Raw genomic sequence first — 45,091 nt, 5'->3', positions numbered from 1 at the left:
GTGGGTGCGCGGGGGTGTCCGCGGCATGGATGCCGCGGCCAAGCCCCCAGGGATGGGTTTACGGCGTCCCCCGCGCACCCACCCCGCCCGGCCAAGCACAGCTGTTGCTCGCACGACCACACCAGCCACGAGGGGCTCCGCCGTTGGCCGTATCCCGCCGATAGGCGCGATAATGCCCGGATGGAAACCGTCCGCATCGCCACCCGCAAGAGCCCGCTCGCCCTCTGGCAGAGCGAACACGTCGCCGACCGCCTGCGCCAGGCGCATCCCGATCTGCACGTGGAACTGGTGCCGATGAGCACCCGCGGCGATGAAGTGCTTGACCGCTCGCTGGCGGCCATCGGTGGCAAGGGCCTGTTCCTCAAGGAACTGGAACTGGCCATGCTGCGTGGCGAGGCCGACTGCGCGGTGCACTCGTTGAAGGATGTGCCGATGGAACTGGATGCGCCGTTCGCGCTGCCGGCAATGCTGACCCGCCACGATCCGGCCGATGGTTTCGTCTCCAACCTGTATGCCTCGCTGGATGCACTGCCGATCGGTGCGCGCGTCGGTACCTCGTCACTGCGCCGCCAGGCCCAGCTGCGTGCGCTGCGCCCGGACCTGGAGCTGCTGGACCTGCGCGGCAACGTCAACACCCGTCTGGCCAAGCTCGACAACGGCGGCTACGACGCCATCGTGCTGGCCGTGGCCGGGCTGGAACGGCTGGGCCTGGGCAATCGCATCGTCGCCCGCCTGCAGCCGCCGCAGTGGTTGCCGGCACCAGCACAGGGTGCAGTGGCGGTGGAGTGCGATGGCGGCAATGCCGCGCTGATGGCGCTGTTTGCTGGTCTGGATGACGCCGCCACGCGCGCCTGTGTGGAAGCGGAGCGGGCGATGAACCGCGCGCTGCATGGCAGCTGCCATGTGCCGGTGGCGGCGATCGCGCAGTGGCAGGGCCAGGACCTGCACCTGCAGGGGCTGGTCGGCAGCGCCAGTGACGGCCGCGCGGTGCGTGCCGACGCCGTGGGCCCGGCCAGCGACCCGGAAGTGCTGGGCCAGCGCGTGGCGAAGATGCTGCTGGATGCGGGTGCTGGCGAGCTGTTGAACGTCTGAGCCACCGCAGGTAGTGCCGGCCGGCGGCCGGTACTACCAAAAGCAGAACGGGCGCCAGGCGCCCGTTTCGCTTATTTGAACTTGTAGACCACGTTCATCGTGGTCAGCGTATCGGTCTTGCGCTTGTCCTCGGCGACGTCGCTGTTGTAACGCGCCTGCCAGCCGGCCTTCAGCGCCAGGTGCTCGTTCATGCTCACCGAGACACCGAAATCGTTCTGGCCGAAGGTGTTGTACGAACCCGATTCGACCAGCAGCGTGTTGATCAGGTCGGTGTTGTCGGTCAGCGAGTACTTCAGGTCGAACAGGCCGCGACCGATCAGGCCGGTGCGGGTGCGGTCGTCCTCGGTGCTGTGGGTGCGGCGCACACCGGGGCCGATCTGCGCATCGAACGAGAAACGCTCGGTGTTCCACAGCCGGGTGCCGTAACCCAGACCGAACGAGCTCTGCCGGTCGTAGGTGGCGAAGTCATCACGCTCGGTACGTACCGTGGCCGTCAGCTGGCGATGTTCGCCCAGCTGCAGCGCGCTGCCTGCACTGCCGGTGTAGCGGTTGGCGGTGGTGTTGTTGCGGCGCGTGGTGGTGCCGTCGTCGCTGGTTTCGGTCACCTTGGAGCTGGAGCGCAGGCCGAACAGGTCCATGCTGTGCACCCAGTCGCCATCGGTGTAGCGCAGGCGCAGGCGGCCGTTGAAGCTCTCGGTGCTGCTGTTGCCACGTGCCGACGCGAAGCCGAGTTCGCCACCACTGCCGCTCCACGGCGAGGACATCGCCGCCAGTTCGGAGGCATCCTGCGCATACGCCAGCGGGGCGCAGAGCAGCAAGGGGACCAGCAGGGACACGCGCAGGGACATCGAGGCTTCTCCGAAGCGGTTGGCAGCCGGTGATGATACTGGAAGCGTGATGACCGTCCGAATCGCCCGTCCCGCCTGCTTCAGCAGGCGTTGTCGGCCAGGCCCATTCAGGGCAGGTCGACCTGCAGGGCAGGATCGTTGAAGCGCGAGTACCGCAGCCGCAGCTGGAAGGGCTTGCCGTTGCTGTGGCCGCTGCGCACGATCTGCCGCGGCAGGCCCTGCGCATCCACCCAGTACTCCAGGCGCTCGCCGGCCGTGGCGCCACGCAGGCGGTAGTGGCGGGTGCTGACGCCGTCCAGCGTCTGCTCGCCCAGGTCTTCGGCCTGCAGGGCCTGTGCAGGGATATCGGCGGGCAGCGGGCTGCGCCATTGCTCCAGCAGCCCCGGCGGGGTCGGCACCTGGCGGATCGCATCGTCGGCCTGCAGGAACATGGTGTCGCCGATGATCACCTGTGGTCCGGCAGGGGTCTGTACCCGGAACCGGTCCGGGGCGACGAAGTCCATCGCGGTACGCACCGGCTGCTGCGCGCCCAGCACCTCCAGCTCGGCATGGAAGCTGCGCAGGGCGGCAAAGCGCTGGCTGGCAGACAGCACCGCCTGCGCCGGATCGGCAGCGGGGACGGGCGTCGCAGCGTCGGTGGGCGCCGGTGCGCGGTCGCAGGCGGCCAGCAGCAGGCAGGCCAGCAGGGGCAGGGCAGACAACCGGCGCATCGGGCGCTCCACGGGGCAGGGGGCGCCCACGATAGCCCAATCGTCCGCCACAACGCCCGAGACTCGGACATAATCGGGGGCATGGACCGATACGAACGCATCACCGCCCTGCATCGTCTGCTCAAGTCCGCACGCTATCCGGTGACGGTGGCGACCCTGCAGGACAAGCTCGGTTGCTCCCGGGCCACCGTCTACCGCGACCTGGCGTTCCTGCGTGATGCGCTGATGGCGCCGATCGAGGGCGATGGCGAGGCCGGCTTCCGCTACCTGGCCGACGAGAGCGACCGCTTCGAGCTGCCCGGCCTGTGGCTGAGCTCGGAGGAGCTGCACGCCCTGCTGGCCTCGCAGCACCTGCTGGCCCGTACCGGCGGCGGCGTGCTGTCTTCGGTGCTGGCGCCGCTGCAGCAGCGCATCGAGAGCCTGCTGGCCGCGCAGGCCGGTGTTTCCAGCTGGCCGGTGGATCGGGTGCGGGTGATTCCGCACCGTGGCCGCAAGTTCGACGAAGCCAGCTTCCGTTCGGTGGCCTCGGCGGTGCTGGAGCGCAAGCAGCTGGGCTTCGAGTACCGCGCCCGCTCGACCGACGAAGCGACCAAGCGCACCGTATCGCCGCAACGGCTGACCCATTACCGCGACAACTGGTACCTGGACGGCTGGGACCATGATCGCGAGGCCCTGCGCAGCTTTGCGGTGGACCGCATCTACAAGGCACGGGTGATCGACAGCACCGCCCGCGATGTCGCCGACAGCGAACTGGACGAGCAGCTCGGCGCCAGCTACGGCATCTTCTCCGGTGCGCCCAAGGGCTGGGCAACCATCCTGTTCAGTGCCAAGGCCGCGCGCTGGGTGGCCGACGAGCACTGGCACTCCAAGCAGCAGGGACGCTTCCTCGCCGATGGCCGCTACGAACTGAAAGTGCCCTACAGCGTGTCGCGCGAACTGTTGATGGACGTGTTGCATTACGGGTCCGATGCCGAGATCGTCGAGCCGATGATGCTGCGCGAGCAGGCCAAGGCACTGCTGGAACTGGCCCTGACCAACTACGAAAAATCCTGACACCTCCCCCGAGATCGATTGCGCCCATGAAGAAGACCCTGTTGCTGCCCCTGTTCGCCGCTGCGCTGGCCCTGACCGCCTGCGGCAAGTCCGGTGAGCCTTCGCAGAAGCTGGTGGTGGCCGCCACCGCCGTGCCGCACGCCGAGATCCTGGAAGTGGTCAAGCCGATCCTCAAGCAGGAAGGCGTGGAGCTGGACGTGCGCGTGTTCAACGACTACGTGCAGCCCAACGACCAGCTGGTGCAGAAGCAGGTGGATGCCAACTACTTCCAGACCGAACCGTACCTGGACGCCTACAACCGTGATCGCAAGACCGACCTGACCAAGGTGGTGGGCGTGCACATCGAGCCGTTCGGTGCGTACTCGCGCAAGATCAAGTCGCTGGCCGAACTGCGTGAAGGGGCCGATGTGGTGATCCCCAACGACCCCAGCAACAACAGCCGCGCGCTGATCCTGCTGCACAAGGCCGGCGTGATCGAGCTGAAGGACCCGACCAATGCGCTGGCCACCCAGCGCGACATCGTCTCCAACCCGAAGAACCTGAAGTTCCGCGAGCTGGATTCGGCGATGCTGCCGCGCGTGCTCGACCAGGTCGATCTGGCCCTGATCAACACCAACTATGCGCTGGATGCCGGCCTCAACCCGACCAAGGACGCGCTGGCGATCGAGAGCAAGGACTCGCCCTACGTGAACTTCCTGGTCGCCCGCCCGGACAACAAGGACGACGCCCGCGTGCAGAAGCTGGCCAAGGCGCTGACCGGCCCGCAGGTGAAGGCCTTCATCGAGACCAAGTACAAGGGCGCGGTGCTGCCGGCGTTCTGATGTTGGGTAGCGCCGGGGCCCCCCCCCCCGGGGGGGGGTGGGGGGGGGGGGGCCCCCCCCCGCTACCGCCCTCAATCGACGTGGAAGGCGAGGGTGGCGGCCACGGCCTGCTGCCACCCGGCGTAGAGTTTCTCGCGCCGGGCCACCGCCATCTGCGGTTCGAAGCGGCGATCCAGCCCCCACTGTGCCGCGATCTGTTCGCGGCTCTCCCAGAAGCCGACCGCCAGCCCGGCCAGGTAGGCCGCACCCAGCGCGGTGGTCTCGGTCACCCGCGGTCGCAGCAGGGGGACGCCGAGGATGTCGGCCTGGAAGCCGGCGAGGAAGTCGTTTCCGATCGCGCCGCCATCGGCGCGCAGTTCACTGAGCGAGATGCCCGCATCGGACTGCATCGCATCCAGAACGTCGCGGGTCTGGTAGGCCATCGCCTCCAGCGCCGCGCGCACGAAGTGGGCCTTGCCGGTGCCACGGGTCAGGCCGAACATCGCACCGCGCACGTCGCTGCGCCAGTACGGTGCACCCAGGCCGACGAAAGCCGGTACCAGATATACCCCCGCGCTGTCCGGCACCTGTGCGGCCAAGGCCTGGCTGTCAGCAGCGCGATCGATCATGCGCAGCCCATCGCGCAGCCACTGCACCACCGAGCCGGCGATGAAGATCGACCCCTCCAGCGCGTATTCCACCTTTCCCTCCAGGCCCCAGGCAATGGTGGTTAGCAGGCCATTGCGCGAGCGCACGGCCTGCGTGCCGGTGTGCATCAGCATGAAGCAGCCGGTGCCATAGGTGTTCTTGACCATGCCTGGCTGGAAGCAGGCCTGGCCGAACAGCGCGGCCTGCTGGTCGCCGGCGATGCCGGCAATCGGGATCGGATGGTCGAAGAAGAACTGCGGGCGCGTGTGCGCGTATACCGAACTGGAATCGCGCACCTGCGGCAGCATCGCACGCGGAATGTCCAGCAGGGCCAGCAGGTCCTCGTCCCATTCCAGGGTGTGGATGTTGAACAGCAGCGTACGCGCGGCGTTGCTGTAGTCGGTCACGTGCGCCTGGCCGCCGCTGAGATTCCACACCAGCCAGCTGTCGATGGTGCCGAACAGCAGCTCGCCACGTTCGGCCCGCTGCTGCGCGCCTTCCACGTGGTCGAGGATCCAGCGGATCTTGGTGGCCGAGAAATAGGCATCGATCAGCAGGCCGGTACGCTCGCGGATCAGCGCTTCGTGGCCGCCGGACTTCAGCCGCTCGCAGATCGCCTGGCTCTGCCGCGACTGCCAGACGATGGCGTTGTGGATCGGCTGGCCGCTGGCACGGTCCCAGACCACGGTGGTTTCGCGCTGGTTGGTGATGCCCAGTGCGGCGATGTGGCGGGGATCGATCTGTTCGCGGCTGAGCAGTTCGGTGATCGTGGCATAGACGCTGGTCAGGATCTCGCGCGGGTCATGCTCGACCCAGCCCGGCTGTGGAAACAACTGGGCGAACTCGCGCTGCGCGCTGCCGACGATGTCGCCGGCGCGATCGAACAGGATCGCGCGCGAACTGGTGGTTCCCTGGTCGATGGCCAGCACGTAGCGGGGCGTCATGCAGCGTCTCCGGTGGCGATGTTGGGATCGTAATGCATCGGTGGCGCCGGGCCGCGCGGCATTACCGGCGACGTGAATCCATCCAGGCCTGCAGCCGTGCCGCCTGTGCCGCGTCCATCTGCAGCCCCAGCTTGCTCCGCCGCCACAGTACATCCTCGGCGCTGCGGGCCCACTCGTGGTCGCACAGGAACGCCACCTCGCGTGCGTGCAGGCCCGCGCCAAAGTCTTCGCCCAGATCGAACAGGCTGCGTGCGCCGTGCAGCAGATCGATGCTGCGACTGCCATAGGCGCTGGCCCAGCGCCGCAGCGTGGCCTCCGGCAGCCAGGGGGCCTGGTGCCGAAGCTGTTCACGTGCCTGCCCGGCATCGCCCCAGTCGCTGCCGGGCAGCGGCTCGCCCGCCGCCGTCCAGGCGGGGCCGGCGTGCGGCAGATAGGAGCGCAGCAGGTCCAGTGCCTCCTCGGCCAGCACCCGGTACGTGGTCAGCTTGCCGCCCAGCACGTGCAGCGCAGGCGCACCTTCGGCGTCCAGTTGCAGGCGATAGTCACGGCTCAGTTTCGCCGCGCGCGGGTCCGGGTCGGCCAGCAACGGGCGCACGCCGGCAAACTGCCAGACCACCTCGGCAGGTGCGACCGGATCGCGCAGGTAGCCGTTGGCAGCGCTGCACAGGTAGTCCACTTCAGCGGGCAGCACACTGCAGCGTGCGGGGTCTCCGCGATAGTCGGTGTCGGTGGTGCCGATGAGCAGATGGTCGTGGAAGGGCAGCAGGAACACCACGCGGCCGTCGGGCTGCTGCAGCAGGCAGGCGCGGTCGTTCGGCCAGGCGCGGCGCAGCACGATGTGGCTGCCCTGGACCAGGCGCAGCGCAGGTCCGCCGCTGCGGGCGTGCATGCGCTCCAGCAGACCGCCGGCCCAGGGGCCTGCGGCGTTGACCACCGCCTGTGCCTGCACGGTCTGCTGATGGCCTGCGGCGTTTTCCAGTACGCCGTGCCAGCGTCCGTGCCCGCGTTGCAGGTCCACGCAGCGCGTGCCGGTCAGGATGCATGCACCCCGCTGCGCAGCATCGAGCGCGTTGAGAATGACCAGCCGCGCATCATCCACCTGCGCGTCGGCGTAGCTGAAGGCGTGCTGCAGCTGTGGCGACAGCAGCGCGCCGAGTGGATCGGCGTGCAGATCCACGGCGCGCGACGCAGGAAAGGCGGGACTGCGCCGGCCCAGATGGTCGTACAGCCAGAGCCCGAGCCGCAGCATCCAGCGCGGGCGCAGGTGCGGCTGCCAGGGAAGCACGAAGCACAGCGGCCGCACCAGGAACGGCGCCTGCCGACGCACCACCTCGCGCTCGCCCAGCGCCTTGCGTACCAGGCCGAACTCGCCCTGTTCCAGGTAGCGCAGGCCGCCATGGATCAGCTTGCTGCTGGCGCTGGAGGTGTGTGCTGCCAGGTCGTGCTGTTCGCACAGCAGCACCTTCAGGCCGCGGCCGCTGGCATCACGGGCGATACCGGCGCCGTTGATGCCACCGCCGATCACCAGCAGGTCGACCTCGTGCATCGCGCCTCCGCATCCCGTCTGTGTAGATCCGACTGTCAGTCGACTCTACAGAACCCGGGTGACGGAAACGACGACGGGCCCCGAAGGGCCCGTCGCGGTACAACAAAGACGCAGAAGCGCTTAGAAGCGGGCGCCGATGCCGAAGCCGACGGTCCACGGATCCATCTTCGCTTCGCCGATCTTCTCGCCGCCGACCTTCACGTCCGGACGCGAACGCATGTAGCGGGCGTCGGCACGGGCGAACCAGGTCGAGTTGATGTTCATGTCCACACCGACGGTGCCGATCACGCCCTTGGCGTCCTTCAGGCGGATGTCGGAGTCGCTGCCGTCGGCCAGGGTTTCATTGCTGAAGGCCGACTGGAAGTAGCCCACGCCCACGAACGGACGGAACACGTTGTCAGCCTGGCCGAAGTGGTACTGGCCGCTCAGCGCGACCGGCTGCTGCTCGACGTTGCCGAGGCGGGCATTGCCCGGGCCCTTCACCTTGTGGTCGAACTTGTCTGCAGCGCCCCACAGTTCAACGGCCCAGTTGTCGTTGATGTAGTAGCTGAAGCTGACGGTCGGTGCCGGGCCGCCATCGACCTTCTTGATGCCGTCGATCGGGTCATTCTTCGGCTGCAGCAGCGAGACGCCGCCAACCACGGCAAAATGCTTGCCCGAGGCGGTATCGGTGGTGCTGCTGTCCTGCGCGAAGGCAGCCGGTGCAAACGCGGCGGAGGTCAGCAGGGCGAGGCTCAGGATACGGATGGAGCGCATGGGGGAATCTCCTAATGTTTCTTGTTTTGGGCCCCCGGTTGCGGGGCGAGCACACCGTAGTCGCCCCAACATGAATCGAATCCGACGCGCGTTAAAAATTAGTTCGCACTGTTCAGCGAACAGCGCGAAATCCCTGTTTCCATGCGGTTTCTGCCCTCCTGGAATATTCATGCAGTTGGAGAAGATGTGAGCGCTGCAACGTTGTGCATCGGCCTGCCTGCGCAGGTGAACGCGGATTGCCGGGTGTTGCTGCTGGGTTCAATGCCCGGTATCGCTTCGTTGCAGGCACAGCATTACTACGCGCACCCGCGCAATCGCTTCTGGCCATTGCTCGGCGATCTGTGCGGCTTCGACCCGGCAATGCCGTACGCGCAGCGACTGCAGGCGCTGGCAGCCAATGGTGTCGGCCTGTGGGATGTGATCGGCCGCTGCGAACGACGCGGAAGCCTGGATGCGGACATCGTGCGTGGCACGGAAGTGGCCAATGCACTTCCGGCACTGATCGCCGCACTGCCTGACCTGCAGCTGATCGGCTGCAACGGTGGCGCGGCCATGCAGGCCTTCCAGCGCTGGGTGCAGCCGCAGCTGGCCACGTCGGCCAAGGTGCTGGCGCTGCCGTCCACCAGTCCGGCCAACGCAGCGTGGTCCTTGCCGCGCCTGCGCCAGGCCTGGCAGCCGGTGGCCGTCGCACTGGCGACATCAAGCGGACATCGGCAGGACAATACGCTACCGACTGGAAGCGCCGGCGGGCCATGAGCAACAGCGTGTCCCGGCTGCGTGCGTACTGAAAACACCTGTAACGGTTGGCGCTGGCTCCCGCTGGCCGCACAATAGACGTTTCCCTACACCAGATTGCCGGAGTTCTCCCCATGGCCGAAATCAAGGAAGCACGTGTCCCCGATATCGGTGACTACAGCGATATCCCGGTAATCGAGGTGCTTGTTGCCGTCGGCGATACGGTGAAGAAGGACCAGGGCCTGGTCACGCTGGAAAGCGATAAAGCGACCATGGAGGTGCCGTCCTCGGTGGCCGGCGTGGTCAAGGAAATCAAGGTCAAGCTGGGCGACAGCCTGTCCGAAGGCAAGGTCGTGGCACTGATCGAAGTGGCCGACGGCGAGGCTGCCCAGCCGGCCGCTGCTGTTGCACCCGCCGCTGCACCCGCACCGGCCAAGGCCGCTGCTCCGGCCGCTGCCACCCAGGCGGCTCCCGCTCCGGCCGCTGCTGCCGCCCCTGCTGCCAGCGGCGGCGCGGTGGAAGCCCTGGTGCCGGATATCGGCGATTACAGCGGCATTCCGGTCATCGAAGTGCTGGTCGCCGTGGGCGATACGGTGAAGAAGGACCAGGGCCTGGTCACGCTGGAAAGCGACAAGGCCACCATGGAAGTGCCGTCGTCGGTCGCCGGCGTGGTCAAGGAGATCAAGGTCAAGGTCGGCGACAACCTGTCGCAGGGCAACGTGGTCGCCATCATCGAAGCCGAAGGCGCTGCCGCCCCGGCCCCGGGCAAGGCTGCCGCCGCTGCTGCCCCGGCCGCCGCCGAGACCGCCACCAAGGTCGAGCCGGTCGCCGTGCCGGCCCAGCCGGACAAGCTGGCCGCCCGCGAGATCGCCAGCGCCCCCTCGGCCGGCGCGCCGACCAGCCCGCCGGTGCAGTTCAATGCCGATGGCGTGCTGCCGGCCAAGGTGCCCTACGCATCGCCGGTGGTGCGCGTGTTTGCCCGTGAGCTCGGTGTCGACCTGCTGCAGGTCAGTGGCAGCGAGAAGGGCGGCCGCATCACCAAGGCCGACGTGCAGAAGTTCGTCAAGGCCGCGCTCAGCGGCGGCGCTCCGGCAGCTGCCGGTGGCACCGTGGCTGCCGGCGGTGGCCTCAACCTGCTGCCGTGGCCGAAGGTTGATTTCAGCAAGTTCGGCGACGTTGAAGTGCAGCCGCTGTCGCGCATCAAGAAGATCTCCGGTGCGAACCTGGCCCGCAACTGGGCGATGATCCCGCACGTCACCCAGTTCGAGCAGGCCGACATCACCGACCTGGAAGGCCTGCGCGTGGCGCTGAACAAGGAGAACGAGAAGGCCGGCATCAAGCTGACCATGCTCGCCTTCCTGATCAAGGCCAGCGCCTCGGCGCTGAAGAAGTTCCCGGAGTTCAACGCCTCGCTCGATGCCAGCGGCGAGAACCTGACCCTGAAGAAGTACTTCAACATCGGCTTCGCTGCCGATACCCCGAACGGCCTGGTCGTTCCGGTCATCCGCGATGTCGACAAGAAGGGCGTGGTGCAGATCGCGCAGGAAACCGGCGAGCTGGCCAAGAAGGCGCGTGACGGCAAGCTGGGCCCGGCCGACATGAGCGGCGGTTGCTTCTCGATCAGCTCGCTGGGCGGCATCGGCGGCACCGCGTTCACCCCGATCGTCAATGCGCCGGAAGTGGCCATCCTCGGCGTCTCCAAGTCGTCCATCCAGCCGGTCTGGAACGGCAAGGAGTTCGCTCCGAAGCTGATGCTGCCGCTGTCGCTGAGCTACGACCACCGCGTCATCGATGGCGCCCTGGCCGCACGCTTCACCACGTACCTCTCGCAGGTGCTGGCCGACATGCGCCGCGTGCTGCTGTAAGGCACCGCTTCGCCCCCACCGTGCGGCCGCTGCCCCTGGCGCGGCCGCCTGTCGAAACGCAGTGACAGCCCGCCGGCCACGCCGGTCGGGCACGAGGAAAACCCACCATGGCCACGATTGAAATCAAGGTTCCCGACATCGGCGATTACAGCGATGTGCCGGTGATCGAAGTGCTGGTCGCCGTTGGCGATACGGTGAAGAAAGACCAGGGTCTGGTGACCCTGGAGTCGGACAAGGCGACCCTGGAAGTGCCGTCCTCGGCAGCCGGCGTGGTCAAGGAAATCAAGGTCAAGCTGGGCGACACGCTGTCCGAAGGCGCGGTCGTCGTGCTGCTGGAGACCGAAGGCGCCGCTGAAGCGCTGGCCAAGGCCGCTGCGCCGGCCCCGGCGGCCGCCGCCCCGGCCAGCAAGCCGCCGGTGACGCCGTCGCACCGCGCCCCCGCCGAGCCCGAAGCACCGAAGCCGGCACTGGCCAGTGGCAAGGCCGCCGACATCGAGTGCGAAATGGTCGTGCTGGGCTCGGGCCCGGGCGGCTACACCGCCGCCTTCCGCGCCGCCGACGTCGGCCTGGATACGGTGCTGGTCGAACGCTACGCCAGCCTCGGCGGCGTCTGCCTCAACGTGGGCTGCATCCCGTCCAAGGCACTGCTGCACGCCGCTGCGGTGATCGACGAAGTCGCCCATGCCGGTGATTTCGGCGTCGAGTTCGGCAAGCCGACCATCACCCTGGACAAGCTGCGCCAGTACAAGGAAAAGGTCGTCAACCAGCTGACCAAGGGCCTGGCCGGCATGGCCAAGCAGCGCAAGGTCCGCAATGTGCAGGGCGTTGGTAAGTTCGTGTCGGCCAACGAGCTGCTGATCACCGCTGAAGACGGCAGCACCCAGTTGCTGCGCTTCCAGAAGTGCATCATCGCCGCCGGTTCGCAGGCGGTGAAGCTGCCGAACTTCCCGTGGGACGACAAGCGCGTGATGGACTCCACCGACGCACTGGAACTGGCCGAAGTGCCGGGTTCGCTGCTGGTCGTCGGTGGTGGCATCATCGGCCTGGAAATGGCCACCGTGTATGGCGCGCTGGGCAGCAAAGTCACCGTGGTCGAGTTCATGGACCAGCTGATGCCGGGCGCCGACAAGGACCTGGTCAAGCCGTTGGCCGATCGCCTGAAGAAGCAGGGCATCGAAGTGCACCTGAAGACCAAGGCCTCGGGCGTCACCGCCGATGCCAAGGGCATCACCGTGACCTTCGAAGCCGCCGAGGAAGGCCAGGCGCCTGCGTTGGCGCAGGGCACCTTCGACCGCGTGCTGGTGGCCGTGGGTCGCTCGCCGAACGGCAAGAAGATCGATGCTGAAAAGGCCGGCGTGCAGGTGACCGATCGTGGCTTCATTCCGGTCGACCGGCAGATGCGCACCAACGTGCCGCACATTTTTGCCATCGGCGACATCGTCGGCAACCCGATGCTGGCCCACAAGGCCACGCACGAGGGCAAGCTGGCGGCCGAAGTGGCTGCCGGGCACAAGAAGGAGTGGGTCGCGCGGGTGATTCCGTCGGTGGCCTACACCAACCCGGAAATCGCCTGGGTTGGCGTCACCGAGACCGAAGCCAAGGCCAAGGGCCTGAAGGTTGGCGTGGCCAAGTTCCCGTGGGCCGCCAGCGGCCGCGCGATCGGCATCGGTCGCACCGAGGGCTTCACCAAGCTGATCTTCGACGAGGACAGCCACCGCATCATCGGCGGCGCGATCGTCGGCGTGCACGCCGGTGACCTGCTGGCCGAGATCGGCCTGGCGATCGAGATGGGTGCCGAGGCCGAGGATATCGGCCACACCATCCATGCGCATCCGACGCTGAGCGAGTCGGTGGCGATGGCCTCGGAAATCTACGACGGCACGATCACCGATCTGTATCTTCCTAAAAAGAAGTAGCGCCGGGCCATGCCCGGCGAAACGGAAAACCCGGCGCAAGCCGGGTTTTTTGTTGGTCGTCTGCGCGAGTCTTCGATCATGCTCACTGCGAGCGTTCGGGCCGCTGCGCGGGCGGCAGGCATTTCGACAAATGTCCCCCGTCGCCCGCCTTCGGCGCTCGCCTCCTCCTTTACTTTGTCGAAACGCCTGCCGCCCGCGCAGCGGCTCGGCTTGCGGAAAGCGGAGCCACAACCACCGCAGCGGCTGCCTGGATGCCTGACACGCGGAGGGAGAGGGGGCGGGGTGCGAAGTAAAGGAGGAGGTGACGGCCGCAGGCCGGCGCCGGGGGACATTCGCACCCCGCCCCCTCTCCCTCCAGCGCTCGACCAACCCGCTTCTACTCGACGATGCAAAGAAAAAACGCGGCCCCCGATGTTCCGGAGGCCGCGCCAGGAGAGAGAATGCTGTGGAAGGGGAGCAGGGTTTAGAAGGTGACGCTGATACCCGCCACCGGGCCCTTGAATTCCTGCTTCAGGCCGATGGTGCCGTCGCTGCCCTTCTTGTCCGCATCCAGCTTGAACCAGTCGTAGCCGGCGAACACGCCGAAGTTCTGGGTGAAGCGGTAATCGACGATCGCGTTGGCGCGGCTGAGGTCACCCTTGTAGTCGTCGAAGCTGCCCCAGCGCGTGTTGAGGTACTGGCCCTGCAGGGTGATCATCCACTTTTCGGACGGGGTGAAGCTCAGGCGTGCACCGACTACCGGCGCCACACCGTCGGTCTTCTCGTCCAGGAACTGGCCTTCATACACCGTGCCCAGATCGGCGTAGCCCTTGGTGCTGACCTTGGCGTACTCGGCACCCAGCTGCAGGCCGAGGTCGAACTTCTCGGTGTCCACCACCGAGTAGTCATACACCAGGCTGGCCACCTGGTACTTCAGTTCGGCCTTGACGAAGCTGTCGGCCGGCACGTTGACGTTGCCGAAGGAAATGTCCTGGCCAAGCGTCTCGCGGCGGTCCTTGTCGTACTTGAAGTAGTTGAACAGCAGGCGCTGGCGGTTGCTGATGCGGAACATGCCGTCGATGCGCGGTTCCCATTCCTTGCCGCCCAGCTTGAAGTCCTCGGAGAAGCCGATGTCCTGGCCGGCGACATTGGTGTTGCCACGCAGGGTGTTGTCCGAGTCGATGTTCATCGCACCCAGGCGCAGGGCGAAGCGGTCATCGCCTTCGGCGGCATGGGCGGAGGAGGCGAACGACGCGCCGGCGGCGAGAAGCGAGAGGGCGAGCAGGGTGGGGACGGAGCGCATCGAAAGAGTCCTTGCAGTGGTTCATCGGAATGAAGGCCACTTTGCCGGACGTCGCTGTCCACCATTCGTGAAGGTATGGTCCACGCGATGTGGACGGTTCAGCGCTGTCAGCGCCCCGCGAAAAGATGGCCCCGGAGCGGCGCTTCGGGGCCATCGTGGGGACCTGCAGGCGAAGCGTCGACGAGGTAGCTGCAGGCAGGTCGGAAGATGGGACCACGGCCGTCGGCGGAAAGTTCCGCCGCCTGCGACCAAAGTTCAATGCGTTGCACCGCAACATCGCGCAGATGGCATTGTCCCCGTGGTGGGCTGCAAAACCGCAGCCCTTACCGCAACTTGCGCTGTTCCGATATGAACAGGCAGCGGTTGTCTCGCAAATTGTCCCATTGCTATAATTTGGCGGCTCGATGAGGCCCCCCTGCTGTAGTCGCCTCAGCCATCCACTTGTAACCACGCGGGACGTCCTGTGCTGAACTCCGTAGAAACGGGTCGGCGACTGATGCTGCGCGCCGCGGTCTACCCGCTGGCCGCGGTGGCTGTCCTGGCTCTGGCCTTCCTGCTGGTGGGGCCGAAGTATGCCCTTGGTGCCCTGGCATCCGGTGTGGCGGTTTCGGCCGGTGGTTGGGTGGCGGCACGGATGGCGCTGGGTGGTGGTGCGCTGGGGGCCGGTTCGGCCATGGCACGCCTGATCGTTGCGATCGTGGCCAAGTGGGCGCTCGTTTTTGGTGTCCTGATGGTGGGGTTCCTGGTCTTCAAGCTGCCTGCACTGGCGCTGTTGGCCGGTATCGCCGTCGGGCTGATGTTCCAGGTCCTGGCCATGGCCAGGCGCTAATCGAATTCATTTAACTTAAGGTTCCGGACACATGGCAGGCGAGGCGCTTACACCCACCTCCTACATCCAGCATCACCTGCACAATCTGACGGCAGGTCATGGCACCCCGTGGGCGATCCACGTGGACACGCTGGTAACCTCGCTGCTGATGGGCCTGGTGATGGTCGTCGCCTTCTGGATGGCGACCCGCAAGGCCACCTCCGGCGTGCCGGGCAAGTGGCAGGCATTCGTCGAGATCTGCCTGGAGTTCGTTGACCGCCAGGCCAAGGACACCTATCACGGCACCAGCAAGCTGGTGACCCCGATCGCGATCACGATCTTCTTCTGGATCCTCCTGATGAACCTCATCAAGATGATCCCGGCCGACTTCATCGCCAAGCCGCTCGAACTGATGGGCGTGCCGTACTGGAAGCCGGTCCCCACCGCCGACGTCAATGCCACCCTGGGCATGTCGATCAGCGTGTTCTTCCTGATGCTGTTCTTCGCGTTGCGCGCCAAGGGTATTGGTGGTTTCACCAAGGAATTCCTGACCGCACCGTTCGGCAAGTGGATGATGCCGTTCAACCTGATCCTGAACATCGTCGAGTGGCTGAGCAAGCCGATTTCGCTGGCGATGCGACTGTTCGGCAACATGTTCGGCGGTGAAATCGTGTTCCTGCTGATCTGGGTGCTGGGCGGTGCAGGTATCGCCGGCATGTTTGCAGGCGCGTTCGCCGGCTTCGGCTGGATGCTGTTCCACCTGCTGGTGATCCCGCTGCAGGCCTTCATCTTCATGATGCTGTCCATCGTGTACCTGAGCCTGTCGGAAGACGCTCACTGAGTTTCGCTTCACCCTTCATCCGTTTGTTTCTAAACCCTTAGCAATCAAGTTCCTGGAGAAAACCATGTACTTCGCCGTCCTGACCAATCTCGCCCAAGTTCAGAGCTCCACCGTCCTCGCCGTCGGCATCATGATCGGCCTGGCCGCGCTGGGCGCCGGTCTGGGTCTGGCCATCATGGCCGGTAAGTTCCTGGAGTCGGCCGCGCGCCAGCCGGAACTGATCCCGGTCCTGCAGGTCCGCATGTTCATCACCGCCGGCCTGATCGACGCCGCCTTCATCATCTCGGTCGCCGTGGGCCTGCTGTTCGCCTTCGCCAACCCGCTGGTCGGCGAGTTCGTCTCGCGCCTGCCGGCAATCGCTGGCTGATCCAGCGAAAGTGAAACGACCGGGCGCCGCAGGCGCCTGGTCGCGGATGAAGGTTCGGAGGCGCCGCCCGTGTGGCGGCGCATCCATCCCGTCACAACCGACTGAGCGAACCCCATGGATATCGGTTTTACCCTCATCGCCCAGGCCCTGGCCTTTGCCGCCCTGATCTGGCTCATCGCGACCAAGATCTGGCCGCCGCTGATGAACGCGATCGAAGAGCGCCAGCAGAAGATCGCTGAAGGCCTCGCTGCTGCCGACCGCAGCCAGAAAGATCTGGCCCAGGCGCAGGACAAGGTCAATGAAGCGCTGAAGGAAGCCCGCACCAAGGCCAACGAGATCATCGACCAGGCCCACGCGCGTGCCAACCAGATCGTCGACGCGGCCCGCAACGAAGCTGTTGCCGAAGCCACCCGTCAGAAGGACCTGGCCCAGGCCGAAATCGACGCCGCCGCCAACCGTGCCCGTGAAGATCTGCGCAAGCAGGTGTCCGCGCTGGCCGTGACCGGTGCCGAAAAGCTGCTCAAGCGCGAAATCGACGCCAACGCCCACAAGGCGCTGCTCGACGAGCTGGCCTCGGAGATTTAAGGATGAGCCAGGCCCTCACGCTTGCCCGCCCGTACGCCCGCGCCGCCTTCGCGACCGCGCGTGACGAAGGCGCGTTCGCGCCGTGGTCGGACGCTTTGGCGTTCTCCGCCCACGTCGCCGCCGACCCGCGCGTGGCGGCCCTGCTCGCCAACCCGGAGCTGGGTCGCGATGACGCCATCGCCCTGCTGGCGCCGGAGTCCCGCGGCGAGACCTACTCGCGCTTCCTGGCTGTGCTTGCCGAGTCGCATCGTCTGCCGCTGCTGCCGGAGATCGCCGGCATGTTCGACGCCCTGCGCGCCGAGGCCGAGCACGTGGTCAAGGCCACGGTGACCTCCGCGGCCGAGCTGTCGGTTGCCGAGCTGGACGCGATCAAGGCCGCGCTGCGCAAGCGCTTCAACCGCGAGGTCGAAGTGGCCACCGCGGTCGACGCCTCGCTGATCGGCGGCGCTGTGATCGACGCCGGCGACGTGGTCATCGATGGTTCGCTGAAGGGCAAGCTGGCCCGTCTGCAGACCGCGCTCGCTAACTGAATTCATTTAACGTCCGGCCCCGCTGCCGGCACTAGGACTTGACGATGGCAACCACGCTCAACCCCTCCGAAATCAGCGAACTGATCAAGAACCGCATCGAGAAGGTCAAGCTGGCCGCGGAATCGCGCAACGAAGGCACCGTGACCAGCGTGTCCGACGGCATCGTGCGCATCTTCGGTCTGGCCGACGTGATGCAGGGCGAAATGATCGAACTGCCGAACAACACCTTTGCCCTGGCCCTGAACCTGGAGCGCGACTCGGTCGGCGCCGTGGTCCTGGGTGGCTACGAGAACGTGCGCGAAGGTGACGTCGCCAAGACCACCGGCCGCATCCTGGAAGTGCCGGTCGGTCCGGAACTGCTGGGCCGCGTCGTCAACGCGCTCGGCGAGCCGATCGACGGCAAGGGGCCGCTGGCCACCCAGCTGACCGCTCCGGTGGAGCGCGTTGCTCCGGGCGTGATCTGGCGCAAGTCGGTCGACCAGCCGGTGCAGACCGGTTACAAGTCGGTCGACTCGATGATCCCGATCGGCCGTGGCCAGCGCGAGCTGGTCATCGGTGACCGCCAGACCGGCAAGACCGCACTGGCCATCGATGCGGTGATCAACCAGAAGGGTACCGGCATCAAGTGCGTGTACGTAGCGATCGGCCAGAAGGCTTCGACCGTTGCCAACATCGTGCGCAAGCTGGAAGAGAACGGCGCCCTGGCGCACACCATCGTGGTGGCTGCCACCGCGTCCGAATCGGCCGCGATGCAGTACATCAGCGCCTACTCGGGCTGCACCATGGGCGAGTACTTCATGGACCGCGGCGAAGACGCGCTGATCGTGTACGACGATCTGTCCAAGCAGGCCGTGGCCTACCGCCAGATCTCGCTGCTGCTGAAGCGCCCGCCGGGCCGTGAAGCCTACCCGGGTGACGTGTTCTACCTGCACTCCCGTCTGCTCGAGCGCGCTGCCCGCGTGTCCGAAGAGTACGTCGAGAAGTTCACCAACGGTGCGGTGACCGGCAAGACCGGTTCGCTGACCGCGCTGCCGATCATCGAGACCCAGGCCGGCGACGTTTCCGCGTTCGTTCCGACCAACGTGATCTCGATCACCGACGGCCAGATCTTCCTGGAAACCGATCTGTTCAACGCCGGCATCCGCCCGGCCGTGAACGCCGGTATCTCGGTGTCGCGCGTCGGTGGTTCGGCGCAGACCAAGATCATCAAGAAGCTGTCCGGCGGCATCCGTATCTCGCTGGCCCAGTACCGCGAGCTGGCTGCGTTCGCGCAGTTCGCCTCGGACCTGGACGAAGCCACCCGCAAGCAGCTTGAGCGCGGCCAGCGCGTCACCGAGCTGATGAAGCAGAAGCAGTACGCGCCGATGTCGATCGCCAACCAGGCGCTGTCGATCTACGCCGTCAACGAGGGCTACCTCGACGACGTGCCGGTCAGCAAGCTGCTGGCGTTCGAAGAAGGCCTGCACGCGCATTTCGCCAACACCCAGGGCGAACTGATCGGCAAGGTCAACGCCACCGGCGGTTGGGACAACGACATCGAAGGTGCCTTCAAGAAGGGCATCGTCGAGTTCAAGACCACCGGCAGCTGGTAATCGAGGTCCTGTAGAGCGGAGCGATGCTCCGCTGGACCAGACGATCAAACGGTTGAACAACGCGGGGCCCCGGCCCCGCGCCACGGGAATAAAAGATGGCAAGCGGACGCGAAATCAAAACCAAGATCAAGAGCGTGCAGAACACCCGCAAGGTGACGCGCGCCCTGGAAATGGTCTCGGCCTCCAAGATCCGCAAGGCGCAGGATCGGATGAAGACCTCGCGTCCGTACGCGCAGGCGATGAAGCAGGTGATCGGCCACCTGGCGCAGGCCAGCACCGACTACCAGCATCCGTTCCTGGTCGAGCGTGAGCAGGTCAAGCGGGTCGGTTTCATCGTGATCTCCTCCGATCGCGGTCTGGCCGGCGGCCTCAACAACAACCTGTTCCGCAGGATGCTTGGCGAAGCCAAAGCCTGGCAGGACAAGGGCGCCGAAGTGGACCTGGTGACCATCGGCCAGAAGGCATCGACCTTCTTCCGCCGGGTCAAGGTGAACATGGTCGGCACGGTGACCCACATCGGCGACACGCCGAAGCTGGAGTCGCTGATCGGTGTGATCAAAGTCATGCTCGACGCCTTCACCGAAGGCAAGGTCGACCGCGTGTACCTGGTCTACAACCGCTTCGTCAACACGATGACGCAGAAGGCCAGCTTCGATCAGCTGCTGCCGCTGCCGGCCGCTGAGAAGCAGGTTGCGCACCACGACTGGGACTACCTGTACGAACCCGATGCCGCGACCGTGCTCGAGCACGTGATGACGCGTTACATCGAGTCGCTGGTGTACCAGGCGCTGCTGGAAAACGTCGCTTCCGAGCATGCCGCGCGCATGGTGGCGATGAAGTCGGCCAGTGACAACGCCAACAAGCTGATCGGAACCCTGCAGCTGGTCTACAACAAGGCCCGCCAGGCAGCGATCACCCAGGAAATCTCCGAAATCGTCGGCGGCGCGGCAGCAGTCTGACCGCGTTCGTTAAAAGCACACATTTAGAGGATGCAGCAATGAGTCAGGGCAAGATCGTTCAGATCATCGGCGCCGTCGTCGACGTCGAATTCCCCCGCGAGTCGGTGCCGAAGGTGTACCACGCGCTGAAGGTGGACAACACCGAAATCACCCTGGAAGTGCAGCAGCAGCTCGGTGACGGCGTGGTCCGCTGCATCGCGCTGGGCTCCACCGATGGCCTGAAGCGCAACCTGGTGGCCACCAACACCGGCCGCGGCATCTCCGTGCCGGTCGGCGCTGGCACCCTGGGCCGCATCATGGACGTGCTCGGCCGCCCGATCGACGAAGCCGGTCCGGTCGCCTCCAGCGACACCTGGGAAATCCATCGCGCTGCTCCGTCGTATGAAGACCAGTCCCCGGCCACCGAGCTGCTGGAAACCGGCATCAAGGTCATCGACCTGATGTGCCCGTTCGCCAAGGGCGGCAAGGTCGGCCTGTTCGGCGGCGCCGGCGTCGGCAAGACCGTCAACATGATGGAACTGATCAACAACATCGCCAAGGCGCACAGCGGTCTGTCCGTGTTCGCCGGCGTGGGTGAGCGTACCCGTGAGGGCAACGACTTCTACCACGAGATGAAGGACTCCAACGTCCTGGACAAGGTCGCGATGGTGTACGGCCAGATGAACGAGCCGCCGGGCAACCGTCTGCGCGTCGCCCTGACCGGCCTGACCATGGCCGAGTACTTCCGCGACGAGAAGGACGAGAACGGCAAGGGCAAGGACGTGCTGCTGTTCGTCGACAACATCTACCGCTACACCCTGGCCGGTACCGAAGTGTCGGCACTGCTGGGTCGTATGCCGTCGGCAGTGGGTTACCAGCCGACCCTGGCCGAGGAAATGGGCGTCCTGCAGGAGCGCATCACCTCGACCAAGAATGGTTCGATCACCTCGATCCAGGCCGTCTACGTGCCGGCCGATGACTTGACCGATCCGTCGCCGGCGACCACCTTCGCCCACCTTGACTCGACCGTGACCCTGTCGCGTTCGATCGCTTCGCTGGGTATCTACCCGGCGGTCGATCCGCTGGACTCCACCAGCCGCCAGATGGACCCGCTGGTCATCGGCCACGAGCACTACGACACCGCCCAGCGCGTCCAGCAGACCCTGCAGAAGTACAAGGAACTGAAGGACATCATCGCCATCCTGGGCATGGACGAACTGTCCGAAGAAGACAAGCAGGCCGTGTCGCGCGCCCGCAAGATCGAGCGCTTCTTCAGCCAGCCGTTCCACGTGGCCGAAGTGTTCACCGGCTCGCCGGGCAAGTACGTGTCGCTGAAGGACACCATCCGTGGCTTCAAGGCCATCGTCGATGGCGAGTACGACCACCTGCCGGAGCAGGCGTTCTACATGGTCGGCAGCATCGAAGAAGCGGTCGAGAAGGCCAAGAAGATGGCCGAGAAGGCCTGATGCGGCGGGGACGGGCACACGCCCGTCCCGACCGTGACACGGGGTGGGCCTGCGCCCACCGCTGCGGAATCCCTGCGGTGGGTTCGACCCGCCCCCTAGCGAAGAGAGTTACATGAGCACCATCCGTTGCGACATCGTCAGCGCCGAGCAGGAAATCTTCCGTGGCGAAGCGACCCTGGTCGTGGCCACCGGTGAGCTGGGCGAGCTGGGCATCGCGCCCAAGCACGCACCGCTGATCACCCGCCTGAAGCCGGGCAAGGTGGTAGTGACCACGCCGAGCGGCGAGCAGCTGGATTTCGCCATTTCCGGCGGCATCCTGGAAGTGCAGCCGCAGGTGGTGACCGTGCTGGCCGACACCGCGATCCGCGCACAGGACATCGACGAAGCCTCGGTCCGCAAGGCCAAGGAAGAAGCCGAACGCATCCTGGCCAACCGCGGCGAAGCGATGGAAGTGGCTGAAGCCCAGCAGAAGCTGGCAGAGGCCGTCGTCCAGCTGCAGGCGCTTGAGCGCCTGCGCAAGACCCTCAAGCACTGAGGTCCAGCGCCATCAAGCAGGAACGCCGGCCCAGTGCCGGCGTTTTTGTATGTGTCGACAACGCAGCGGAAACGCCGTTACCGGTACACGACATGGCGCAGCAGCAGGAAAGACACCACCGCCAGGCCCGCTTCCACCAGCGGCTTTGCCAGCCAGGCGTACCGCAGGCCCAGCGCATGGTCGGCGGCGGCCACCAGCAGCGTGCTGGCCATGGTCAGCAGCAGCCACAGCGGCAGGAATCGTGCGAAGCGGCGCCAGCCCAGGCGCTGCCCGTTGGCGTCGGCGAAGGTGATGCGTCCATTGAGCCAGAAACCCAGCAGCATGCCGGCCACGCGTCCGCAGACGTTGCCGGGCGCAGCCGGCATGCCGGCCGCCGTCGCCAGCACGAACACCGCCCAGTCCAGCAGCAACTGCAGCAGGCCGATGACGAGATAGGAACGGCCTTGGCGGAGCAGGCTCATGGTGCCGGGGTCATGGTGGGGGCTCCATGTTAACGGCCCCCGTTCTAGAATCACCGCCATCGAATCGTGGACCGCCCGCATGACCCAACCCCTGCACGTGATCATCCTCGCCGCTGGCGCCGGCAAGCGCATGAAGTCGGTGCTGCCCAAGGTACTGCAGCCGATTGCCGGCCAGCCGATGCTGGCGCATGTGATCGCCACCGCGCGGGAACTGCAGCCCGCCGCCATCCACGTGGTGTACGGCCACGGCGGGGACCAGGTGCGGAGCTACTTCGCTGACCAGCCGGACCTGTTGTGGGCGGAACAAGCGCAGCAGCTGGGTACCGGTCACGCCGTGGCCCAGGCCATGCCGGAGGTGCCCGACGCCGCCCAGGTGCTGGTGCTGTACGGCGATGTGCCGTTGATCCGTGCGCAGACCCTGCGCGACCTGCTGGCCCAGCCGGGCCGGCTGGCCGTGCTGGTGGCCGATGTCGAGGATCCCACCGGCTATGGTCGCGTGCTGCGCGATGCCGAAGGCAAGGTCGGGGCGATTGTCGAGCAGAAGGACGCCGATGACGAACAGCGCCGGGTGCGCATCATCAACACCGGCATCATCACTGCCGAGTCGACGGCGCTGCGCCGCTGGCTGTCGCAGCTGTCCAACAGCAACGCGCAGGGCGAGTACTACCTGACCGATGTGTTCGCCTTTGCCGCCCGCGAGTTCACTCCGGCGGAGATGGCCCTGGTGGCCGATGCGCAGGACGCCGAAGGCGCGAACGATCCGTGGCAGCTCTCGCAGCTGGAACGGGCCTGGCAGCGGCGCGCGGTGCGCGCGCTGTGCATCCAGGGCGCGCGCGTGCGCGATCCGTCGCGGGTCGATATCCGGGGTGAGGTGATCGTCGGCAGCGATGTGATGATCGATGTCGATGTGATTCTTGAAGGCAAGGTGGTACTCGGCGATGGCGTGACCATCGGCCCGTTCACCCGGCTGAAGGACGTCACTCTCGGCGCGGGCACCGAAGTGCGTGCGCACTGCGATGTGGAAGGCGTGATCAGCGAGGGTGCGGCGCAGATCGGCCCGTTCGCGCGCCTGCGCCCGGGCACCGTGCTGGCCGATGGCGTGCACGTGGGCAACTTCGTGGAAACCAAGAAGGTCACCCTGGGAGTGGGCAGCAAGGCCAACCACCTCACCTATCTGGGCGACGCGGTGATCGGCAGCAAGGTCAACATCGGTGCGGGCACCATCACCTGCAACTACGACGGGGTGAACAAGTCGACCACCACCATCGGCGACAACGCTTTCATCGGCTCCAACAGTTCGCTGGTGGCGCCGGTGCTGATCGGTGAAGGCGCGACGATTGCTGCCGGTTCGGTCATCACTCGCACTGCGCCGGACGGCAAGCTGACCGTTGCCCGTGCGCGCCAGGAAACCATCGATGGCTGGCAGCGCCCCATCAAGAAAAGCTGAGCCGAGGCCACCGCGCGTCGATGAACTGAGTGCGCTGCCCCGCATCGAACAGCGTGCGGGTGAACTGCTGCGCGGGCACGAGGCGTACCCGGTGTTCTCCGGTCATGGACTGGACCTTCCCACGTTGCAGGCCGGACTGCGGCGCGGCCTGTTGTGGATCATCGAAGGCGCCGATGGCGGCATCGCCGGCTATCTGCTGGGCGGTACGCTCGACGGCGATTTCCATGTGCTGCAGATGGATGTGGATCCCAATCATGCTCGCCGTGGCTACGGACGGGCGTTGCTGCAGCATGCACTCGCCGAGGCCAAGGTGCTTGGCTATCCGGCGGCGGTGCTGACCACGTTGTCCGATGTGCCGTGGAATGCGGCTTTCTATGCCAGCGAAGGATTCACCCTGCTGCCGGAGCCAGAGTGGGGCGCGGGCCTGCGAGGGGTGATGGCCGAGGAGGCCGCGTCGGGATTCCCGATGCACCTGCGGGTGGCGATGCGACGGGTGCTTTAGTTTTGCTTCTCCTGTTGATTGCTGAAGGTTGATAACGGTTCATGGGTGTCACTCTTCTTTTCGCGCGAAAAGAAAAGTAACCAAAAGAAACGCGCCGCCAGTCCGCGAGCCGTCGTGCTGCGCACGCCGGTACCCTGCGCTCCTCGGTCCGTCGAGGGACGGCGCGGGAACTCGCTGCGCTCAGACACCCGCGCCTCTTCGCCCTCGCCGGCCCTGCGGTGCTCGGCTCGCTTCAAGGCGGACCCAAGTCAAAGGCCACAGCTGCACCCAGTAGATCCACGCCATGCGTGGATGCTTTTGCTCTGCTTCTCGAGTCCGTCTTGAAGCGAGCCGAGCACCGATGCGCAGCACGACGGCTCGCGGCCGGCGGAACGCTTCTTTTGGTTGCTCTTCTTTGCGTACAAAGAAAAGTGACGCCCATGAACAATGATCAACCTTCAGCCATCAATAGAGGAAGGAAGAACAAACCTACCCCACCGGCAACAGGATCGACACACACAGCCCGCCGTCGGTGCGGTTCTGCAGTGACACGCGACCACCGTGCGCCTCGACGATCTCGCGGGTGAGGGCCAGCCCCAGCCCGGTGCCGTTGCGCTTGGTCGAATAGAACGGCATCAGCGCATTCTGCAGCACCTGCTCGTTCATGCCCTTGCCGCGGTCCAGCACATCCAGCCGCAGCCACTGCGGCAGCCGGGTCAGCTGCACCTGCACGTCGTCGTTGGGCGGATCGGCTTCGGCGCAGGCCTCGTGTGCATTCTTCAGCAGGTTGAGCAGGGCCTGGCCGAACTGGGCGATGTCGATCCGGCTGCTCAGTTCCTCGTCGGGTGCACGCTCCATCGTGAACGGAATCTGCTGGCACAGGCTGGACAGGAACGGCGCCCAGTGCACGGTCTGCAGCTGCGGCTGCGGCAGCTTGGCGAAACGCGCGTAGCCGCGGATGAAGCCTTCCAGGTGGCGGGCGCGGTCTTCGATGGTGGTGAAGATCTCCGGCAGCCGGTCGAAGCGTTCGCGCTTGACCAGTTCGCCGCCGGAGTGCGCCAGCGATGCGATCGGCGCCAGCGAGTTGTTGAGTTCGTGGCTGATCACCCGGATCACCTTCTTCCAGGTCTGTACTTCCTGCCGGCGCAGTTCGGCAGTGAGCTGGCGTACCAGCAGCAGGTCATGCGGGCGGCCGTTGAGCTGGAACGCGCGCCGCGACAGGTGATAGACCTGTTCGTCGTCCTCGTCGCCTTCCACGCCGTCTTCGCTTTCCGACTTCACCGCAAACAGGCTGTCGCCGCCGCGGCCGATGGCATCGCGCAGTTCCACCGGCAGCTGCTCGAGCACGTCTTCCATGCGCTGGCCTTCCAGCTTCCAGCCGCTGTGCAGCAGCTTGCGCGCGGCCAGGTTGGAGAACACCACGCGGGAAATGCCATCGCCACCGGCGGCGATCAGCAGCATCGCCACCGGGGTGTTCTGCACCATGGTATCCAGCAGCAGTTCGCGCTGCACGAGGCCCTGGCGTTGTGCGCGCAGCACTTCCCCCAGCTCGCGGTGTGCCTGCACCAGGTCACCCAGTTCGTCATTGCCGGGCCAGTAGATGCCGAAGTTGTACTCACCGTCGCGGTAGCTGCTGGTGGTCCCGGACAGCGCCCGCATCAACGAGCGCACCGGTGCGGTGGCGCGGCGCAGCGTCCACCACATCAATGACAGCAGGATGATCGTGGAGACCGTGGTCACCACCCAGCCATGGTCCATCCAGTAGGCCAGCAGCCACGGCAGCGCGGCAGCCAGCGCCAGCACCGGCAGCAGGCGCAGGAACAGGCGGAAGGTGAATGAGCGTCGCTTCATTCGCGTGGGATGCCGTGACGGTCCATACGCCGGTACAGCGCCTGCCGGCTCAGTCCAAGCTCGTTGGCCGCCTGTGCGATGACGCCGTGATTGCGTGCCAGCACTTCTTCGATGCGTGCGCGATCGGGATCATTGCCGGCGCTTGGCGTCGGGCGCGGTGCAGCAGGTGTACGCGGCAGGTTGAGATCGGCCACTTCGATGCGGTTGCCGGTGGCCAGCAGTTCGGCACGCTGGATCACGTTGCGCAGCTCGCGCACGTTGCCCGGCCACAGGTGGCGCTGCAGTGCGGTGGCCGCCGTGCTGGACAGCGGCTTGCCGATGCTGAGGAAATGCTCGGCCAACGGCACGATGTCGCCGGGGCGGTCGGCCAGCGGCGGCAGCGTCAGTTCCACCGTGTTGAGCCGGTAGTAAAGGTCTTCGCGGAACGTACCTTCGCGGATCATCGCCGGCAGGTCGGCATTGGTCGCGCTGACCACGCGCACCTTGACCTGGCGTTCGCGGTTGGAGCCCAGGCGTTCGAAACGTCCTGTCTCCAGCACGCGCAGCAGCTTCATCTGCCCACCCAGCGACAGGTTGCCGATCTCATCCAGGAACAGCGTGCCGCCGTCGGCTGCCTCGAACTTGCCTTCGCGCGCCTTGTTGGCGCCGGTATAGGCGCCGGCCTCGGCACCGAACAGTTCGGCCTCGATCAGTTCGGAGGGCAGGGCGCCACAGTTCACCGCCACGAACGGACCCTTGGCCACCAGCGAGTTGGCCTGGATGATCTGCGCGATCTTCTCCTTGCCCGCGCCATTGGGGCCAGTGATCAGTACCGGCAGCTCCGAGCGCGCGACCTGGCAGGCCAGGGCGATCACCCGCTCGCTGGCGGGGTCGGCGAACACTGCGCCACACAACGCGTACTTGTCTTCCAGCGCATGCCGCTGGCGCTGTTCGCGCTGGCGTCGCTGGTCCAGCTCGCGCCGCGCTTCGGACAATTCCAGCAGGTTGTTGACCGTGGTCAGCAGCTTGCGGTCATCCCAGGGCTTGGCCAGGTAGTCGGCGGCACCGGCCTTGACCAGGTCCACCGCGCTGCTCAGGTGGGTCCAGGCCGTCAGCAGGATCACCGGCAGATCGGGGTGGCGTTCGCGGATCTGTGCGAACAGCGCCTCGCCTTCCTCACCGGAGGTGGTGTCCTCGCTGAAATTCATGTCCTGGATCACCAGGTCCACCGGCTGCGATTCCAGCAGCGCCAGCCCTTCGGCCGGGCTCTGCGCCAGCAGGGTGTCGATGTCGTGCAGGGAGAACAGCACGTCCAGCGCGGTTCCCACGCTGGCGTTGTCGTCGATGATCAGGATCGCAGGCATGGGTCGCAAAGAGGGTAGCGCCGGGCCATGCCCGGCGGGGCGGGTGCAGTTGCAGCGGCTGGAACCGCCGGGCATGGCCCGGCGCTACCGGGCCGCTCTGCAATATAGCGAAACCAGCGGTAGCGCAGGGGCGTCCGGACTCAGCGCCGTGGCGGCGGCGGCGGCGGAGCCGGAGGGGGTGGCGGCGGCGCCAGCGCGGGGCGCCACTGGGCCACGTTCACCGGTACCGTGAGCATCCGGCCATCGCGGCGCAGCAGCAGGTGGACGGTGGGCGTCGATGCCGCCCGCACTGCGTCGGCGAGCTGTTCGATCTGCCGCACCGGCGAATCGTCCACGCGTAGGATGCGGTCGCCATGGCGCACGCCGAAGCGCGCCTCCGGGCTGGCCGCATCCACCCTCACCACGCCTTCGGTCGAGCGCAGCGCCAGCCGCGCATCGTCCTGGCGCCACTCCAGCGTCTGCGCGCTGCTGCTGCCGGCGAGTACCGGCAGCGGCAGGGCCAGCAACAGCACCAGCAGGCTGGCGCGCATCTCACGCCCCCCGCGTGGCGACGGCCGGTGGCACCGCCGCAGCGCGGCGGGCCGGGCCGAACACGGCGATCTGGCCGAGCAGCCACAGCAGCGCTGCGCCCAGCGGCAGGTACAGCAGCGGCATGCGCGGCAGCTCGTACATGTTCATCAGGGCCAGGTTGATGGCGTACGCCGCCAGCATGCCCAGCACGATGCCCAGCGTGGCCAGCAGGAAGTTCTCGGTCTGGAAGTAGCGCAGGATCTGCCCGCGGGTGGCGCCCAATGCGCGGCGGATGCCGATCTGCTTGCTGCGCTGCTGCACCCAGAAGCTGGCCAGGCCGACGATGCCCAGGGCGGTGACAACCAGCAGCGCCACGCAGACCGTCACCAGCAGGCCGACCATCGAGCGGTCGTTCTTGAAGTAGTCGGCACGCTGTTCCTGGTAAGTCAGTTTCTCGCGCACAAGGCGGTTGGGGTCGTTGTGCTCCAGCGCGGCCAGCGCACCCTTCAGCACTTCATCGCGGCGTTCCGGTGAAGTGCGCAGCATGTACGGGCCGCGGGTGAAGTCGGTACGTACCGGCAGGATCATCGACAGGGTGCTGTTGTCGTTGTAGTCGGTGGGGGTGGCCAGATGGGCGACCACACCAACCACATGCAGGGCCTGGTTGCCCATGTAGAAGGTCTTGCCCAGCGCGCTCTGGTCCGGGTACATCTTGGCGGCGACCTGCTGGTTGATGATCACCGGTGCGGCGCGGTCGGGCTTCGGATTCTTCTGTGCTTCTTCCAGATCGATGTACTCGCTGGGCTGGAAGTCGCGGCCGGCGACCAGCTGCAGGCCGAGCGTGGACAGCGCGTTCTCGCCAACCATGTACTGCGACACGAAGGCTGTCGGCCGTTCCTGGTCACGCTCGCGCGAGATGCTGGTGTTGCTCGAATTGCGGCGGAACGGCAGCTGGTTGACCTTGGCCACGCTGGTCACGCCCGGGATCGCGCGCAGCGATGCCAGGTCTTCGTTGGTGCGGGCCATGGCGTTGGTCTGCTTGCCGATGCCGCTGACCCGGACCATGACCAGTTCGTTCTCGGCCAGGCCGCTGGGCTGGCTGATCTTTTCCACGCGCTGGGTGACCAGGAACAGGGCATTGCAGACGATGGCGCAGGTCAGGGCGATTTCCAGCACGATCAATGCGGCTGCGGTCTTGTGCCGGCGCAGGGTGCTGAGGATGGGGCGGATGTCCATGGGAAGTCCTCGTTCTCGTGCTTACTGCGACTTGAGCTGGATGGCCGGGGTGACCTGCATCGCGCGCCAGGCGGGCAGGAAGCCGGCAGCAATGCTGGCCAGCAGGGTCAGGCCGAGGGCGAGCAGCAGCATGCTGCCGTCGAGGTGGGCCAGCTTGGCGTAGTCCACCGGCTGCTGGCGCACTGCATACAGGCCCAGCAGAGCCAGGCCGATGCCGAGCACGCCGCCGACCACGCCCACCGCGCCCGCCTCGACCAGGCACTGCAGGAAGATCTGCCCGCGGCTTGCACCCAGTGCGCGGCGCACGCCGATCTCACCGCTGCGGCGCAGGAACTTGGCCAGCAGCAGGCCGACCGTGTTGACCAGGCAGACACCGAGGAAACCCAGGGCCAGCCACATCTGCAGGCGCACGTCGCTGGGTACCGCGTTGTTGAAGGTCAGCCACTCCATCACGGTGCGCAGGCGCACGTTGGCCGGGCGCTCGAAACGGCCGGCAGCCCGCTGCTGGTCCGAGTAGTTCACCAGGTAGCGGCGGTAGTCCTCGGCCTTGGACGGGTCGAGCTCCACCCAGTACTGGATCCAGGTGCACGGCGCGTTGATCGAATTGCTGTCGTCATCGGGTGCGCCGTCGCGGAAGCAGTTCATGTTGCCGTTGCTGCCGAGCTTGAGGTCCATCGCGGTGGACAGCGGCATCATCAGGTCCTCTTCGCGGCCATAGTTGCCCACGGTCAGGTCGAAGAAGTGCGGTTCCGGATTCCAGGAGTCCATCACCCCGATCACCCGCAGCGAATGGCCATCGGCACGGATCTCACGGCCGACACTGTCCGCTCCCTGGAACAGCTTGTCGTTGATCACCTTGGACAGCACCACCACGCGGGAGCGACCGTCATCGTCGCTGGCCGTCCAGGCACGGCCATACAGCATCGGCACATTGAACATCGGGAAGAAGTCAGCCGATGTCCAGCGGGTGTCGATGTTGAACGGCTTCAACGTGCTGCCTTCCGGCTCGATGGTCGCGTCACCGGCACTCATCATCGCCTGGCGCTCGCCACGCTTCTCGCGCAGCAGCGTCTCGGCATCGAAGCGGGTCATCTGGGTCTCCGGCTCTTCGCCGGTCAGGTAACCCGAGCGCGGGCGCGGATCGACCTGCACGTAGAACAGGCGGTCGCTCTTGTCAGGGATCGGGTCGCCGGACAGCACGTGGAACACGGTCAGGGTGGTCATCGAAGCACCGATGCCCAGCGCGATGGCCACCACCATCAGCGCGGTCAGTACCTTGTTGCGGCGGAAGCTGCGTACCGCCAGTCGGGCGTAGTAGGCGAACATGGTCGTGCCCTCACTCGTTGACGGCGACGATGCGACGCGGGGTGGTCAGCACCGGCTCGCGCACCAGGTCGGTGACCTGGCCGTCGACGATGTGCACGTTGCGCTGCGCGCGTGCGGCCAGTTCCGGGTCATGGGTGACCATCACGATGGTGGTGCCGGCAGCGTTGATCTCCTCCAGCAGTTCCATCACCCCGCGCGCCATCTGCGTGTCCAGGTTGCCGGTCGGTTCGTCGGCCAGCAGCAGGCGCGGGCTGCCGGCCAGGGCACGGGCGATCGCCGCGCGCTGCTGCTGGCCGCCGGAGAGTTCGTTCGGGTAGTGCTTCATGCGCGAGCCCAGGCCGACCTGGCTCAGCGCCTTTTCGATGCGCTCGCGGCGCTCGCCGGCGCTCATCCTGCGGTAGCGCAGCGGCACGTCGACGTTGTCGAACAGGTTGAGGTCCGGAATCAGGTTGAAGCCCTGGAAGATGAAGCCGATCTTCTGGTTGCGCAGGCGGCTGCGGGCATCATCGCCGAGCTTGCTGACGTCCTGGCCATCAAGCATGTAGGTGCCGCTGGTGAAGGTTTCCAGCAGGCCGGCGATGTTGAGGAAGGTGGTCTTGCCGGAGCCGGACGGACCGGTGACGGCGACGAACTCGCCTTCCTTGACCTGCAGTTCCAGTGAACGCAGCGCGTGGGTTTCCACCTGTTCGGTACGGAAGACCTTGGCGACCGAACGCATTTCGAGCATGTACATGGGGTGTCCTCTCTCCAGGATGTATGAGTTGTCAGTTGACGGAGACGCGTTCGGCGTCCTTGAACAGGTCGCTGCCCGAGACCACGATGCGGTCCCCCGGCTGCACACCCGACTTGATTTCCACTTCGCCCAGGCTGCTGACGCCCAGTTCGACCGGACGACGCACCGCGGTGCGGCCATCCATTACGTACGCCACACCGTTGCCCTGTTCCACGAACGGGCCGCGCTCGACCTTCATGACATTCCTGCGGGTATCCAGCAGCACCCGCACCGACATCCGCTGGCTCTGGCGCAGGCCTTCAGGCTGGGCTGCGGCAAAGCGGACGCGTGCGTTGACTTCGCCATTGACCACTTCCGGCGACACCGCACTGATCTCGCCCGGGAACGGCTGGCCATTGCCACCGGTCAGCTGCGCCGGCATGCCGATCGCCAGATCGCGCGCGAAGCTCTCCGGCACCTTGATCTCGACTTCGAACTTGGACAGGTCGACCACGCCCAGCACCGGCGCGTTGGCGGCAAGGTTGGTGGCCTGGGTGGCCTGCACCTGGCCGACCTGGCCATCGAACGGTGCACGCAGGGTCAGTGCGTCGACCTGGCGCCGCACTTCGGCCACCACGGCCTTCTGGCGGTCGGCCAGCAAACGCTTGTTGCGTGCGTCCAGGTCCGCGCCCTGGCTCTGCAGGCGTGCATCGGTGGTGGCATTGACCAGGCTGATGTCGGCCTTCTTCAGGGTGTCCTGGGCCTTGGCCAGATCGATCTGCGGCACCGCGCCGCCATCGAAGCCGCGCTGGTAGCGCTGCAGGTCGCGGTCGGCGGCCTGCCGCTCGATGCTGGCCTGGTCGGTTTCCTTGCGCGATTTGGCCCGGGCCAGGGTGGCATCCAGGTTGGCGCGGCTGGCCTCGGCCTCCAGGCCGGCCAGGGTGGCCTCCTCCTGGGCGAGTTTGCTGCGCAGCTCGGGGCTGTCGATGATCGCCAGCTCCTGGCCCTTCTTGACCACGTCACCGGCGACCACCTTCAGGTCCACCGTGCCGGCGGAGATGGCGTACAGCACCGGGCTGTTGGCGGCGATCACGCGGCCGTCGGCGGCGATGTCGCGCACCAGGTCGCCGCGCTGCACTTCGGCGATGCGCACCCGGCTGCTGTCGAACGAGCTGCTGGCATTGGACCACGCATGCACGGCCCAGCCGATGCCGGCCAGCAGCGCGATACCCGCCAGGGCGGGCCAGCGGTAACGATGCCATGCGGCCTTGGGGGCACTGGCTGAAGCGGAGGAAACGATCTGGTCCTGGGCGGAGGTGTCGCGGATCATCGGGTTCGTGCCTGTCGGTGGTGCCAGAGTGGTGCTATGGATAAAGCACACAGCGTGCCAACTTTATTTCCTTTTCCATCAATGAGTTGAACATGTGTCGCTACTGTCCGGGTGTCCGCGGACACCTTTCCGGACACTTTCATTAAGCGGACAGGAGGGGGCTGGCGGACACGCAGGCTAGAATGCGGCGACCGTCTTCAAGGAAATGCGTGACATGTGTGGAATCGTGGGTGCGATCGCCGGGCGCGACGTGGTGCCGCTGCTGATCGAAGGACTGAAGCGACTGGAATACCGCGGCTACGATTCCTCCGGCATCGCCGTGATCGATCAGGCCGAACGGCCCGAGGTGCGCCGCGTACGCCGCACCGGTCGTGTCTCGGAGATGGCCACTGCTGCCGAGGCTGAAGGCTTCAACGCCAGCCTCGGTATCGGCCACACCCGCTGGGCCACCCATGGTGGTGTCACCGAGGCGAACGCGCATCCGCACATCAGCCATGGCGTGGCGCTGGTGCACAACGGCATCATCGAGAACCATGAGGAGCAGCGCGAGAAGCTGCGCGCGCTGGGCTACACCTTCGAGTCGCAGACCGACACCGAAGTGATCGCCCACCTGATCCACCACCATCTGAAGAAGGGCGATGACCTGCTGGTCGCGCTGCAGCACACGGTGAAGGAACTGACCGGTGCCTATGCGCTGGCCGTGGTCAGCCGTGCCGAGCCGGAACGCTTCGTCTGTGCCCGCATGGGCTGCCCGCTGCTGGTCGGTCTGGGCGAGGGCGAGAACTTCGTGGCGTCCGATGTGTCGGCCGTGCTGTCGGCCACGCGCAAGGTGATCTTCCTGGAAGAGGGCGACACCGCCGAGATCCGCCGGGATGGCGTGAGCATCTTCGATGGCAACGATCAGCCGATCGAGCGCGATGTGCATCTCTCCGATGTCTCGCTGGCCTCGCTGGAGCTGGGTCCGTACCGCCACTTCATGCAGAAGGAGATCCACGAGCAGCCGCGCGCGCTGGGCGACACCATCGAAGCGGCGATCGACGCTGGTGGCTTCCCGGCCGAACTGTTCGGCAAGAATGCCGAAGCGGTGCTGTCGGGTATCGAGGGCGTGCAGATCCTGGCCTGTGGTACCAGTTACTACTCGGGCCTGACCGCGCGCTACTGGATCGAGGCCATCGCCGGCCTGCCGTGCAGCGTGGAGATCGCCAGCGAGTACCGCTACCGCGCCGCGTATGCCAATCCCAAGCACCTGATCGTGACCATCTCCCAGTCCGGCGAAACGCTGGACACGATGGAAGCGCTGAAGTACGCCAAATCGCTGGGCCACACGCACACGCTGTCGATCTGCAACGTTCCGGAAAGCGCGATTCCGCGCGCCAGCGAACTGGTCTGCTACACCCGTGCCGGCGCCGAGATCGGCGTGGCCTCGACCAAGGCGTTCACCACCCAGCTGGCCGCGCTGTTCCAGCTGACCGTGGTGCTGGGCAAGCTGCATGGCCGCGTTGATGCCGCACAGGAAGCGGACTACCTGGAGCAGCTGCGTTTCCTGCCGGGCAGCGTGCAGCATGCGTTGAACATGGAACCGCAGATCGCCGCATGGGCCGAGCGCTTCGCACGCAAGAGCAGTGCGCTGTTCCTCGGCCGTGGCCTGCACTATCCGATCGCCCTGGAAGGCGCGCTCAAGCTGAAGGAAATCTCGTACATCCACGCCGAGGCCTACCCGGCCGGCGAGCTCAAGCACGGGCCGCTGGCGCTGGTGGATGAGGACATGCCGGTGGTGGTGATCGCGCCCAACGACAGCCTGCTGGAGAAGGTCAAATCCAACATGCAGGAAGTGCGCGCGCGTGGCGGCGAGCTGTTCGTGTTCGCCGACCAGGACAGCAACTTCAACGCGTCCGAAGGCGTGCACGTGATCCGCACCCCGCGCCATGCCGGCGTGCTCAGCCCGGTGGTGCACACCATCCCGGTGCAGCTGCTGGCGTACCACACCGCGCTGGCGCGCGGCACCGACGTGGACAAGCCGCGCAACCTGGCCAAGAGCGTTACGGTGGAGTAACACTCGGGTCCATTGGATGCTGCATGCGAAAGGGGCCCACGTGGCCCCTTTCGTTTACGACGGTGGCGCTTCCAAGTGGGACAGGTGCCGGGTTTTCTGTCCGCGGTCGGCAGCAGGCAATCAATCTTTAATGCGCGACATCGCCTGTATTCAGCGGCGGTTTCAGCAGCGGTGCCATTCTCTGGATCGTCAGTTGGTTCCTACGACGAACTGTCCCATCGATGCCGCTAGTGACCGATGGTCGCAGTCGTAGAATCGAATTGACCGAGATCCGGGTTGAGCCGTTGAACCCCCTCGTTCGTGTTGCAGCACGACGTCTGCCGATCCATTCCAAGCGGCAGGTGGGTGCGCCAGACGTGCACTGAAAGGTCTGTTCCCGGGGAGGGGGCGAATCGGCAGAGCACACTTTTTTGACTTGAGTGACCTGCACCAGGAAACAAGAATGAACGTCCGCGAGCTCCTGCAATCCAAGAAAGAAGCTGTCATCACCATCGACACGGAAGACACGATCGGTGCCGCCGCGCACAAGATGAGCGCGAATAAAATCGCCGCACTGGTAGTGATGAAGGATGATGCGCCGGTCGGCATCATTTCCGAAAAGGACATCGTCCGCAGCCTGGCCGATGATGGCCCGCAGGCCGGTCGCCGGGTGATTTCCAGCCTGCCGTCCACCGGCCTGGAAGGCATTGCGCCGGACGCCACGTTGAAGCAGGCCATGTCCCTGATGACCTACTCGCGTCGTCGCCACCTGATGGTCACCGACGGCAGCAAGCTGGTCGGCATCCTCAGCCTGGGTGACATCGTGAAGAACCTGCTGGGCGAGCTGGAGCTGGAAAAGGCCGTGTTGCAGGACATCTACATGGCGGCCCACTGAGGCCTGCGCTGTGTGATGAAACGAAGCCGGGCATTGCCCGGCTTCTTCGTTGGTAGCGCCGGGCCATGCCCGGCGAGCGCGTAGCGCAGGAATCAGAAGGTGACCTTCACCGAATCGGCGCTGTAGCTCGCCGGGCCGTGGTAGACGACCTCGATGTTGTTGCCATCCGGATCGAGCACGAAGGCGCCGTAGTAGCCGGGGTGGTATGGGCGCTCGCCGGGCGCGCCGTTGTCCTTGCCGCCAGCCGCCAGCGCAGCGCTGTGGAAAGCATCGACGGTGGCGGTATCGCGGGCCTGGAAGGCCAGGTGATGGCGACCGGTCAACTGGCCGGCAGCGGCCTCGCTGCTGGCGCTGGAAATGAACAACTCGTCGGCCCAGAAGTAATCATCGCCTTCGCCGGCCACCGGGATGCCGATCGTGTCGAACACCGCCTGGTAGAAGCGGCGGCTGGCGGCCAGATCGCGTACGACCAGCTGGATGTGGTCGATCAGTCGCCCGCGGTGCAGTTCCATCGTTTCCATGCCAACCTCACAAAAAAGGGGACGGAGGGACTAAGTCGCTCGCGGCCCCATCGTGCCATGAATGTCGGAGCAAGGCCGCCGGGCATGGCCCGGCGCTACCGGAACGGGCCCTTTCTGCCGGTCAGGCGTTGGCGATGATCTCGACCCAGTAGCCGTCCGGGTCCTTGATGAAGGCCAGGTTCTTCATGCGGCCGTCGGTCAGGCGCTTCTGGAAGGTGACGCCCAGGTCTTCGAAACGCTGGCAGGCCGCTTCGATGTCCGGCACCGACACGCAGATGTGGCCGAAGCCGCGCGGGTCGCTGTTGCCGTCGTGGTAGACGGCGCCTTCCTGGTTCTCGGTGCCATGGTTGTGGGTCAGTTCCAGCACGCCCGGCAGGCCGGCCATCCACAGGCGGCGGGTGTTGTCATCTTCCGGCACCACGGTGCCGGCCGGTACGTAGGCCAGGAAGTACAGGCTGAACTGGGCTTCGGCGAAGTCGCGCTTGTCGATCAGCTGGTAGCCCAGCACGCGGGTGTAGAAGTCCAGCGAGGCGGTGGCGTCCTTGACCCGCAGCATGGTGTGGTTGAAGACGAAGCCGGTGGTCTCGGCCGGGGCCTGGGCGGCGACGCCGGGGACATCGCGCAGGGCGGGAATGGTCATGGGGGAGGTCCTTCAGACAGGGCCGTTGCCGGCCGGATGGGTGTCATTCTACGGGCCGGCAGCTGACGGCACCGCGACGTACAATGGCCGGATCGCACCGTTCCGTCCTGATGACCATTGCCCGCCATGTCGCAGCGTGAATGGGTGGCCGCCGCCATCCGCAAGATCGAAGCCGATTTCAACCGTTCCGCCGATACCCACCTGATCCCGCTGGCGCTGCCCGGGTTCGAGGGCATCGAGGTGTACCTGAAGGATGAATCGAGCCATCCCACCGGCAGCCTCAAGCACCGGCTGGCGCGTTCGCTGTTCCTGTATGCGCTGGCCAACGGCTGGCTGCGTGAAGGGCGGCCGGTGATCGAGGCCTCCAGCGGCTCCACCGCCGTTTCCGAGGCCTACTTCGCGCGCCTGCTCGGCCTGCCGTTCATCGCAGTGATGCCGGCCACGACGTCGCCGGAGAAGATTGCCGCGATCGAGTTCCACGGTGGTCGCTGCCATCTGGTCGAGCGCGCCTGCGACCTCAACTGCGATTCGGAAAAGCTGGCCCGCGAAACCGGCGGCCACTTCATGGACCAGTTCACCTATGCCGAGCGCGCCACCGATTGGCGTGCCAACAACAACATCGCCGAATCGATCTTCAAGCAGATGGCCGAGGAGCCCAGCCCGATTCCGGACTGGATCGTGTGCAGCCCCGGCACCGGCGGTACCGCAGCAACGCTCGGGCGCTACGTCAGCTATCGCCGGCATGACACCCGCATCCTGTGTGCGGACCCGGAAGTCTCGGTGTTCTACGATGGATACCAGGCTGCCCTGGCCGGCGGCAACGCGTGGCGCGGCATGACCTGCAACGGCGGCTCGCGGGTGGAAGGCATCGGCCGGCCGCGGGTGGAGTCCAGCTTCATCCCGACCAGTGTCGATGCCATGGTGAAGGTGCCCGACGCCTTGAGCCTGGCTGCGATGCGTCACGTCAGCCGCCAGCTGGGGCGCCGCGTCGGTGGCTCCACCGGCACCAATTTCATCGGCGTGCTGCAGGCCGCGCAGTGGATGCGCGAGGCCGGCCGCCAAGGCAGCATCGTCAGCATCCTGTGCGACAGCGGTGATCGCTACGCGCACAGCTATTACGACCCGGCCTGGTATGTGCGGCAGGGAATCGATGTGGACGCTGCCGACGCGCAGGTAGCGGCGGCGGTGGCCGGGCAGGGCCTGCCTGGATTGCCGTGGTGCAGTCTGGAAGCGCTGTAAGCCCGTCAGGCATCCGCCGGGCATGGCCCGGCGCTACCAGGACAGGTCGGCGCGCCGGCCATGGCCGGCGAGCGCAGCGGCGCATTGGATCGCGCTCAATACCCGGCGGCCATGAAGGCATCCAGTACCGCATCGCGCAGCGCGTCGGGCAGGGCCTCGATCTCCACGGCGCGGTCGTCCAGGTGCAGACGTGGGTCCAGGCTGCTGGCCCGGCCCTGGGCCAGGGCCTGCAGCCACAGCAGCACGCAGATGACGAATTCGCGCTCGTGGCCCAGCCGCACCTGGCTGGCACCGCGCTCGATCACTTCGAAGGGATACCATTCCTGCTCATCGCTGAACCTGCCGCCCTGGCGCTGCAGTGCCTGCAACTGCTGCAGGTGGCGCGGCGCATCATCGCCCGCATCGCACAACGCGGCGATCCAGGCCAGTTCAGTCGGGCTGGCCGACAGCGCCAGCGTTGGTGAACGTACTGCGGATGGAGCTGGAGCCAGACCTTCCATGTGGGGCCTCCTCGACACGTTCCGCTGCGGTCTCCCCCGCGCCGCAAGCTTCAGCCGACGGCCGTAAGGCCGACGTGAACAATGGCCCGCCGCCCCTTGTCTGCCGGCCCGGCCAGCGCCATATCGGTCTGGCTGCCCGCGCTGCCGGGCCCGTACCCTGGAGACCTGCCGTGACCGTTGCCAACCCCCTGCTCGATTTTTCCGGCCTGCCGCGCTTCGAGGCGATCCGCCCCGAGCATGTGGCGCCGGCGCTGGACGTGCTGCTGGCGCAGGCCGAAGCGGCGGTCAGCGCTGCCGAGCAGGTGCAGCCGGTAACCTGGCAGACCTTCGTCATCCCGCTGGACGACGCCACCGAACGCCTGTGGCGCGCCTGGGGCCTGGTGGGCCACCTGCAGGGCGTGGTCAACACGCCGGAGCTGCGTGAGGCCTACAACAGCAACCTGCCGCGGGTGACCCGCTTTGCCAGTGCGCTGGGCCAGAACCTGGCGCTGTACCGCCAGTACCAGGCGCTGGCGGCCAGCACCGAAGCGGCCGGTTTTGATGAGGCGCGCCGCAAGGTGCTGGACAACACCCTGCGTGATTTCCGCCTCGGCGGTGCTGAACTGAATGCGGACGCGCAGCAGCGTTTTTCCGCCATCAAGGAGGAACTGTCGGCGCTGTCGGCGAAGTTCTCGCAGAACGTGCTCGACGCCACCGATGCGTGGTCGCTGATCGTCGAAGACCCGGCGCGCCTGGCCGGCGTGCCGGAAGACGTGAAGGCTGCTGCACGCGCCGCTGCGGAAAAAGACGGCAAGGCAGGCTGGAAGCTGACCCTGCAGATGCCGTGCTACCTGCCGGTGCAGACCTGGGGCGAGGACCGCGACCTGCGCGAGATCCTGTACCGCGCCAGCGCGCAACGCGCCTCCGAGTTCGGCGACGATGCGCTGGACAACGGCGGCAACATCGATCGCATCCTTGCACTGCGTGCCGAGTTGGCCGCGCTGCTGGGCTTTGATTCCTACGCCGACTACTCGGTGGCCACCAAGATGGCCAGCGACCCCGCCGAAGTGCTGGGCTTCCTGCGTGACCTGGCCGCGCGCGCCAAGCCGTTCGCGGCCAAGGACCGCGCCGAGCTGGAGCAGTTCGCCCGCGAGCATCTCGGTATCGACAGCCTGCAGGCCTGGGATCTGGCGTTCGCCGCCGACCGCCTGAAGCAGGCGCGTTACAGCTATTCCGAGCAGGAAGTGAAGCAGTATTTCACCGAACCGAAGGTGCTCGGCGGCCTGTTCTCGGTGATCGAGCAGCTGTACGGCCTGCGCGTGCAGGAAGACAGCGCGCCGGTCTGGCATGAGGACGTGCGCTTCTTCCGCCTGGTGGATGCGCAGGGCGCCCTGGTCGGCCAGTTCTACCTGGACCTGTACGCCCGCGAGGGCAAGCGTGGCGGCGCGTGGATGGATGACTGCCGCAACCGCCGCGAGCGCGCCGATGGCAGCGTACAGACGCCGCTGGTGTACCTGGTGTGCAACTTCGGCCGTGGTGCCGATGGCAAGCCGGCAACCTTCAGCCACAATGAAGTGACCACGCTGTTCCATGAAATGGGCCATGGCCTGCATCAGCTGCTGACCCGCATCGGCGAACTGGGCGTGGCCGGCATCAACGGCGTGGAGTGGGACGCGGTGGAGCTGCCCAGCCAGTTCATGGAGAACTTCTGCTGGGAATGGGACCACCTGCAGGGCATGACCGCGCATGTGGAAACCGGCGAGCCGCTGCCGCGCGCGCTGTACGAGCGCATGCTGGCCGCACGCAACTTCCACAGCGGCATGGCCACCGTGCGCCAGTTGGAATTCGGTCTGTTCGACATGCTGCTGCACAGCCAGTTCGAGGCGGCGCAGGACAGCGTGCTGGCACTGCTTGAGCGGGTGCGTGCGGAAGTGGCGGTGAACCATCCGCCGAGCTGGAATCGCTTCCCGCACCAGTTCAGCCATATCTTCGCCGGTGGCTATGCCGCCGGTTACTACAGCTACAAGTGGGCCGAAGTATTGAGCGCCGATGCCTACGCCGCGTTCGAGGAAGCGCCGCAGGCGCTGGCCGCAACCGGCGCGCGTTTCCGCGACGAGGTGCTGTCGCGCGGCGGCAGTCGCCCGGCCGCCGAGAACTTCAAGGCCTTCCGCGGCCGTGCGCCGCAGATCGACGCGCTGCTGCGCCATTCGGGCATGGCGTAAGCAGGTTGCCGCCATCCACGCATGGCGTGGATCTACCGGAATGCTCCGGCATGGCGTAAACGCAAAAAAGGCAGCGCTCCGTGCTCGCCGGGCCATGCCCGGCGAGCACGGAGCGCGGCGTAGGAAAGCCGCCGGGCATGGCCCGGCGATACCGGGGCGTCCCGCTTTCAATCGGCGTAGATCATCTTCCGGGTCATGCCGCCGTCGACGATGAAGTCCTGGCCGGTGCTGAAGCCGGACAACGAGGACAGCAGGTACACCGCCAGTGCGCCGATGTCCTCGGGTTCGCCGACGCGGCCAACCGGATGCTGGGCGTGGTCGGTGGCCGAGTACTGCGGCACGTGCCGGCGTGACGGTGCCTGCCAGGCATCGGTGCTGATCCAGCCGGGGCTGATGCTGTTCACCCGCACCGCCGGTCCCGCACTGATGGCCAGAGCGTGGGTGAAGGCCACCAGCCCGCCCTTGGCCGCAGCGTAGGCTTCGCTGTGCGCCTCGGACTGCCAGGCGCGCGTCGATGCGATGTTGATGATCGCGCCTGCGTCGGCCGACAGCGCCGGCAATGCGTGCTTGCTGCACAGGAACGCGCCATGCAGCGATGACAGCCGGCGCTGCCATTCTTCCCAGTCCATGTCCTGCAGCAGGGTGCCGTGCGGCCCGGCGATGCCGGCATTGTTGACCAGGCCGTCGATGCGCCCGAAGCGTTGCAGGGCCGCCGCGATGAAGTCGCGCACGCTGCTTTCGTCGGTGATGTCCAGCCGCTGGAACGCGGCATCATCACCGCGCTGCCATTCGGCCAGGCAGGCATGGCCCGCCTCCACATCCAGATCGCCGATCAGCACACGGCCGCCGGCCCCGAGCACCGCCTGGGCGATGCCGCGGCCGATGCCGTTGGCACCGCCGGTGACCAGCACCACCCTGCCGTGCAGCGGCGCAGCCGGCCAGGTGGCAATCGGCGGCACCGTGCTCATGACAGGTCGTCGCCGCGCAGGCGACGGTGCCAGCCCTCGACACCGATCCGGTCCAGGGTCTGGATGTTGCGCTCGACGATCACGTCCGGGTCCGGGTAGACATCCACCGCGCGTGCCACGCTGTCTTCGCGCAGCAGGTGCAGGGTGGGGTAGGGCGCGCGGTTGGTGTAGTTGCTGGCGTCATCGGCGGCGACGCCATCGAACTGGTAGTCCGGATGGAAGCTGGCCACCTGCAGGATGCCCTGCAGGTCCAGCGCCTCGATCGCCGCATCGGCGTTGTCGAGGAAGTCGTTGTAGTCGAGGAAGTCGGTCAGCACCTGCGGGTGCACGATCAGGGTGGTATCGATCTGCTCGGCCGGCGTGTCGCGCAGCAGCACCAGTTCTTCGGCCAGTTCTTCCACCAGGGCTTCGGGTGTGGTCGCGTCGCTCAGCACGATGCGGACCTGGTCCTTCACGTACACCGCCTTGGCGAACGGGCACAGGTTCAGGCCGATGACGATGCGCTCCAGCCACAGGCGGGTGGCGGCGATCGGGTCATCGGTGGGCAGGGGGGTGTCGGTCATGGCGGGCGCATCGGCTGGCGGGGGTGGCCATTGTAGGCGGGCCGCTGCAGGGGCGCCGTTCACTGTGCAGGAACTGGACAACGGCGATGCTGGAAATTCCCATTGATTCAATCCCTTGCCGACATCACGCCAATGGCCGATTGCCGACGCTGCGGGCCAGGCGTGCAATGGCGGCACGACACAGGAGGACTTTTCATGACTGCATCTTCCCCATGGCTGCCGGACGCACTCTGGTCAGGCGCCTTCTTCGACGGTCAATGGAGCGCCGCTGCACAGCGCCAGCCGGTGATCGAGCCCGCCACCGGGCACTCGCTTGGCGAAATCGGCCTGGCCGATGCGGCGCAGGTCGCACGTTCGGCGGCCGCTGCGGCGCAGGCGCAACAGGCATGGGCGGCAGCGCCGTACGAACAGCGCGCCGAGGTGCTGCGCAAGGCTGCACGCCTGGCCGAAGAAAACATCGATACGCTGGTCGACTGGCTGGTCCGTGAAAGTGGCTCCACCCGCCTGAAGGCCGGTTTCGAAGCCAAGGTGACCATCAAGGCGCTGCATGAGGCCGCCGCGCTGCCTTCGCGCGGCGTGGGTGAGATCCTGCCGTCCGAACCTGGGCGGCTGAACCTGGCGCGGCGCCGTCCGCTGGGTGTGGTGGGGGTGATCTCTCCGTTCAATTTCCCGCTGTACCTGGCGATGCGCGCGGTGGCGCCGGCGATCGCGCTCGGCAATGCCGTGGTGCTCAAGCCGGACCCGCGCACGGCGGTGTGTGGTGGTGCGGTGATCGCACGCCTGTTCGAGCAGGCTGGTCTTCCGCAGGGTGTGCTGCAGATGTTGCCCGGCGACGGCGCCGCCGGTGCCGCGCTGACCAGCGACCCGCATGTGGCGATGATCCAGTTCACCGGCTCGACGGCGGCCGGACGCAAGGTTGGCGAAGCCGCCGGCAAGCACCTGAAAAAGGTGTCGCTGGAGCTGGGTGGCAAGAACGCGCTGATCATCCTTGACGATGCGGATCTCGACCTGGCCGTGGCCAACACCGCCTGGGGCGTGTACCTGCACCAGGGCCAGATCTGCATGGCCACCGGCCGTGTGCTGGTACAGCGCGGCATCCACCAGGCCTTCCTGCAGAAGCTGGTGGCCAAGGCGAAGTCGCTGAAGGTGGGTGACCCGGCACGCGAGGATGTTGCGCTGGGCCCACTGATCAATGCCGCGCAACGCGACCATGCGGCGCGTGTGGTCGACGACGCGGTGAAGGCGGGTGCCACGCTTGAAACCGGCGGCACCCACCAGGACCTGTTCTTCGCACCCACCGTGCTCGGCAACGTCAGTGTCGACAATCCGGCGTTCAACGAAGAGATCTTCGCGCCAGTAGCGGTGGTGGTGCCGTTCGATGACGACGACGAAGCCGTGCGCATGGCCAATGACAGCGAGTACGGCCTGTCGATGGCGATCGTCTCCCGCAATGTCGGCCGCGCGCTGAAGCTGGGCGAGCGCCTGCGCACCGGTCTGCTGCACATCAACGACCAGACCGTGAACGACGAGGTCATCAATCCCTTCGGTGGGGTAGGGGCGTCCGGCAACGGCACCAGCATCGGCGGCCCGTCCAACGTGGAGGAATTCACCCAGTGGCAATGGATGACGGTCAAGGGCGAAGCCCCGGCCTATCCCATCTGATCGAGGAGAACGCAACGATGAGCAGCAACAGTGGATCGCGTGACATCACCGCAGCGGTGGTGCGCGGCAAGGAACAGCCCTTTGTCATCGAGCAGGCGCGCCTGCGCGGCCCGCAGGACGACGAAGTGCTGGTGAAGATCGTAGCGACCGGCCTGTGCCATACCGACCTGATCGTGCGTGACCAGTACTATCCGGTGCCGCTGCCGGCGGTGCTGGGCCATGAGGGTGCGGGCATCGTCGAAGCGGTCGGCCCCAACGTGCGCGAACTGAAGGCCGGCGACCATGTCGTGCTGACCTACGGCCAATGCGGCCACTGCAATCCCTGTCGTGGTGGCCACGGTGCGTACTGCCGCGATTTCTTCGCGCTGAATTTCGGTGGTGATGATGGCCACGGCCATACCGCCATCACCGATGCACAGGGCCAACCGCTGCACGATCACTTCTTTGCACAGTCGTCGTTCGCCACGTTTGCGCTGGCGCGCGAGATCAATGCGATCAAGGTGCCTGACGATGCGCCGCTGGAGCTGCTCGGTCCGCTGGGCTGCGGCATCCAGACCGGTGCCGGTGCGGTGCTCAACTCGCTGCAGGTGCGATCGGGCAGCAGCTTCGCCAGCTATGGCGCCGGTGCGGTCGGCCTGAGTGCGGTGATGGCGGCCAAGGTGGCCGGCGCCACCACCATCATCGCCATCGACGTGGTGCCGTCGCGGTTGCAGCTGGCCATGGAACTGGGCGCCACCCATGTGGTCAACAGCCGCGAGACCGACGTGATCGAGGCGGTGCGCGCGATCACCGGTGGTGGCGCCGATTTCGCGCTGGAATCGACCGGGCGCCCGGAAGTGCTGTCGGCCGGCATCGAAGCGCTCGGCGGGCTTGGCATGATGGGCGTGGTCGGTGCGCCGAAGCTGGGCACCACCGCCAGTTTCGATGTGAACAACCTGCTGTTGGGTGGCCGCAGCATCCGTGGCATTGTCGAGGGCGACAGCGTGCCGCAGGTGTTCATTCCGCAGCTGGTGACGCTGTACCAGCAGGGGCGCTTCCCGTTCGACAGGCTGGTGAAGTTCTATCCGCTGGAGCAGATCAACCAGGCGGCCGAGGACAGCACGCGGGGGATTACGCTGAAGCCGATTCTGCGGATCGCGGCGTGAGGTGAGGGTGGGGTGGGTTTGCAGGGCTGCGCCCTGCACCTGCCGAATCAACGGCAACGGCAACGGCAACGGCAAAAGCGGGCATTCCGTGGGATGGCGGGGTGGGTCCGGTTGCGGGGGACGCTGCAAGTACGTCCATGTAAGCTCGGTCGCCGCATCCATGCGGCTCAC

The 45,091-nt window shown here is 66.4% G+C and carries 42 protein-coding genes; 23 read left to right on the top strand and 19 right to left on the bottom strand.

Going from position 1 to position 45,091, the window contains the following annotated elements; all coding sequences use genetic code 11:
• The first annotated feature begins 180 nt into the window (after window positions 1-180).
• Entirely contained in the window at window positions 181-1,092 is a 912-nt protein-coding gene (hemC, locus tag M2299_RS18735; RefSeq protein WP_025877394.1) for a hydroxymethylbilane synthase, read from the top strand.
• A gap of 71 nt (window positions 1,093-1,163) precedes the next feature.
• Here hemC and M2299_RS18730 read toward each other — a convergent pair whose 3' ends face one another.
• Window positions 1,164-1,940: a DUF481 domain-containing protein gene (locus M2299_RS18730; protein WP_025877391.1), complete on the bottom strand. Its 777-nt coding sequence runs from the start codon at window positions 1,938-1,940 to the stop codon at window positions 1,164-1,166.
• A gap of 107 nt (window positions 1,941-2,047) precedes the next feature.
• Entirely contained in the window at window positions 2,048-2,650 is a 603-nt protein-coding gene (locus M2299_RS18725) for a hypothetical protein (protein ID WP_280884808.1), read from the bottom strand.
• A gap of 81 nt (window positions 2,651-2,731) precedes the next feature.
• On the opposite strand from M2299_RS18725, the gene M2299_RS18720 reads away from it, so the two are divergent.
• Together M2299_RS18720 and M2299_RS18715 are read left to right on the top strand one after the other, a co-directional pair.
• Complete coding sequence (locus M2299_RS18720) at window positions 2,732-3,703, top strand: YafY family protein (RefSeq protein ID WP_025877388.1); 972 nt, start codon at window positions 2,732-2,734, stop codon at window positions 3,701-3,703.
• Between the two features lie 26 nt (window positions 3,704-3,729).
• Window positions 3,730-4,524, top strand: coding sequence for a MetQ/NlpA family ABC transporter substrate-binding protein (locus M2299_RS18715; RefSeq protein ID WP_032976575.1), 795 nt, complete (start codon window positions 3,730-3,732; stop codon window positions 4,522-4,524).
• A gap of 71 nt (window positions 4,525-4,595) precedes the next feature.
• Here the strand turns inward: M2299_RS18715 and glpK are convergent, their stop codons facing one another.
• From glpK to M2299_RS18700, 3 genes are all read right to left on the bottom strand, one after another.
• Entirely contained in the window at window positions 4,596-6,095 is a 1,500-nt protein-coding gene (gene glpK / locus M2299_RS18710) for a glycerol kinase GlpK (RefSeq protein WP_280884807.1), read from the bottom strand.
• Window positions 6,096-6,156: 61 nt separating this feature from the next.
• Window positions 6,157-7,641 (bottom strand): glycerol-3-phosphate dehydrogenase, encoded by a 1,485-nt coding sequence (gene glpD / locus M2299_RS18705; RefSeq protein WP_280884806.1) that lies wholly within the window; start codon window positions 7,639-7,641, stop codon window positions 6,157-6,159.
• Window positions 7,642-7,761: 120 nt separating this feature from the next.
• Window positions 7,762-8,397 (bottom strand): OmpW family outer membrane protein, encoded by a 636-nt coding sequence (locus M2299_RS18700; protein ID WP_025877381.1) that lies wholly within the window; start codon window positions 8,395-8,397, stop codon window positions 7,762-7,764.
• A gap of 186 nt (window positions 8,398-8,583) precedes the next feature.
• On the opposite strand from M2299_RS18700, the gene M2299_RS18695 reads away from it, so the two are divergent.
• The 3 genes from M2299_RS18695 (at window position 8,584) to lpdA (ending at window position 12,913) form a co-directional block, all read left to right on the top strand.
• Window positions 8,584-9,153 carry a DNA-deoxyinosine glycosylase gene (locus tag M2299_RS18695; RefSeq protein ID WP_025877378.1) on the top strand — a complete coding sequence of 190 codons (570 nt, stop codon included), beginning with the start codon at window positions 8,584-8,586 and terminating at the stop codon, window positions 9,151-9,153.
• A 113-nt stretch (window positions 9,154-9,266) separates the two neighbouring features.
• Window positions 9,267-10,997: a dihydrolipoyllysine-residue acetyltransferase gene (aceF, locus tag M2299_RS18690; protein WP_280884805.1), complete on the top strand. Its 1,731-nt coding sequence runs from the start codon at window positions 9,267-9,269 to the stop codon at window positions 10,995-10,997.
• 107 nt (window positions 10,998-11,104) lie between these two features.
• Window positions 11,105-12,913, top strand: coding sequence for a dihydrolipoyl dehydrogenase (gene lpdA, locus M2299_RS18685; RefSeq protein ID WP_280884804.1), 1,809 nt, complete (start codon window positions 11,105-11,107; stop codon window positions 12,911-12,913).
• A gap of 463 nt (window positions 12,914-13,376) precedes the next feature.
• On the opposite strand, the gene M2299_RS18680 is transcribed toward lpdA, so the two are convergent.
• A complete protein-coding gene (locus M2299_RS18680) occupies window positions 13,377-14,195 on the bottom strand; it encodes a hypothetical protein (RefSeq protein ID WP_025877373.1) in 819 nt (272 codons plus the stop codon).
• Window positions 14,196-14,691: 496 nt separating this feature from the next.
• Here M2299_RS18680 and M2299_RS18675 point away from each other — a divergent pair, with 496 nt between their 5' ends.
• The 9 genes from M2299_RS18675 to M2299_RS18635 all read left to right on the top strand — a co-directional run bounded on the left by M2299_RS18675 (window position 14,692) and on the right by M2299_RS18635 (window position 21,857).
• Window positions 14,692-15,024, top strand: a complete 333-nt coding sequence (locus tag M2299_RS18675; protein ID WP_032952006.1) for a hypothetical protein — start codon at window positions 14,692-14,694, stop codon at window positions 15,022-15,024.
• Window positions 15,025-15,055: 31 nt separating this feature from the next.
• The gene (atpB, locus tag M2299_RS18670; RefSeq protein ID WP_025877369.1) at window positions 15,056-15,844 is read left to right on the top strand and encodes a F0F1 ATP synthase subunit A; all 789 of its coding nucleotides are present in this window, start codon (window positions 15,056-15,058) and stop codon (window positions 15,842-15,844) included.
• Between the two features lie 64 nt (window positions 15,845-15,908).
• On the top strand, window positions 15,909-16,211 hold the full coding sequence (atpE, locus tag M2299_RS18665; RefSeq protein WP_025877367.1) for a F0F1 ATP synthase subunit C: 303 nt from the start codon (window positions 15,909-15,911) through the stop codon (window positions 16,209-16,211).
• A gap of 114 nt (window positions 16,212-16,325) precedes the next feature.
• A complete protein-coding gene (locus M2299_RS18660) occupies window positions 16,326-16,796 on the top strand; it encodes a F0F1 ATP synthase subunit B (RefSeq protein ID WP_025877365.1) in 471 nt (156 codons plus the stop codon).
• A 2-nt stretch (window positions 16,797-16,798) separates the two neighbouring features.
• Window positions 16,799-17,326, top strand: a complete 528-nt coding sequence (locus tag M2299_RS18655) for a F0F1 ATP synthase subunit delta (RefSeq protein ID WP_025877363.1) — start codon at window positions 16,799-16,801, stop codon at window positions 17,324-17,326.
• Between the two features lie 44 nt (window positions 17,327-17,370).
• Window positions 17,371-18,918, top strand: a complete 1,548-nt coding sequence (atpA, locus tag M2299_RS18650; RefSeq protein ID WP_025877361.1) for a F0F1 ATP synthase subunit alpha — start codon at window positions 17,371-17,373, stop codon at window positions 18,916-18,918.
• A 95-nt stretch (window positions 18,919-19,013) separates the two neighbouring features.
• Window positions 19,014-19,877 carry a F0F1 ATP synthase subunit gamma gene (atpG, locus tag M2299_RS18645; RefSeq protein ID WP_025877359.1) on the top strand — a complete coding sequence of 288 codons (864 nt, stop codon included), beginning with the start codon at window positions 19,014-19,016 and terminating at the stop codon, window positions 19,875-19,877.
• 38 nt (window positions 19,878-19,915) lie between these two features.
• On the top strand, window positions 19,916-21,322 hold the full coding sequence (gene atpD / locus M2299_RS18640; protein ID WP_025877357.1) for a F0F1 ATP synthase subunit beta: 1,407 nt from the start codon (window positions 19,916-19,918) through the stop codon (window positions 21,320-21,322).
• 112 nt (window positions 21,323-21,434) lie between these two features.
• Complete coding sequence (locus tag M2299_RS18635) at window positions 21,435-21,857, top strand: F0F1 ATP synthase subunit epsilon (protein ID WP_025877355.1); 423 nt, start codon at window positions 21,435-21,437, stop codon at window positions 21,855-21,857.
• Between the two features lie 77 nt (window positions 21,858-21,934).
• Here M2299_RS18635 and M2299_RS18630 read toward each other — a convergent pair whose 3' ends face one another.
• Window positions 21,935-22,318, bottom strand: coding sequence for a GtrA family protein (locus M2299_RS18630; RefSeq protein WP_100436938.1), 384 nt, complete (start codon window positions 22,316-22,318; stop codon window positions 21,935-21,937).
• Window positions 22,319-22,397: 79 nt separating this feature from the next.
• Between M2299_RS18630 and glmU the strand changes: the two genes are divergently transcribed.
• Together glmU and M2299_RS18620 are read left to right on the top strand one after the other, a co-directional pair.
• Window positions 22,398-23,765, top strand: a complete 1,368-nt coding sequence (glmU, locus tag M2299_RS18625) for a bifunctional UDP-N-acetylglucosamine diphosphorylase/glucosamine-1-phosphate N-acetyltransferase GlmU (RefSeq protein ID WP_100436937.1) — start codon at window positions 22,398-22,400, stop codon at window positions 23,763-23,765.
• A complete protein-coding gene (locus tag M2299_RS18620; RefSeq protein WP_280884803.1) occupies window positions 23,734-24,267 on the top strand; it encodes a GNAT family N-acetyltransferase in 534 nt (177 codons plus the stop codon). The genes glmU and M2299_RS18620 overlap by 32 nt, the downstream gene beginning before the upstream one ends.
• A gap of 468 nt (window positions 24,268-24,735) precedes the next feature.
• On the opposite strand, the gene M2299_RS18615 is transcribed toward M2299_RS18620, so the two are convergent.
• The 7 genes from M2299_RS18615 to M2299_RS18585 all read right to left on the bottom strand — a co-directional run bounded on the left by M2299_RS18615 (window position 24,736) and on the right by M2299_RS18585 (window position 32,554).
• Complete coding sequence (locus M2299_RS18615; protein ID WP_180831952.1) at window positions 24,736-26,097, bottom strand: ATP-binding protein; 1,362 nt, start codon at window positions 26,095-26,097, stop codon at window positions 24,736-24,738.
• Complete coding sequence (locus M2299_RS18610) at window positions 26,094-27,440, bottom strand: sigma-54 dependent transcriptional regulator (protein WP_099785482.1); 1,347 nt, start codon at window positions 27,438-27,440, stop codon at window positions 26,094-26,096. The genes M2299_RS18615 and M2299_RS18610 overlap by 4 nt, the downstream gene beginning before the upstream one ends.
• A 140-nt stretch (window positions 27,441-27,580) precedes the next feature.
• Complete coding sequence (locus tag M2299_RS18605; protein WP_218788011.1) at window positions 27,581-27,970, bottom strand: PDZ domain-containing protein; 390 nt, start codon at window positions 27,968-27,970, stop codon at window positions 27,581-27,583.
• 1 nt (window position 27,971) lies between these two features.
• Window positions 27,972-29,186, bottom strand: a complete 1,215-nt coding sequence (locus M2299_RS18600; RefSeq protein WP_080149800.1) for an FtsX-like permease family protein — start codon at window positions 29,184-29,186, stop codon at window positions 27,972-27,974.
• Between the two features lie 21 nt (window positions 29,187-29,207).
• Window positions 29,208-30,512 (bottom strand): ABC transporter permease, encoded by a 1,305-nt coding sequence (locus tag M2299_RS18595; RefSeq protein ID WP_099785478.1) that lies wholly within the window; start codon window positions 30,510-30,512, stop codon window positions 29,208-29,210.
• 10 nt (window positions 30,513-30,522) lie between these two features.
• The gene (locus tag M2299_RS18590) at window positions 30,523-31,245 is read right to left on the bottom strand and encodes an ABC transporter ATP-binding protein (protein ID WP_099843735.1); all 723 of its coding nucleotides are present in this window, start codon (window positions 31,243-31,245) and stop codon (window positions 30,523-30,525) included.
• Between the two features lie 31 nt (window positions 31,246-31,276).
• Window positions 31,277-32,554 carry an efflux RND transporter periplasmic adaptor subunit gene (locus M2299_RS18585; protein WP_099785475.1) on the bottom strand — a complete coding sequence of 426 codons (1,278 nt, stop codon included), beginning with the start codon at window positions 32,552-32,554 and terminating at the stop codon, window positions 31,277-31,279.
• A gap of 214 nt (window positions 32,555-32,768) precedes the next feature.
• On the opposite strand from M2299_RS18585, the gene glmS reads away from it, so the two are divergent.
• Together glmS and M2299_RS18575 are read left to right on the top strand one after the other, a co-directional pair.
• Entirely contained in the window at window positions 32,769-34,607 is a 1,839-nt protein-coding gene (gene glmS / locus M2299_RS18580) for a glutamine--fructose-6-phosphate transaminase (isomerizing) (RefSeq protein WP_025877334.1), read from the top strand.
• Between the two features lie 442 nt (window positions 34,608-35,049).
• On the top strand, window positions 35,050-35,481 hold the full coding sequence (locus tag M2299_RS18575; RefSeq protein ID WP_025877332.1) for a CBS domain-containing protein: 432 nt from the start codon (window positions 35,050-35,052) through the stop codon (window positions 35,479-35,481).
• Window positions 35,482-35,573: 92 nt separating this feature from the next.
• Here the strand turns inward: M2299_RS18575 and M2299_RS18570 are convergent, their stop codons facing one another.
• Together M2299_RS18570 and gloA are read right to left on the bottom strand one after the other, a co-directional pair.
• A complete protein-coding gene (locus M2299_RS18570; RefSeq protein ID WP_100436935.1) occupies window positions 35,574-36,002 on the bottom strand; it encodes a VOC family protein in 429 nt (142 codons plus the stop codon).
• A gap of 121 nt (window positions 36,003-36,123) precedes the next feature.
• The gene (gene gloA, locus M2299_RS18565; protein WP_088101934.1) at window positions 36,124-36,642 is read right to left on the bottom strand and encodes a lactoylglutathione lyase; all 519 of its coding nucleotides are present in this window, start codon (window positions 36,640-36,642) and stop codon (window positions 36,124-36,126) included.
• Window positions 36,643-36,768: 126 nt separating this feature from the next.
• Between gloA and M2299_RS18560 the strand changes: the two genes are divergently transcribed.
• The gene (locus tag M2299_RS18560; RefSeq protein WP_059065187.1) at window positions 36,769-37,881 is read left to right on the top strand and encodes a PLP-dependent cysteine synthase family protein; all 1,113 of its coding nucleotides are present in this window, start codon (window positions 36,769-36,771) and stop codon (window positions 37,879-37,881) included.
• Window positions 37,882-37,976: 95 nt separating this feature from the next.
• Here the strand turns inward: M2299_RS18560 and M2299_RS18555 are convergent, their stop codons facing one another.
• Window positions 37,977-38,381, bottom strand: a complete 405-nt coding sequence (locus M2299_RS18555; RefSeq protein ID WP_032976560.1) for a hypothetical protein — start codon at window positions 38,379-38,381, stop codon at window positions 37,977-37,979.
• A gap of 170 nt (window positions 38,382-38,551) precedes the next feature.
• On the opposite strand from M2299_RS18555, the gene M2299_RS18550 reads away from it, so the two are divergent.
• The gene (locus M2299_RS18550) at window positions 38,552-40,582 is read left to right on the top strand and encodes a M3 family metallopeptidase (protein ID WP_280884802.1); all 2,031 of its coding nucleotides are present in this window, start codon (window positions 38,552-38,554) and stop codon (window positions 40,580-40,582) included.
• Between the two features lie 167 nt (window positions 40,583-40,749).
• On the opposite strand, the gene M2299_RS18545 is transcribed toward M2299_RS18550, so the two are convergent.
• Both M2299_RS18545 and M2299_RS18540 read right to left on the bottom strand, forming a co-directional pair.
• Window positions 40,750-41,550, bottom strand: coding sequence for an SDR family oxidoreductase (locus M2299_RS18545; protein WP_080149804.1), 801 nt, complete (start codon window positions 41,548-41,550; stop codon window positions 40,750-40,752).
• Window positions 41,547-42,113 carry a DUF1415 domain-containing protein gene (locus tag M2299_RS18540; protein WP_025877318.1) on the bottom strand — a complete coding sequence of 189 codons (567 nt, stop codon included), beginning with the start codon at window positions 42,111-42,113 and terminating at the stop codon, window positions 41,547-41,549. The genes M2299_RS18545 and M2299_RS18540 overlap by 4 nt, the downstream gene beginning before the upstream one ends.
• 195 nt (window positions 42,114-42,308) lie before the next feature.
• On the opposite strand from M2299_RS18540, the gene M2299_RS18535 reads away from it, so the two are divergent.
• Window positions 42,309-43,775, top strand: coding sequence for a benzaldehyde dehydrogenase (locus tag M2299_RS18535; RefSeq protein WP_280884801.1), 1,467 nt, complete (start codon window positions 42,309-42,311; stop codon window positions 43,773-43,775).
• Window positions 43,776-43,792: 17 nt separating this feature from the next.
• Complete coding sequence (locus tag M2299_RS18530; protein ID WP_025877316.1) at window positions 43,793-44,920, top strand: NAD(P)-dependent alcohol dehydrogenase; 1,128 nt, start codon at window positions 43,793-43,795, stop codon at window positions 44,918-44,920.
• Window positions 44,921-45,091 lie beyond the last annotated feature (171 nt).

The sequence above is a fragment of the Stenotrophomonas sp. 1278 genome, assembly GCF_029892765.1.
In the GTDB taxonomy this organism is placed as follows: Bacteria; Pseudomonadota; Gammaproteobacteria; order Xanthomonadales; family Xanthomonadaceae; genus Stenotrophomonas; species Stenotrophomonas indicatrix.
This window is presented reverse-complemented; position numbering and strand designations above follow the sequence as displayed.

What these genes read in the sequence shown, in the direction of transcription:
- hemC (WP_025877394.1), top strand. Translation starts at nt 181, where the DNA reads ATGGAAACCGTCCGCATCGCCACCCGCAAGAGCCCGCTCGCCCTCTGG.
- M2299_RS18730 (WP_025877391.1), bottom strand. Translation starts at nt 1,940, where the DNA reads ATGTCCCTGCGCGTGTCCCTGCTGGTCCCCTTGCTGCTCTGCGCCCCG.
- M2299_RS18725 (WP_280884808.1), bottom strand. Translation starts at nt 2,650, where the DNA reads ATGCGCCGGTTGTCTGCCCTGCCCCTGCTGGCCTGCCTGCTGCTGGCC.
- M2299_RS18720 (WP_025877388.1), top strand. Translation starts at nt 2,732, where the DNA reads ATGGACCGATACGAACGCATCACCGCCCTGCATCGTCTGCTCAAGTCC.
- M2299_RS18715 (WP_032976575.1), top strand. Translation starts at nt 3,730, where the DNA reads ATGAAGAAGACCCTGTTGCTGCCCCTGTTCGCCGCTGCGCTGGCCCTG.
- glpK (WP_280884807.1), bottom strand. Translation starts at nt 6,095, where the DNA reads ATGACGCCCCGCTACGTGCTGGCCATCGACCAGGGAACCACCAGTTCG.
- glpD (WP_280884806.1), bottom strand. Translation starts at nt 7,641, where the DNA reads ATGCACGAGGTCGACCTGCTGGTGATCGGCGGTGGCATCAACGGCGCC.
- M2299_RS18700 (WP_025877381.1), bottom strand. Translation starts at nt 8,397, where the DNA reads ATGCGCTCCATCCGTATCCTGAGCCTCGCCCTGCTGACCTCCGCCGCG.
- aceF (WP_280884805.1), top strand. Translation starts at nt 9,267, where the DNA reads ATGGCCGAAATCAAGGAAGCACGTGTCCCCGATATCGGTGACTACAGC.
- lpdA (WP_280884804.1), top strand. Translation starts at nt 11,105, where the DNA reads ATGGCCACGATTGAAATCAAGGTTCCCGACATCGGCGATTACAGCGAT.
- M2299_RS18680 (WP_025877373.1), bottom strand. Translation starts at nt 14,195, where the DNA reads ATGCGCTCCGTCCCCACCCTGCTCGCCCTCTCGCTTCTCGCCGCCGGC.
- M2299_RS18675 (WP_032952006.1), top strand. Translation starts at nt 14,692, where the DNA reads ATGCTGCGCGCCGCGGTCTACCCGCTGGCCGCGGTGGCTGTCCTGGCT.
- atpB (WP_025877369.1), top strand. Translation starts at nt 15,056, where the DNA reads ATGGCAGGCGAGGCGCTTACACCCACCTCCTACATCCAGCATCACCTG.
- atpE (WP_025877367.1), top strand. Translation starts at nt 15,909, where the DNA reads ATGTACTTCGCCGTCCTGACCAATCTCGCCCAAGTTCAGAGCTCCACC.
- M2299_RS18660 (WP_025877365.1), top strand. Translation starts at nt 16,326, where the DNA reads ATGGATATCGGTTTTACCCTCATCGCCCAGGCCCTGGCCTTTGCCGCC.
- M2299_RS18655 (WP_025877363.1), top strand. Translation starts at nt 16,799, where the DNA reads ATGAGCCAGGCCCTCACGCTTGCCCGCCCGTACGCCCGCGCCGCCTTC.
- atpA (WP_025877361.1), top strand. Translation starts at nt 17,371, where the DNA reads ATGGCAACCACGCTCAACCCCTCCGAAATCAGCGAACTGATCAAGAAC.
- atpG (WP_025877359.1), top strand. Translation starts at nt 19,014, where the DNA reads ATGGCAAGCGGACGCGAAATCAAAACCAAGATCAAGAGCGTGCAGAAC.
- atpD (WP_025877357.1), top strand. Translation starts at nt 19,916, where the DNA reads ATGAGTCAGGGCAAGATCGTTCAGATCATCGGCGCCGTCGTCGACGTC.
- M2299_RS18635 (WP_025877355.1), top strand. Translation starts at nt 21,435, where the DNA reads ATGAGCACCATCCGTTGCGACATCGTCAGCGCCGAGCAGGAAATCTTC.
- M2299_RS18630 (WP_100436938.1), bottom strand. Translation starts at nt 22,318, where the DNA reads ATGAGCCTGCTCCGCCAAGGCCGTTCCTATCTCGTCATCGGCCTGCTG.
- glmU (WP_100436937.1), top strand. Translation starts at nt 22,398, where the DNA reads ATGACCCAACCCCTGCACGTGATCATCCTCGCCGCTGGCGCCGGCAAG.
- M2299_RS18620 (WP_280884803.1), top strand. Translation starts at nt 23,734, where the DNA reads ATGGCTGGCAGCGCCCCATCAAGAAAAGCTGAGCCGAGGCCACCGCGC.
- M2299_RS18615 (WP_180831952.1), bottom strand. Translation starts at nt 26,097, where the DNA reads ATGAAGCGACGCTCATTCACCTTCCGCCTGTTCCTGCGCCTGCTGCCG.
- M2299_RS18610 (WP_099785482.1), bottom strand. Translation starts at nt 27,440, where the DNA reads ATGCCTGCGATCCTGATCATCGACGACAACGCCAGCGTGGGAACCGCG.
- M2299_RS18605 (WP_218788011.1), bottom strand. Translation starts at nt 27,970, where the DNA reads ATGCGCGCCAGCCTGCTGGTGCTGTTGCTGGCCCTGCCGCTGCCGGTA.
- M2299_RS18600 (WP_080149800.1), bottom strand. Translation starts at nt 29,186, where the DNA reads ATGGACATCCGCCCCATCCTCAGCACCCTGCGCCGGCACAAGACCGCA.
- M2299_RS18595 (WP_099785478.1), bottom strand. Translation starts at nt 30,512, where the DNA reads ATGTTCGCCTACTACGCCCGACTGGCGGTACGCAGCTTCCGCCGCAAC.
- M2299_RS18590 (WP_099843735.1), bottom strand. Translation starts at nt 31,245, where the DNA reads ATGTACATGCTCGAAATGCGTTCGGTCGCCAAGGTCTTCCGTACCGAA.
- M2299_RS18585 (WP_099785475.1), bottom strand. Translation starts at nt 32,554, where the DNA reads ATGATCCGCGACACCTCCGCCCAGGACCAGATCGTTTCCTCCGCTTCA.
- glmS (WP_025877334.1), top strand. Translation starts at nt 32,769, where the DNA reads ATGTGTGGAATCGTGGGTGCGATCGCCGGGCGCGACGTGGTGCCGCTG.
- M2299_RS18575 (WP_025877332.1), top strand. Translation starts at nt 35,050, where the DNA reads ATGAACGTCCGCGAGCTCCTGCAATCCAAGAAAGAAGCTGTCATCACC.
- M2299_RS18570 (WP_100436935.1), bottom strand. Translation starts at nt 36,002, where the DNA reads ATGGAAACGATGGAACTGCACCGCGGGCGACTGATCGACCACATCCAG.
- gloA (WP_088101934.1), bottom strand. Translation starts at nt 36,642, where the DNA reads ATGACCATTCCCGCCCTGCGCGATGTCCCCGGCGTCGCCGCCCAGGCC.
- M2299_RS18560 (WP_059065187.1), top strand. Translation starts at nt 36,769, where the DNA reads ATGTCGCAGCGTGAATGGGTGGCCGCCGCCATCCGCAAGATCGAAGCC.
- M2299_RS18555 (WP_032976560.1), bottom strand. Translation starts at nt 38,381, where the DNA reads ATGGAAGGTCTGGCTCCAGCTCCATCCGCAGTACGTTCACCAACGCTG.
- M2299_RS18545 (WP_080149804.1), bottom strand. Translation starts at nt 41,550, where the DNA reads ATGAGCACGGTGCCGCCGATTGCCACCTGGCCGGCTGCGCCGCTGCAC.
- M2299_RS18540 (WP_025877318.1), bottom strand. Translation starts at nt 42,113, where the DNA reads ATGACCGACACCCCCCTGCCCACCGATGACCCGATCGCCGCCACCCGC.
- M2299_RS18535 (WP_280884801.1), top strand. Translation starts at nt 42,309, where the DNA reads ATGACTGCATCTTCCCCATGGCTGCCGGACGCACTCTGGTCAGGCGCC.
- M2299_RS18530 (WP_025877316.1), top strand. Translation starts at nt 43,793, where the DNA reads ATGAGCAGCAACAGTGGATCGCGTGACATCACCGCAGCGGTGGTGCGC.